This is a genomic window from Moorena sp. SIO3I8 (assembly GCF_010692325.1).
In the GTDB taxonomy this organism is placed as follows: Bacteria; Cyanobacteriota; Cyanobacteriia; order Cyanobacteriales; family Coleofasciculaceae; genus Moorena.
On record NZ_JAAHHW010000002.1, the window covers coordinates 57,672 to 114,689 of the forward strand.

Below are 57,018 nucleotides of genomic sequence, written 5' to 3' on the forward strand. Positions count from 1 at the left end.
GGGAATGTAAAGGATGGGGTAAGAGGGGAAAGAGACTATCGATGCAAGCATGCATGGGTTTTGCTCTATTTGTTGATCTTATGCCCAATGCCCTTCCGTTGTGTCACCCAAAGTCGGTAAACTACTAATTAAAAGTTCTGGCAAGAAGTCCCGAGCTAAAATCTGTAATTTAGCTTGGGATGAATCGCCTGAGTAACTCAATAAAAAACTCCATAAACTAATAACATGAGTGTAGTTAGTCAAGTCATTCTCAAAGCCGACGACGAGCTGAGATACCTCAGCTCTGGTGAACTCAGAAGTATCAATGATTTTTTGCAAAGTGGTGAGCAGCGATTGCGCATTGCTGCCACCCTGTCGGAAAATGAAAAAAAGATTGTACAAAAAGCCAGCAGTCAGCTGTGGCAGAAACGCCCTGACTTCATAGCACCAGGAGGCAATGCCTATGGTCAGCGTGAACGGAATCAGTGTTTACGGGACTATGGTTGGTACTTGCGGTTGGTCACCTATGGTGTACTTGCTGGTGATCAGAAACCTATTGAAGACATTGGTATCATCGGGGCAAGAGAAATGTATAATGCCCTAGGTGTGCCAATGGCAGGGATGTCAGAAGCGATAAATTGCTTAAAAGAGGCATCTTTGGGAATCCTAACCGATGAGGATGCTGACCTGACAGGTCCCTACTTCGATTACATTATTCAAGCAATGTCTCCTAAGTCCTAAGTCATTAGTCCTAAGTCATTGGTGATTAGTCATTAGTCATTGGTCATCTAAAAATAGCCAATGGTTAATTGTCAATGGTAAATTAACAATTAACCATTAACAATTAGCAATTAGCAATTAACAAAAGACTAATGATTAATGACCTCAAATCCCACGCATTGTAGTCGTGGGATTCTTTAAATTACATGTGGTTAATCAAAAAACTACCCTGGCTTCCATTATCAATTCTTCTGTTAAGCCATAGTATTTTTGGCTGGATGATATCTGTTGAATGTCAGGAATTGAGTTGGGTAGAACAGACTACATCAGGATCACATCATTCCTTATTTAAGGTATCGGTATGGCTCTGGCTGATTGGAGCAGTTTATATCTTGTTGATGGCTTTGGCTATAACTGCTCCAGTGTATCAGATTAGAAAATTGTACGGGACTTGGATGAAATCTGATACCAAAGCTTTTGTTTCCGTAATTTTCAGCTCTTTCCTAGGCGTTATCATCCTGCGCTGGATTCATTATTCTAGCCGTATCCTGGTGCTGATTGCTGCTGCTGCCTTAACCAGATTAGATCTTCAAACAGAAGGATACGGTGAATGGCAGGCTTTCTGGATTATCTGTGGGGTTTCTCTAACAGGTTTTAGTGTAGGGTTATTACTAAATCAGTTACTAATAGCAATTATATAGCCATGTTGATAGACATTAGTGTCGGCTTTTTAGTAATGGGTAATGGGTAATGGGTAATGGCGATATCCGAGTCGTCAACCTTAAACCTTCTAACCTTAAACCTTCTAACCTTCTAACCTTCTAACCTTCTAACCTTCAACCTTCAACCTTCTAACCTTAAACCTTCTAACCTTCTAACCTTCTAACCTTAAACCTTCTAACCTTAAACAATAAACACTATTAATCTGTCTGGGGCAGTTTAATTTGAACTGCTCCTTCTGGTGTGATGATAACTTTACCACCTAGGGCTTCAATTCTACTAATGGCGATTTTGCTAGTGCGAGGGTCAGGGGAGTTATTTAACACCATTGACCAAGCACTTACTTGAGCTATCTTACTAGTAGGATTGCGCCTTATAAATTCAGCAGTGTTGCGGGAAATTTCAGCAATGTTTTGACTTTGTTCATCAGGGGATTGACTTGCCCAATCGGCTGATTTTTCAAAGGATTGTTGGGCGGCTTTAGGGTCACCCAAAAATAATAATTCATCAATTCCTTTGTAACGCCACACATAATAAGACTGAGGAGGAACTTTAGGGGATAGTGACTGGAGTCCTTTTTCCATTAAGGCGACGGATTTTTCTGGCATTCCTGCATATAAGGAGCTACTACTAGATAGAAAGAAATAGGCGGTTAAAAATTTGGGGTCTCGGTTTATTATAATGTCAAAGTACTCTGGGCTAAGCTGATAGCTAGTAATTCGGCGAGCGTCTTGATCACCAAAGTACTGAAGGAAATTCAGAAATACCCAGTCAGCTAATACATTATCGAAGCCAAATGTAGGTAGTCTCTCAAGGAGATTGAGATACACTTGTGTTGCTTCTACATCTCGCTGGAGGTCTGCAGGTGAGGTGTTTTTGGAGCTTTGTTTGAGGGCATTGAGTTGGGGTTGCTGTAGCTTTCCAACTACTAATATACAACCTAGGAGAATTATGATTGCTCCTAGGGATTGGGTTAGTCTTTGAGGAAATTGCCAAGGCATCTGTCTAAGATGAAGTATTAAGTATCAAGTACCGACTCGACTATCAAAACATGCCCACTTTACTGTCAATTAAGTCTGAGGGTAACTCCTTGAGAAACTGAGAAGGGTTAGCTGGTTCCCGATTCCCATAAAAGCGGCGCTCATGAGCATGGGACAAAAACAGTTGTTCCTGAGCGCGAGTAATCCCTACATAACACAAACGCCTTTCTTCCTCCAACGCGACAGGATCCCTAAGACTACGACTGTGAGGAAACAGTCCTTGCTCTAGGCCGACTAGAAAGACAATCGGAAATTCTAGCCCTTTAGCAGAGTGAAGGGTCATTAAAGAAACTGCTTTTTTCCCCTCTTCGAGGTTATCCATGTCAGAGGCAAGAGTTGCATTAGCAAGAAACCCTTCTAAGCTCGTTTCTTCGTTTTCTTCTTGAAATTGCTGGACTGCATTAAACAATTCTACAATATTTTCCAATCGATTCTCAGCTTCTTCAGTTCCTTTGTTTCTTAAATCGCCAATATAACCAGACTCTTCCATAATCCCTTTGAGAATCTCTAATGCTGTTCGGTTTTCCATTTGCTCCTGCCATTGAGACATAAGCTGAGAAAATTTATTGACCGCTTTAGCTGACCTTCCCGCAAATGTATGAACTGAGGTTTCATCACTGAGAATTTCCCACAATGGAACTCCTAATTCTTGGGCAGCTGTGACCAGATTGTTAATGGTAGTTTGTCCAATACCTCGTCGAGGAGTATTGATAATGCGCAATAGACTAACAGTGTCGGATGGGTTTGCGATCGCTCTGAGGTAAGCCAGAGCATCTTTAATTTCTTTACGGTCATAGAACTTTAACCCACCAACTACAGTATAGAGAATATCCGCTCTGATCAAAACGTCTTCAAAGGCACGGGATTGAGCATTAGTACGATAAAGAATAGCAAAACTGCCGCCATCCAGTTCTGGATTTTGTCGTTTTAGTTGGATAATTTGACTGACTACAAACTGAGCTTCTTCCAATTCGTCATCAGCGGCAAAACAATAGATTTTTTCCCCGATACCCCGTGTTGCTCGCAGAACTTTATCAATCCGCTGGGTATTATTTTCGATCAGGTGGTTAGCAGCTTGAAGAATATTTTCCCTAGAGCGATAGTTTTCTTCTAGCTTGACCATAGTGCGAGTATCTTGGTCTGGTAAACCATCACCAAAGTCTTGCTGAAAACCCAGAAGGATGGTGAAGTCTGCCATTCGGAAACTGTAGATAGAGTTATGAGTAAGCAATCCATCGCTAAAGTAGACATGGTGCTTCTCTACGTCTAGGCTATACACCAAGCCACTGTATTCCTGACGCTGAATCCTAATTGGTTTCCAAGCCACTGTTTTGCCACCCTGATAGACAGCTATATCCATCAGTTCTGGTAATAAATTAATCGCTGCTAGCTCGATAGTACTTTTACCCCTTCCGCCTTGATAGGCAATGTCAGGGCTGTAAATGGGGTAGTTTGGGTCGAGTCCAAAGTCTTGAAGACAGGAAATCCCCCGTTCTGGTAACACATCACCCAGTGCATTAAATAACTGCTCCAGCATCTGACGAGTGTACTCAGTGGCACCATTAATTGGTTCAAACGGGGCAGTGGGAATACCATAGCGTGCGGCAATATAAGACACTTTGAAGGAAGCTTCTGTCCGATTGTCGGTTACCACGAGAATCCAAGCGGCATCTGCTTTCTCAACCCTGGCTCGATAGCCTAACTGAAATCCACCATCGCTTTTAAATAGCTTGCACCATCCGACTCGGTACCACTGACCTCGGCGGATTAGGTAGACAACATGAGTCTTTTTCTTAGCTTGCTGATTCCACCGGATTGGCCATCGATGGTTTGGTGTGGAGCGAGTAGTTTGGCTATCAACCGTTACCTCAATCAGATGCCCACTAAAAGGACGACTGGCTTTGTTGAAACGATAACCATTCACTCTGCCAACTACTGCGGAAGAATGAGGGTTATAGCTGACTAACCGATGTTGATTTGGGTCTAGTGCTTCGATGGGAACATATCCTTCAGTAGTGAGTACTTGAGTACCTGGTGGCTGACACTGGTCTGCATCCCCTACTACAAAAACTGAGCGATTCTGCCAATCCCACTGACTCTTTCGAGTTTCGCCATTGGTAGTCAATAAGCGAATCAGTTCATACTGAATCCGATTGGTATCTTGATACTCATCCACTAAAATGTGATAAAATTGCTGATGCCAGTAGCTTAAGACCGACTCATTCTGTTGGAATAGCCTCATTGGCACTAAGATGAGGTCATCAAAGTCCAAAGCATTGTTAGCAGCTAATTGCTCTTGGTAGTGACTATAGACATCAGCAATCACTCGTCCCCGGAAATTCGACTGTTCTAGCTCAAACTGCTGGGGAGAAAAACCACGATTTTTGGCATTGCTGATGGCATAGCGCACAGAACGGGGGTTAAATTTGTGGTCATCAAGATTTAAGGTTTGAGTGACAATGGTTTTAACCAGGGTCTGGGCATCGGATTCGTCAAAGATGGAAAAGTTCCGATTCCACTTCCGTCCCTGATCATCTTGATATTTATTGATATCGAAGCGGAGAATCCGAGCAAACAGACTGTGGAAGGTGCCAATCCACAACGGTTTGGTGATAGTTTTGTAAACACGCGATCGCAACTGAGTTTGTTGGTCTTCTGGCAGAAGCTCCAACCTTTGACCATACTTCTGTTCCGCCAGCTGCTGAGCAAATATTTGCTCAATCCGCCCTTTCATTTCCCGTGCGGCTTTGTTAGTGAACGTCACCGCTAAGATATTTTCTGGTGAGACCTTGTGTTTGAGAATCAGATTAGCAATACGATAGGTCAAGGCTCGGGTTTTGCCAGACCCGGCACCAGCAACAACTAACAAGGGACCACAGAAATGTTCAACGGCTTGAAGTTGGGAAGGGTTAAGGTGGCTCAGGAAATCAGGGGTTGTACTCATAGGGGCGGATAAAATGCGATCGCAGATCTAGCTAGATCTATTTATCTTATAGCTGAGGCTATTCTAATGTTTAGTTTTTCCAGTGTGATTCTAAATATCCGATGATCTAGCAGCGCTCAATGGTCCATAAACACTTTCCCTACTCCCTACTCCCTACTCCCTACTCCCTACTCCCTACTCCCTACTCCCTACTCCCTACTCCCTACTCCCTACTCCCTACTCCCTACTCCCTACTCCCGATTCCCGATTCTTGACTGATGGTTTACACACGCCCCCTCGCTCGCTTAATTGAAGAGCTACAACGCCTGCCTGGAGTTGGTCCAAAGACTGCCCAACGACTAGCCCTTCATATCCTCAAGCGTCCAACACCGGAAGTCAAAGCCCTAGCGCAAGCGTTGGTGGAAGCCAAACAACAAGTTGGTTTTTGTAGAGTATGCTTTCACTTGTCTGCTGAACCGGTCTGCCAAATTTGCCGCAATTCCAACCGGGACCAGAAGACTATCTGTGTAGTTGCCGACTCAAGGGATGTGATTGCCATCGAAAAAACCCGCGAGTACCGAGGCCAATACCACGTTCTGGGAGGAGTGATCTCCCCTATGGATGGCATTGGTCCAGAACAACTCCATATCCAGCAACTTGTACAACGAGTCAGCCAGAAAACGATTCAAGAAGTCATTTTAGCCATCAATCCCAGTGTAGAAGGGGAGACAACCACACTATATATAGGTCAACTGATCAGGCCGTTTACCAAAGTGACTCGAATTGCCTTTGGTTTACCCATGGGGGGAGACCTAGAATATGCAGATGAAGTCACCCTAGCTAGAGCCTTAGAAGGACGCCGTGAGTTGGATTAAGCATTCGTGAGTTGGATTAAGCATTCGTGAAGGATGAATTATCAAGTGAGAAGATACTTCATCCTCCATCCTTCCATAAACTACTTCAACTTTTGCTTAATAAACGTCACCAGCTGACCTAACTGTTTCTTCAAGGCATCTATTTCCTGTTGCATTTTGGCAACCTTTGCCTTCAACTGCGCAATTTCCTGAGCTGATTCGAGCGATGACTCAGCGGTAGCTGCACTAACTGGTGCTGGTGCAGGAGTTGCTGGTCGCTTCTTAGCCTTTTGCATGGATTCTTTGATAGCGTCCGTCAGCTGCTTTTTATTAAAAGGCTTTTCAATAAAGGCAAAATACTTAAAAGGTTCTTTAATTTTAGCAGTTACTTCTTCCTTTCGGCCTGACATTAATACCAGAGGTATTGTTTGTAATTTAGGATCACTTTTAAGTTCATTAAAAATATCAAATCCACTCATTTTGGGCAGGATAAAATCTAACATGATAAAGTTAGGTTTTGCCTGGCGAATTAAATTAATTCCCTCCACCCCATCTTTAGCTTCGATGACTTCAAACCCCTTAGGTAACATCTCTTTGACATGCTTGCGGATTACCGTACTATCATCGATTACCAGGATTTTATGACTTGCCACGACTGACTCCTTTCCAAGGTAGTTTGAGTTAATTTTAAAAAAACAAATGTTGAATGAAGCGACTGTCGCCGACTCCAGAGGCTAATGTGGACACCCTAACTTAGGATCAGGGGAGTGCCAGTTTGCCTAGCGATGATCGACAAGTCACGACCTACCCAACTAAGATAACTCAGCCCTATCAATCTATAGCCATACCCCTATAAAAAGGTGTGGGAGATGTGACAATCTATCCCTATAGCAAAGGGAACAGGGAACAGGGAACAGGGAACAGGGAGTAGGGAGTAGGGAGTAGGGAGTAGGGAACAAACATTCTCTCAATTGATTTAGGATTGCTATAGTTAGTGCCATTCTAGGGTAAGACCCCACACCCGTTCAGGGTGAACCTGTGTTGAGGCTCGCCCGTCGGAATGCGATCGCGCCCCGCGTGACCTAGAGCCAATCGCATTCCGATGCAAAGTACTTGGTCTGGTTCAGTTACGATTAACCAGTTCCTATTACGGCCTAATTTCCCCCTACACCTGATCCGCCCACACCCCAACCAGACACTGATTTCTCGGTGTAATCAAAACAACTTAACTGCCAATCTTTTCTTTCCACAACCAACGAGGCAAAGTAACCAGGCACAGGGGTTAGACCAGCGATAGACCAACGGTAAACTGCCTGAGGGTCTTTGTTGATGCTCAGCAAGGCAGTCGGTTCAGCTGGATTTACAGAAACTTCGACCTGTTCCAAGCCAGCTAGTCCTTCACCAATCGCTTTGAGATAGGCTTCCTTACTGGTCCATCCCTGGAAAAATGCCTTGTGCTTTTGCTCCTCAGACACAGAACAAATCACGGCATACTCTTGGGGGGAAAAGAAACGTTGAGCGAGTTGCTCAGCATCTGGCATTGGTCGCAGGTATTCTAGGTCAACGCCAATCCGCTGATCCTGGGTAATAGCATACAGAATTAGTCCATGAGAGTGAGATACATTAAAACGGAGTCTTTTGCCCCCACAAGTTTCCTTGAGTGCTGGCTTGCCCCGCTTTCCATAACAAAACTCCACTTGGCATGGGTTCATGCCCAAATAGCGACCCAAGATTTGGCGCAGAAGACCCCGACCTGCTAGAAAATGCTTCCGATCCCGCTCAAAGTAAAATCGCTCAGCTCTTTGGTGCTCGTCCTCAGAAAGAGTAGTTGCCAATTTTTGAATCAATAATTCACTCAGCTCCAACTGGGCACGCCAGAGATGGACATCATGGTTAAATAGTTGCAAATCTGTTGGGGGAAGTAGCCACACTGGGGTCATGGTTCAATAAAAACTTATAAACATTAGTAGTTTCACAGTTACACCCAATAGTCAGACCAATAGTCAGATTTCATAAATTTAATGATTTTTACAGATACCCAATAACTTGCCTTACTATTAAAGTTAATGTGATGTTAAGCTGCCATGAGCTTTCCAAAGAAATTTAAATTCTTGTTCCTTAGTTACTCCAAAGAACCTCAAACCCGTAAAATAGATCAGCTTTGTATAGGGAATAGATAGAGCCTATGAGTTTTATCCCATCTCCATCTAATCAAGAATCAACCTTCCCAGCTACTTCTGACCTGTTTCTGCGCCATCGACTTAAAATTGTAGAGGATTTGTGGGAATCTGTTCTCCTATCTGAATGTGGTCAGGAACTTGTTGATTTACTCAAGCAACTGCGGGAATTGTGTTCTCCAGAAGGACAAGCCACTGAAGATCCTAAATCTTCAGTAGCTGATTTAATCCAACAGCTTGACCTTAATGAGGCTATCCGGGCATCACGAGCCTTTGCTCTATACTTTCAGCTGATCAATATTGTCGAACAACATTATGAACAACGAAATCAACAACTCTCAAGACGCCGCTCTTACCGAAGAAGCACTGAACCTGAGTTAACCCCCTTCGGCCAAGGTATTTTAACAAAAAATGGTAATTCGTCTTTGTCAACTGTTGTAACCGTTGACAAAGAGGTGGAAATAGGCAATGAGGTTACTCAACCAGGGGGTGCCGTTACCAATGTTATCGAAAAGAGCCACCAGGAAAACCAAGGATCCGAAAGAAAATTAGGGCTACTGGATTGGTTATTTCCCCACTTACACAAGCAGAATGTGCCACCAGGTCAAATTCAGCGGCTGATTGACAATCTTGATATTCGCTTGGTTTTCACAGCTCACCCCACAGAAATCGTTCGTCGTACCATTCGGGGTAAACAGCGACGGATGGCTAAGATTCTCGAACAATTAGACCAAGCGGAGCAAACCTATGGTACCTTAGGAATCACTTCGTCCTGGGAGGTGACTGAATGTAGCCAAAAGCTCATGGAAGAAATTCGCCTCTGGTGGCGCACCGATGAGCTACATCAGTTTAAGCCGGGAGTACTTGATGAGGTAGATTACACTCTTCACTACTTCCACGAAGTACTGTTTGATACAATACCCCAATTGTATAGTCGTTTCAAGCAAGCGTTGAAGGGTTCATTCCCCTGGCTGAACCCACCCGCTAAGAACTTCTGTCATTTTGGCTCTTGGGTAGGGTCAGACCGGGATGGTAATCCTTTTGTCACTCCCCAAATTACCTGGCAAACTGCCTGCTATCAACGAGATTTGGTGCTGGGTAAATATATAGGTGAGGTTAAGAATCTGACCGAATTATTGAGCCTGTCGTTGCACTGGTGTGATGTGCTACCGGAACTGTTGGACTCTCTAGAACAAGACCGTTCTCAATTGCCAGAGGTTTACGAACAGCTCGCCATTCGCTATCGGCAAGAACCCTATCGACTCAAACTGACCTACATTAAGCAAAAACTCGAAAACACCCGTGAGCGAAACCAACAGCTTGCCAATGGTATGCCTGTACCAGATGAGATGGCTAATGGTAAAAGCTGGAGTTTTTACCGCTCTGGAGAAGAATTCTTGGCAGAACTAAAGCTGATTGAGAGTAATCTGGTGGAAACCGGGTTGAACTGTCGTGAGTTAGACAATTTAATCGGTCAGGTGGAAATTTATGGCTTTTACCTGGCTCACCTAGATATTCGCCAGGAAAGTTCTCGCCACTCAGAAGCCCTGAGTGAAATTGCTGAGTACCTGCAAGTTTTGCCTAAGCCCTACAACTTGCTATCGGAATCCGAAGCATGCTTGTGGTTAACCGCTGAGTTGCGAACCCGACGTCCATTAATCCCAACAGAACTGCCATTTTCGGAAAAAACCTGCGAGACTATCGAAACCTTCCGGATGGTGCGGCAACTGCAACAAGAGTTTGGTCCCCAAATCTGCCAAACCTACATCATCAGCATGAGTCATACGGCCAGCGATTTGTTAGAAGTCCTCTTGTTGGCGAAGGAAGCTGGTTTGTATGACCCGGCCACTGGTCAGGGAACCATTCGCGTGGTGCCACTGTTTGAAACAGTGGAAGACCTTAAGCGTGCTCCAGCAGTGATGAAATCCCTGTTTGAGCTACCCTTGTATCGTGCTAGTTTGGCTGGTGGATATCAACAGTTGCAGGTTAGCCCATTAAACCTACCCTACTCGAACGCTAAAGGCGAACAACCAAATAACCCTGGCCAAAAGGCCACGCTACGGGAACAAGCGTTAACCTCTCCTAACTTACAAGAGGTAATGCTCGGCTACTCCGACAGTAACAAAGATTCTGGCTTCCTCAGTAGCAACTGGGAAATCCACAAAGCTCAGAAAGCCTTAGAGCACGTGGCCCAAGAGTATGGTATTGTTTTACGGATCTTCCATGGTCGTGGTGGTTCAGTGGGTCGTGGTGGCGGTCCATCTTATGAAGCTATCCTGGCGCAACCAGGTCGTAGTATCAATGGCCGAATCAAAATTACCGAACAGGGGGAAGTCCTGGCTTCTAGGTACTCTCTGCCAGGACTAGCGCTCTATCATCTCGAAACAATAGCCACAGCAGTGATGCAAGCTAGCTTACTCAATAATGGCTTTGATGATATCCAGCCCTGGAATGAAATTATGGAGGAGTTAGCTCAGACCTCCCGTACCCATTACCGAGCCCTGATTCACGACCAACCGGATCTGGTAGATTTCTTCCATCAAGTCACACCGATTCAAGAAATTAGCCAGTTGCAAATTAGTTCTCGCCCTGCACGGCGTAAATCAGGGAAGAAGGATTTAAGCAGTCTGCGGGCAATTCCTTGGGTCTTTAGCTGGACTCAAAGCCGCTTCCTGCTACCGAGCTGGTACGGTGTTGGCACTGCCCTACAAAGCTTTGTCGATCAGCAGCCAGAGGAAAATATCAACCTATTGCGCTGTTTCTATTCAAAATGGCCTTTCTTCAAAATGGTTATTTCCAAAGTAGAGATGACCTTAGCGAAGGTGGATTTACAAATTGCTCACCACTATCTCAAGGAACTTTCAAACCCTGAAGACCTGGAACGCTTCGAGCATTTGTTTGAGCAAATTGCTAAGGAATTTAACCTTACCTGCAATTTAGTCCTGACGATTACAGGACACCAAACACTGCTAGATGGCGACCCAAATTTACAACGGTCTGTACAGTTGCGTAATGGTACCATCGTTCCCTTAGGATTTTTACAGGTATCTTTGCTCAAACGCCTACGTCAACATAGCAACCAGGTAACATTGGGTGTGGTTCAATCCCGGTATAGTAAGGGAGAGTTACTACGAGGAGCCTTATTGACGATCAACGGTATTGCTGCTGGCATGCGTAATACTGGCTGACCTGTAAAGAATGGAAAGTGAAGGATGAAGGATGAAGGATGAAAAACGAACCAATGGCGAAGTTATTCACTGTTAGTCTTTTTTTGTCCGGAATCCTTGTAATTGCAAATTTAGCCTAATGATTAAATAGGTGTTCAACTCTTTGTATATCCTTATGGCGGTGTCTGGCTTGCATCCTTTGTTTCCATTCTCGAATCGCGATCGCAGTTTTTTCTGTAGGAGGTGTATACTTCTGACTTTTCCCGGTGTTTTGCTTTGCCTGTCGTTGGTTTTGATTAGCTTGAGGTTGAATAACTAGAAACTCGGCAAGATTCTCTTGAAGTAATTTATGATCCAAGGCCCTTAGGATCGCTCTTGCGTTTGAATAACGCTCTTTGAGGGAAATAGCCAGCATTCTGTTGAGAATATTAGCAAAGGAATCACTCAATTCCAATGCTTTGCCCCACTTCAGTTCACCAGTTTGGCGCTCGCTCTGAAATGGTAGGGGGGCTTTTCCAGTAAGTAGGTAAATACAGGTAACCCCTAGGGAATAAATATCACTGCTATACACGGGTCGTAGGCTAAACTGTTCCGGTGGTGCAAATCCTACAGTACCGATGAAATGGGTAGTTGGGTTTCTGACACTGCTATCTGATACTTGGGCAATTAACTCCTTAACTGCCCCAAAATCAATTAGTACCAACTGACCATCATGAGAAAGAATAATATTCTGAGGTTTGATATCACGATGTATTACCCCATGGTCATGGATGTACTGCAATAACGGTAGTATGTCTCGCAGAAAATCTTTAACGGCTCCTGGGGATAAGCAACCAGAACGCCTCACCAACCGAGCTAGGGTAATGCCTCGAATGTACTCTTGAACCAAGTAGAATTCTCCATCGTCTACGAAATAATCGAGCAGCATGGGGATCTGGGGGTGAGTCCCCAGTTTGTTCAAAATTTTTGCCTCTCTTTCAAACCGCTGACGAGCATTATGTAATGCTTTTGGCTCACTGAATTTGGGGCGAAGTTGCTTGATGACACAAAACGGCTGACCCGGTAAGGATGTATCTTTGGCTAGAAAGGTTACACCGAAACCACCTCGACCAATCATCCGTAACACTTCATAGCGTGCGCGAAATAGCTGCTTTTTGCCACAAAGTTGACCTAACTCGGTATTCTTTAAGACATCACTGTGAAAAGAAGATAGCTTGACTTGCGGGAAATTCATTTATTTTTATAGAGAAGGAGTAGCCATCAGCACCGATATGCTTTTAGTTTAGGCGTAAATATACGGGTTTGGCAGAATTATTCAGAGAGAAAAAAAATTTCCTACAGTTAATTAAAAATTAGCTAAAGTTGGTTGATAATACAGGGGTAAACAGAAAACATGACTATGCATCACAAACTAAACGAAGCCTTGGACCAAGGTCGTTGCCTGAAAGTAATTAGTGGCTTAAATACTTTTGATCCCGAGAAAGTTGCTGCTGTAGTCAAAGCAGCTTCACGGGGTGGAGCGACTTTTGTCGATATTGCCGCCTCGCCCGATCTAGTCAGGTTGGCACGAGGGTTAACGGATTTACCAATTTGTGTTTCTGCTGTAGAACCAAAGCAGTTTGTTATTGCTATCCAAGCTGGTGCTGATCTGATTGAAATTGGTAACTTTGATAGCTTTTATGCTCAGGGACAGTGGTTTGATGCTTCCGACGTATTGGCACTGACCATTGAAACCCGTAAATTACTACCCAATATAACCCTATCAGTAACTGTCCCCCACATTCTAAAGTTAGATCAGCAAGTAGAACTAGCGGCAGAATTAGTCAAAGCGGGTGCCGATATTATTCAAACTGAAGGGGGTACCAGCAGTAAACCTCGCTCCGCTGGCACCTTGGGTTTAATTGAAAAAGCGGCACCAACCTTGGCAGCTGCCTATGAAATTTCTCGTGCTGTGTCAGTACCAGTGTTGTGTGCTTCCGGGTTATCCAGTGTGACCGTTCCCATGGCCATTGCCGCTGGTGCTGCTGGTGTTGGCGTTGGTTCCGCTATCAATCAGTTAGATAGCGAAGTCGCAATGGTAGCAGCGGTTCGCAGCTTGGTAGAATCCCTCGAAGGTGTCAAGGGTGAAGGGTTGAAGGTTGAAGGTTGTTCGCGTAGCGTGGCCTTTTGGCCAAGGTTTGAAGGGTTGAAGGTTGAAGGTTGAACGGTTGTTCGCGTAGCGTGGCCTTTTGGCCAAGGTTTGAAGGGTTGAAGGTTGAAGGTTGAACGCGCACGGGTGGCCTTTTGGCCAAGGTTGCATGCTTGAAAACTAGTCTTCTAACCTTAAACCTGTTAACTTTAAACCTGTTAACCTTAAACCTGTTAACTTTAAACCTGTTAACCTCCAACCTGTTAACCTTCAACCTGTTAACCTTCAACCTATTAACCTTCAACCTGTTAACCTTCAACCTGTTAACCTTCAACCTTCAAACTAAACAGTCCTTCAATCCATAAACTACCTGTTGCTGTTCCTCAACGGTAAGTTCTGGGAACATTGGCAGGGACAATACTTCATGGCAGACTTGCTCAGCAACTGGAAACTGACCGATTTGATAGCCTAAGTCTTTGTAGACTGGCTGCAAGTGTAACGGCAGGGGGTAATAGACCATAGAACTAATACCTGCCTGCTTTAATTTTTGGCGTACCTCGTCCCGATAGTTGCTATTGCTGCTATCTTGAGTGAGGCGAATGGTGTACTGGTTCCAGACGGAATGTCCCCCAGGGGTTTCCCGAGGCCGGATGATCTCAGGTAATGGCTCCAATAACTGGTGATACCGGGTTGCTACCTGACGACGGGCATTGTTCCAGCCATCGAGATAGGGTAGCTTTACGTTAAGAATAGCGGCTTGTAGGGCATCTAAACGACTGTTGATACCATTGACTTGATGGTAATAGCCCGAGCATCTGCCGTGGTCTCTTAGCATCCGTATTGAGGCCGCAACAGTTTTGTCATTAGTAGTTACCGCACCACCATCGCCACAGGTTCCCAGATTCTTGCTGGGATAGAAGCTAAAGCAACCAATATGTCCAATACTGCCAACCTTTTTTCCTACCCATTCAGCACCAGTCCCTTGGGCGCAGTCTTCAATGACTGCAAGACAATGAGTCTTGGCGATATCCATCACAGCAGTCATATCCACTGGCTGTCCGAACAGGTGAACTGGTATGATTGCTCTAGTATTATGGGTAATCGCTTTCTCAATCTGATTGACATCGATATTAAAGGTTTCGGCATTGATATCGACAAAGACTGGGGTAGCACCAACTTCAGCAATTACTTCAGCGGTAGCGATAAAGGTGAAGGGTGTGGTAATTACCTCATCACCAGGTCCGATATCTAAAGCTCGCAGGGCGAGATAGAGAGCGTCTGTACCAGAGTTACATGCAATGCATTCCAGGGTACCGGTGTAAGCCGCAAACTGTTGCTCAAAGTGTTCTACAACTGGACCACCAATATAACGTCCAGAGGAAAGAACGTCACCGACAGCAGCACTGACTTGTTCTCCAATAACTTGGTACTGCCGTTTTAAGTCAAGAGGGGGTATAGTATTCACTTGTTCCTCACACCTTAAGTTGTTTTCAATTAAAACAGAATTTTTTGCAAAAAGGGTTCAAATTTTACCTGCAGCTTACTTTTCACTCCTGGCCTTGAAGGTTTGTTCGCGTAGCGTGGCCTTTGGCCAAGGTTGAAGGTTATCTGGTTGAAGGTTGAAGGGTTGAATGGTTGAAGGGTTGAATGGTTGAAGGGTTGAATGGTTGAAGGGTTGAATGGTTGAAGGGTTGAATGGTTTGAAGCTGGGATGCTGGGATGGTTGATGGTTCAAAACTAGTCTTCAACCGGTTAACATTCAACCGGTTAACATTCAACCTGTTAACCTTCAACCTATTAACCTTCAACCGGTTAACCTTCAACCTGTTAACATTCAACCGGTTAACCTTCAACCGGTTAACCTCCAACTGCCATCACAATTAACAGAGGATCTGACACAATAGATTAAAACAAGTTAGCTGTGGTGGCTGGTGGATTCTTTGATTGAACTCGATATTAGCGATTTAGCGTGGGGATTGGGCATGATGGCGATCGCAATTGGTTTATCCAGCTGGCAAAGGCTGGGTTTGGAAGTTCAACTAGCGATCGCAACTGGCCGAACTATCGTACAACTCATTGTTGTGGGATATGTGCTGGCTGTAATTTTTGCCTTAGATCACCCGATTCCTGTTTTAGGTATCTTAATGGTAATGCTGACTATTGGTACCATTACTGCCCGCAATCGGATTAGTAACCATAAGATCCCGAGACTTTTACCAATAGTATTCAGTTCCCTGTTCTTTAGTACAGCATTGACCTTAGTCTATACAAATCTATTGATGATTCAACCAGAACCTTGGTATGCACCCCAGTACCTGATTCCCTTAGGAGGTATTGTGCTGGGCAATGCCATGAATGGGGCTGCGATCGCAGGGGAACGCCTAGTTAGCACCATTAGCAACAGCACTCTGGAAATCGAAACCCATTTGAGCTTAGGGGCAACGGGACAACAAGCCGTAGCCGGTTACCGTAAGGATGCGATTCGGGCTGGGTTGATTCCTACTCTTAACTCCATGATGGTAGTGGGACTGGTCACCTTACCGGGAATCATCACAGGTCAATTGTTAAGTGGTATTGATCCCTTGAATGCTGCTTCCTATCAGATATTAATTATGTTTATGCTCGCATTTACTAACTTGATCGCCATCTTATTGATAACCTATGGGTTGACACGGCAATTTTTTAATCAGTCTGAGCAGTTAACGATATAGCATTTATCCATTGGGTGAGGTACACAGTCCCATGTTTTAGGGAGTCGGGAGTCGGGAGTCGGGAGTCGGGAGTCGGGAGTCGGGAGTCGGGAGTCGGGAGTCGGCGAAAGACCATTAGTTCTCACATCATGTCCGGATAATTAGTGATAAAAACATTCTGTCTTGAAACCTTACTCCTTTACTTCTGCCTTCTGCCTGCCCCCCTTCCGGGCGGGGGGTTAGGGGGGATTCCCTCTGCCTTGCTTTCGCGCCTTGTGTCAGTTTAAACCTATTATTATATCACTCTTGAGGCAATTGAGCAAATTCTTCGGAATAGACTTCAATCACCATATCTGGATCATCACGCTCGGAAAGCGATCGCATAACCTGACCCAACAATACCGGCTTGGATACACCAGCTTCCGGATGGATAATCGTCCGGGCTCGAATCGTTAACTGGTTATTTGCGCCACCAAGGCGTCCATAGGAATAAAAATTACTAGCAGCTTGGCGCAGTGTTGCTTCTACTTCCGACTCTGTCGCAGTAGGGGACAAAGCAATCACTGTTTGGTTGCCACCATTATCGTAGACTACAGTATATCGGATTGCCCCTGGAATGGTAGTACGGGTAAAGGGTACTAATGATAAGGAGAAAAAGCTAGCGGTTAGCACTAGCATAAACCCAGTGACTCCCACCAGACGAAACCGGAGACCCCATTTGAATATAAAACCGAGTATAGCAATCAAGCCACAGGCTAAAGTCAGAATACCTGCCCATTGAGTGTAGATCAGAAAATCAGCTGTTGTTGGCATAGTAGTTTATAGAGTTAGTAATGGGTAATTTAGCAAATAGAACAGGGAACAGGGAACAGGGAACAGGGAACAGAAAGTAGGGCATCAAAAATTATCAAAATTCCTCCACGGATTACTATTGATCATCGTAATGGATAATTGGTGACTGACCACTCATCAAATTAGAGTAGCATCTAGATTTATGAGCATCCTATTTTTGCAGATAATACTTTCAATAATAGTTGTAATTCCTAGTCAAAAAAATTATAATTATTAAGGTAGGGTAGGCAAATTGCTATTAGCTATAATACTCATTTGAACCAAACTGTCTGTTTTTACCCACCTTACAAGCTGAGTAACGTGTTTACCAAAAGGAGTAATCCAGAAAGAAATAATCTAAATTTTACTGGTTACGCACAGTAATATTACCGGCGACAATAAAGGCAAATCCTAACTGACCCAATACTCGAAAAGCTGCTATTATATGTTGTTTACGACTATCACTTTACTCTTCAAAAGACGTAAATTGTCTAGTTTACCAATAGCGCTAAGGAGTATAGTAGTAACCGGTTTATTGGAAACCAGAATCAACCATTTATCAACTATCATTATAAACTAAAAATCAATAAGATAAGCGATAATTGATACAATAGTAGAACAGCTGGCCGATCGGTTCAATTTTCTATTGTCCATTGTCCATTTTAAAGCACTATATTAGACTACTATGCTAAGAGCCGGAATTGTTGGACTGCCCAATGTAGGCAAATCAACCTTATTTAACGCCCTAGTTGCCAATGCCAAGGCAGATGCTGCTAATTTCCCCTTTTGTACCATTGAGCCGAATGTGGGTGTAGTTGCTGTCCCAGATCAGCGGTTGCAGGTTCTGGCAAAAATTTCTGAATCTCAGAAAATCGTGCCAACTCGGATTGAGTTTGTGGATATTGCTGGTTTAGTCAAGGGAGCCAGTAAAGGGGAAGGCTTGGGTAACCAGTTTCTAGCCAATATCCGAGAAGTCGATGCGATTGTCCATGTGGTGCGCTGCTTTGATGATGATGACATCATCCATGTTTCCGGCTCCGTTGACCCAGCTCGGGATATTGAAGTAATTAATCTAGAATTAGCCTTAGCGGATTTAGGGCAAGTGGAACGCCGGATTGAGCGTACCCGGAAGCAAGCTCGTAGTAACAAAGATGCCAAGATGGAACTTGATGTCTTGGAAACCTTGAGCGCTGGGTTGAATGAAGGCAAATTAGTGCGCCAGATTAGTTTAACAGAAGAAGAAGCTGAGTCAGTCAAGCAATTGGGATTACTGACCAGTAAGCCAGTGATCTATGCCGCTAATGTATCTGAAGATGACTTAGCTACTGGTAATGACTGGGTCGAGCAAGTGCGGCAAATTGCTGCTACCGAAGATGCTCAAGTGGTAGTGGTTTCTGCTCAAGTAGAGTCAGAACTAATTGAGTTACCTGAGGAAGAGCGAGAGGATTTTCTTCAGTCCCTTGGTGTGGAAGAAGGGGGATTAAAATCTTTGATTGGTGCTACCTACGAATTGTTGGGCTTACGTACTTTTCTCACCACTGGTCCCCAGGAAACCCGAGCCTGGACTATTACTGCTGGTATGAAAGCGCCCCAAGCGGCTGGGGTAATTCACACGGATTTTGAGCGAGGCTTTATTCGAGCAGAAACCGTTGCTTATGGGGATTTGGTAGCTTCTGGGGCGATGACGGCTGCTAAGGAAAAAGGGTTAGTTCGCTCAGAAGGTAAAGATTATGTTGTGCAAGAGGGAGATGTGATGCTTTTCCGCTTTAATGTTTAAGTAGTGGTGCTCTAAGGGGTTATACCCATGGATATTGTTAGTCTTTTAATTGCATGTTTGGTTACTGCAATCAGTTTGTTGATCATTTCCAAACTGCCAACTGGTGTCGAGATTGATAGTTTTGAGAAAGCATTGGTTTCAGCAGTGGTGTTCGGCATTCTCAATGCCCTATTGAAACCAATCCTGGATGTTTTAGCTCTTCCTATTACTATCTTGACTCTTGGGGTTTTTGCTGTTGTGGTCAACGCCATTATTTTTGGCTTAGCCGCTGCTTGGGTAACGGGATTCCGACTGCGCTGGGGATTTTGGAGCGCTTTGATTGGCTCAATTGCCCTTGGTTTCGTTAATTCCTTGATCTATAAGCTGCTCGGAACCTTGACTTGATTGTTGGTACCTAACAGGTAAACACAACAGGGGCAAAGGATAACAAACTCTAGCTCCTTGGCCTGTTGGCACTACACGGATATACAAACACCGAAGATACACCGATAACAAATGACCATCTGATCCGTGCATCTAGGTTAAATCCGTGTAGTTTTCGTTTGTCTTGAACAGAAACACGACGCATTCCCCCACCTGGCCTTTGGCCACGCTACGCGAACGCCCAGGTGGGGGTTAAGGAGTAATCAGTCAATCTGACTTCTAGCCCATCGTTCCATTAGTTCTCCCACGCTGACACCATTCCTCTTGGCAGAAGCTCGTAGTTTTTCCCATGCTGTGTCCGTTAGCATAACAGTGTGTTTTTTCTTAAGTTCGTCGTAATGAATCGGGATTCCTCTCATCCTTTTCTGGGATTTCTTTTGATTTGTAATTGACATATTTAGTTTATACGGCTATACTAGAGTTATACTAGCAAAGGAACAGATGAAAGCACCAACCAAAGTTATCCGCACGGACAAGTGGACTCTCAACCCGACTACTGAGCAGCGTGTACTGCTTGCTGAGACGGTTGAGGTCTATCGCCGTGCTTGTCGGTATTTGGTTGGTATCATCTATACTCACTGGGGAGATCTTGGAGGATTAACGGCAGATCAATTAACCCCTGCCGTTGAAAGATTGATGCACAAGACGGCTAAGCGTCCCAACATCAGATATCCCCAGTTCAATAAAACTTTCTATAAATTTCCTAGTTACTTACGTCGGGCTGCGATGCTCCGTAGGAGCCGCTTCGCGAACGCATTTTCTGCTGGCCAGGTTAGTAGCTTCGTTACTCGTTATCGGGATTGGCAATCAGGAAGAAGAAAGAGGAAGAGTGCTAAACCTCCAAGACTAAATGCAAACACCGGTTGCTATCCCTCCCTCTACAAGGGGCAATGTTATAAACTGCACGGTTTCAATGCAATAGAGATTAAGGTCTTTAATGGTTCTGATTGGGTTTGGGCTGACGTTCAAATCACTGGGTTAAGAGAGCGTCATTTAGTAGCATCCAATAAAATGATGTCTCCCTCACTGGTAATGAATGCCAAGGGTTATTATTTGTCCGTTCCATTTACCTGTAAGCCAGAAAAGAGAAAACCAGAGGCAAATGTTACAGCAGTTGATTTAGGAATAAACACAACAGCCACGATAGCAGTCGTAACTCACAGCGGCACTGTAATCCATCGTGAATTCGTTCACCCCGGAAGAGACATAGACCGTCGGGACAAACGACTTAAGTCCATATCTATGCGGGCATCCAAGACCATGGGTAAAGGCGGAAAACTTCACAAAGGATTCTGTTCTAAAACCTATGAAAAATGCCGAAGAATCAACAATCAAATCGGCCAGATTGTTTCTAAGCGAATTGTAGAGATTGCTAAAGAATTTAATTCCGAAGCGATCGTCTTTGAGAATCTTAAAGGATGGAAGCCAAAAGGTGGAAAGAAGAGGTCTAACCTTCGGCAAAGATTTCACGGATGGCTAAAAGCAAAAATTCGCAATTTCACTGAAATGAAGTGGACTGAATTAGGCGGAAAGGTAATAGAGGTTGTAGCGGCTTACACCTCAAAACTTGCCTGCGATGGTTCCGGGACGGTCAAGCGTGATTCAAAGAATTACTCTCTAGCAACCTTCCCCTCAGCTAAGCGTTTTAACGCAGATCTAAACGGCGCTTACAACATCGGTGCTAGAGGCGTACTTAAACTCGTTCGTAGAAATAGCAACGAGGGTCGTTTCAGCAAAAGTTCTGGACGACCGCCTAGAAGCTGGGCTTGCCTGTGTGACTTGTGGACTAGTGGTAGTTCTAAGTTAGCATAGGACACCACCACCTCGGCTTGCCAGGTGGTGGAAGCTTCATATATCCACGCCCGAGCCCTGCACTCCCTACTCCCTACTCCCTACTCCCTACTCCCCACTCCCTACTCCCTACCACTTTATACCTTACCCAATTGAGAACTACTATATGAATTCAATCGCACCAGCAGTCTACATCATCGGTGCTGGACCAGGCGCTCCAGACTTATTAACTGTCAAAGCCTTGAAAATCCTCCAAAAGGCAGATGTTATTATAGTGGCAGATTCTCTAGTGCCCAAACAGATGTTAGAGAGTGTTCGTGCTGATGCCGAAATTATTCGCTCTGGCAACAAAACCCTAGAAGAGATTGTGCCACTGATGATTGAACGGGTGCGATCGCATAAATCTGTGGTCAGGCTACACTCAGGAGATTTGACTCTGTATAGTGCTATCCACGAGCAAATGCAAGCTCTAAAGGAAGCATCTATTCCCTTTGAAGTTATCCCAGGCATCAGCGCCTTTCAAGCAGCAGCGGCACAACTTGGTGTTGAGCTAACTATACCAGGATTAGTACAAACGATTATCCTTACTCGGATCAGTGGTCGTGCTTCTGCTGTGCCCGACTCAGAAGAATTAGCATCCCTAGCTGCCCATCAAGCTAGTCTGTGTCTCTATCTCAGTGCTCGTCACGTAGAAGCGGCTCAAGCCAAACTCCTAAAACACTATTCCGCCGATACACCGGTAGCGGTTTGCTTCCGCATTGGCTGGCCAGATGAAAAAATCTGGCTAGTTGACCTGGACAAAATGGCAGCAACTACTCATGAGCACAATTTAATTCGGACAACCCTTTACTTAATCAGTCCGGCACTAAAGACGGCTTTAAACCGTGATGGCCTTAAAACCCGTTCCCGTCTCTATCATCCTGAACACTCTCACCTCTTTCGTCCTCACCCCTCTATTGTATAAAATATATAATATAACATTAATTTTTGTATGGAAGTGTGAAGCAACTTAATTGCCCAAAGTGTACAGGAACATTAGAGCCAGTTACCTGCCATGACATTGAAGTAGACCGCTGTGTCAACTGCAAAGGCATTTGGTTTGATTCCCTGGAGGCCGAAATACTCAAAAAGATTAAAGGTTCTGAGAGTCTGGATATTGGAGACCCGGAAATTGGCTCTGAGCTGAATAAGATCAATGATGATATTTACTGTCCCCGCTGCGGAGCTAAAATGGTCCGCATGCTTGATATTGATGAGTACAGCATCTGGTACGAAAAATGTTTCCAATGCCACGGGGTTTGGCTAGATGCTGGAGAATTCAGGCAGTATAAGCATAATTTTCAGCCCAGAGGTGTCCTACATCGAGTTAAGCGCATGTTTAGACCCCAAAAGGACATCCCAAATCCTGTCTTTTAAACGCCAAAATTTTGTAAACTAATTGCCATTGACCGTTCGCGCAGCGTCGGGCTTTGCCCGAAAAGTCACGCTACGCCAACGCTAAGAACTTAGGGAGAAACACTCGTGCTAGACGAACAAGCGAAAAAGACGATGCTGCGCAAAATTCCCCATGGTCTATATATCTGTGGGGTCAGGGATGGTGAAGAAATAATCAATGGCTTCACGGTCAGCTGGGTAATGCAGTCTTCCTTCAAACCGCCACTAATAGTTAACTGTGTTAAACAAGATACTGGCTCCCACGGCATCATTAAGAAAACAGAGGTATTTGCCCTAAGCTTCCTCGATAGTGGGCAAAAAGATATGGCAGCCAAATTTTTTAAACCCCAAAGTCGCGTTGGTAATAAGTTTGCTGATGTAGAATTTTACTTTGGAGAAGTAACTGGTTGTCCGATTATTTCTGACTCCCTCGGTTATGTAGAATGCCAGGTCAGAGGAACTGTGGAAGAAGGCGATCACACGGTCTTTGTTGCTGAAGTCGTTGGTTCCGGCATTCATCGGGAAGGAGATCAGTTGTTACTAGAAAGCACTGGTTGGCAGTATGGCGGTTAGAGCGATCAGCAATCAGCAATCAGCAATCAGCAATCAGCTTAAGCGCTACGCGCACGCTACGCGAACAGCTATCAGTTATCAGTTATCAGCTATCAGCTATCAGCTAATGGGCTACATCACAGGCTAGAAGCCTGTGCCACGCCCTGTAACGCAGCACCTTTGGACCCGCTATCAGTTATCAGCTTTGGGTCAGTTGCCAACAGCTGACCCAAAGCTGATAACTGACCACTGACCACTGACTGCTGACAGCTTAAAACTTATCTTCAAAACCTCAACAACCAGAGTGTGAGATCAAAACTATGCCGCTAATTAAAGTCCAAACGTCCATTGATGCTCCAGAATCAGCAGCGGTTGAAGGGTTGCTGAAAAGCCTTTCCGGAAAACTAGCCGAGCATGTGGGAAAACCAGAAGCTTATGTGATGACAGCGTTTGAGTCTGGTGTGGCTATGACGTTTGCTGGTAGCTTTGACCCAGTTTGCTATGTGGAAATTAAAAATATTGGCACCATGAAGCCCACTCAAACTAAGGCCATGAGTCAGGATTTTTGCAAGACGATTAATGAGACCTTGGGTGTAGCACTTAACCGAATTTATATTGAGTTTGCTGATGCCCAGAGACATATGTGGGGTTGGAATGGGTCAACTTTTGGTTAGGGAGTAGGGAGCAGGGAGCAGGGAGCAGGGAGCAGGTGGTGTGGTTTCCACCATGAGCGATTGGATCAAGACAATACAATAGTTCTCAAAAATACCAAGATTTCCGCCAACTACTTTATCCCTTTCGCGTCTCTGCACACTGTTGGCCGCTCAGCTAACCTTAAAGTCGGAAATCGTCTCAATCCATACCCGTGCTCCACAGTGTAGGGGGCTATCTGGGCGATACATCACCCGACAAGGGCCATTGACTTCTACGGTATGACCGTAAGTATTTTTAGAACCTCGTTTGACCGTAATCACCGGATTCCGTTCGCCGGTGTTGTGATTTTGGCGAATCACTTTCTGGTTCACGTGGATCACAGCTTTAGTGTAATTTGTACGCTTTGACCAATTCCGCTTTGGTCCACGAGTGCCAGGGGTAACCACAGGCATGCCATCAAATAAGGGAATTACCCAAGTTCTACCGACCTTATAAGCACCTTTAACTCTGCCCTTGCTCAACAGGAAACGGACGCGAGTAGCAGAGATACCTAGTAATTCAGCGGCTTGTGCGGTAGAAATCATCATGGCGAAAAACCGTTGTGTTTACGATATTGTTATATTAACACGATTTTTAAAAAGATGCAAGGGGTGATCTGGGTTATGTGAGTGTTTTAAAAAACTATTGCATTAGCGCTAGGTGTGATTTGGGTTATATAGGTGTTAGAAAAACTATTGCATTAACGCTAGGTGTGATTTGGGTTATATAGGTGTTAGAAAAACTATTGCATTATCACAAGTCCTTGGGTGGTGCGTTACGGGGCGGCTTCAGGGGCGAAGAAGTTCAACATCAAACCAAGCCCGCTCCTAACACACCCTACGCAAGGATCACAAGTTTTTGGGTGGTGCGTTACGGGGCGGCTTCAGGGGCGAAGAAGTTGAACATCAAACCAAGCCCGCCCCTAACACACCCTACGCAATATCTCCCCCCCCGATTCCCGATTCCCGATTCCCGATTCCCGATTCCCTGCTAACTGATAGCTGACCGCTGACAGCTGATAGCTGACAAAAAAATTCGGTCAAGTTCTGGATAATTCCAATCCTTGACCGAATTATTTTTTGTAATAGTCAAGAGCCCTAGAGTTCTTGACTATGTGTTCACCAAATCAACAACATACTAACTTAGGTTTGATACTTTAGACGTCGTACTTTCTCCTGAGTTTTGAGCTGTCGCTAGGGATTGGAATCCCTAGCAAGTTGCTATCTTAATCTACCAACAGATATCGACTCAATATACTGATAACCTCACCAGAATTTCCGGTAGGTTGAGGAGCGCTCCACTCATGAACTTGGGCGTAGCCACGGCTATAAAGATTATAGATTGTGACCCGCACGGTTTTGGGAGAACCGATCAATATATGTTTGATTTGCTCCCGTCCTGGCTGCCCTTGGCCAGATAATTCAGGGAAATTAGGATTGTTGGGATTATACTCAAAGTTTGGGAGAAAGTTTTCGATGTCCATAATGTTTTTTGTGTTGATTATTGGAACATTTTTATGTTAATAAATAATTATTTAATTTGTCAAGTATTTTTCAGATTTTTTTTGGAATGTTTTTTTGATTTGGGGGGTATGAGTGAAATATTTTAGATGATTTTTTTTGTTTTTTTAGCTTAAGTTAGGAGTAGCGATCGCGTTTTTTTTAGGGTAGATTTCCTAGCGATCGCGTAGCGTAACATGCAGGTCAATCCCATAGCGTAAGCATTCAGCTATCAGCTTAAGCGCTATGCGCACGCTACGCGAACAGCTTTTGAATTAAAGAGACAAGCATTGCTTTAATCTCAGTTCCTTGGCGTTTCGGCTAAGAGGATATCTGAAAAGTTTTTTTATACTGAATTTTGCCCCCCTAGCCCCCCAAGCGAGCAATCCCTCGCTTGGGGGGGACAAGAGTCAATTTGCTTCTAAAAGTCCCCCAAAATTGGGGGATTTAGGGGGCTTGGATGTAGCAAATGAGACTTCTCAGACAACCTCTAAGGAATTCATTGTATTTGGCTTTGAGTCCGTTGAACTCCTAAGCCTAATATCTTGTTTTAAGCCAAGGGCTGACAGCTGACAGCTGACGGCTGAATGCTTACCCCATAGCAGCTCAGAGCCTCGCCTTTTTATCAGGATTAAAAATTAAAGGAAGTATTTTACCCCAGTAGCTCCTACCTACTATGGCTTGCTCTAGCATTTATCAAAAAAATGTAACAAACTATTAAAGCTTTTGGACAATTATCGATTCCCTGGAGCCAAGAGTATAATTAAACTAATTGAATAAAATAATTAGATATCGATGTTTGAAGTATTCTCACTTTCGGCTATTTTGGAAATACCGAAAATAGCGTCATCTTTGTTAGCTGTGACCAGAGTAGGAAAGGGTATAGCGCAATTTCTGACTAAAACTGATATCGAAAAAGCTATCAAAGCTGGAGCCAAAGCCGTTGATCAATCGGACAAAAAACTCGATAGTCAACAGCGTTTATTTGTTCACGCTCCTCTGGATGCATTGAATAAAGTTAAAAATTTTAATTTTTTGCGCGACTATTTTACTAATTCGGCGGTTGTGGCGGAATTAACCAAACCCTTACTTAATCAAGGGAAGCCAAACCGGGATATTTTAATCAAAGCATTTCAAAAGCAAGCTAAAGACAATAACATTAAACTAAATCAAGAAGCCAGTCTACAGGATTGGGTTGAAACCTTTGTTAATGCTTATTTTCAGCATACTGCTACTTATCTAAAGTTTCAGGTAGCTAAACAGGATTATTGTCAACAGTTAGCCAATTGGTTTGATGATGTTACATTTGCTGGCATTGCTGTGGCTGGGCAAGAGGTAGATAAATCAGAGAAATTAGCCCATATTTTTGTAATGCCAGATGTAGTAGAGGAGGTGGCAACTGCTAGGGATTTGGAATTGGAGCGGTTAGCAGAGGAAAGTGGTGAAAAACCAGAAATGGCGCTTTTGGAAAAGACAACTCCTAGGAAATTTTTGGCTGATCAGTTATTGACTCAAAATCAGTCGAAACAAGATCAGTCAAAACCAGTGGTAATATTGGGTGCGCCAGGCTCCGGCAAAACAACCTTGATGAGTTATTTTGCCGTAATTTTAGATCAGAGTAATCCTAAGGTTTTGGGATTAGATGGTGATAGGGGCTGGCTACCGATTTTAATTAGGATAAGAGACTGGCAGAGATATCTAGATAAACACCTAGATAAAAGCCTGATCGACTATGCCCGGATGTTTGCTCAAAAAACCATGGAATGCAAACCCTTACCAGAAGGATTTTTTGAGCATTGGTTGTCTGATGGTAGAGCCTTGATATTGCTAGATGGTTTGGATGAAGTAGCAGAAGACGCTAAACGCGATGATGTGGTCAGGCGCATCAATAATTTTTTAGGACAGTTTAACAGAAATCGCGCTATTATTACATCTAGACCGGCTGGTTATCGACGGGACTTTTTCCGCACTGAGGACTTTCCTCACTATCAAATCCAACCCTTTGATGACCAGAAGATTTCGGCATTTATTGATAACTGGTATGGTAGTAGGTTTACAGACAAAGAAGAAGCGGAAAGGCGCAAGGAGACGTTACGAAAGGCTCTGGATGATAATGACCGGATTAAGTTGTTGGCACGGAATCCGTTATTGTTGACAATTATTGCCTTGATTCATCGGTATCAAGCGGTATTGCCCAAAAAACGCCATAAGCTTTATGACAAGGCGGTGGAGACCTTGTTAATCAATTGGGATGAGCCTAAAGACTTAAGTAGTGATAAGCGGTTGAAGTATTTGGATGTCGAGGATGATTTACGCCGGTTGATGGAATCCCTGGCTTATTGGATTCATACCCAGGGAAATGCTGAAGATAACGACAGTGGCACGTTGATAGACCGGGATGATTTGATTGATCAGTTGAAGCAGCAAATTAAGACCATGAAGGAGGTGAAGCTTCATCAGGCTGAGCAAGAGGCGAAAAGATTTGTAGAATTGATTCGCGATCGCACCGGTTTGTTGAATGAGCAGGGGCAAGATTGTTATGCTTTTGTCCATAAGACTTTTCAGGAATATTTGTGTGCGGAAGATATTGACTATCAGGCAGATAATGAGGGGGATTTCGATATTGTATTGGATCCGATTCGGGAGCATTTGCATGACTCCCACTGGCGCGAGGTGTTACTATTGCTGATAGCACAACAACAACCGAAAAAAGCGGCGAGGGCAATTCGGGCGGTTTTGAATAATAAGAGTGGCTATGAGCAGTGGTTGCATCGGGATTTGTTGTTTGCTGGTAATTGTTTGGCGGAAAACCCCAAGAATTTGCGGGGTGCTGATCGTGGGTTAGTCAAAGAGATTTTAGAGCGCTTGGTTAATTTGGAGGTAAGTAAAGATAAGCGCGTTGTGAATAAGATTAGCGAGCAGGTTTATCAAATAATTTGCAGTTTGTCTGAAACGGATTTTCAAGCACAGGTATTAGAATTGTTGAAGAAGCAATCTGATTTAATTAGTGACTGGCGATTGCTGGACTATCGAGCTGAATTAGGGGAAAAAGATCAGGTAATTGAAATATGGCTAAAACGACTGAAAGATAATGACTCTAATGTGCATTGGAGCGCAGCCTATGCCTTGGGTGAATTGGGCAACAGCTCAGAAACCTTAGTCAACGGCCTACTAGCACTGCTTGAGCATAATGACTCTGATGTACGTTGGAGGGCAGCCAATGCCTTGGGTAAATTGGGCAACAGCTCAGACACCGTAGTCGACGGCCTACTAGAACTACTAAAGGATAATGACTCTGGTGTGCGTAGTACGGCAGCCAATGCCTTGGGTAAATTGGGCAACAGCTCAGACACCGTAGTCGACGGCCTACTAGAACTACTAAAGGATAATGACTGTTATGTGCGTATAACGGCAGCCAAAGCCTTGCTTGAATTGGGCAACAGCTCAGAAAGCGTAGTCAACGGCCTACTAGCACTGCTTCACGATAATAACTTTGATGTGCGTATAAAGGTAAGCGAGGTCTTGGGTGAATTGGGCAAGGGCTCAGAAACCTTAGTAAACGGCCTACTAGCATTGCTTCAGGATAATGACGATTTTGTGCGTATGACCTCAGCTAAAGCCTTGGGTGAATTGGGCAACAGCTCACAAACCGTAGTCAACAGCCTACAAGGACTGCTTGAGGATAATGGCTATTATGTGGATATAACGGCATCCGAAGCCTTGGTTAAATTGGGCAACAGCTCACAAACCCTAGTAAACGGCCTACTAGCATTTCTTGAGGATAATGACTCTTTTGTGCGTATGACGGCAGCCGATGCCTTGGGTGAATTGGGCAACAGCTCACAAACCGTAGTCAACGGCCTACTAGCACGGCTTGAGGATAATGACTCTGATGTGCGTTGGAGGTCAGCCAATGCCTTGGCTGAATTGGCTAACAGCTCGGAAACCGTAGTCAACGTCCTACCAGCACTGCTTGAAGATAATCAATATGATGTGCGTATAACAGCAGCCAATGCCTTGGTTACATTGGGCAACAGCTCAGAAACCCTAGTCAACGCTCTACTAGAACTACTAAATGATAATGGCTATTCTGTGGGCAGTAGTGCAGCCGATGCCTTGGTTGAATTGGGCAAAACATCCAATCATGTTCTCCCCACTGTGATTGAATGGATTGAACAACACCAGGATTCTGACTATGTGGGCAATGGTATTGATGTGCTGTGGGATTTGGTTGTAGGTAGGGAATAGGGAGTAGGGAGGGTTTTGCGTACGCTTCCATTGTAGACTACACACAAGATTGGCTTTTGCGTACGCTCCCATTGCAGACTAGAGACAGAATTAGGTTTTGCGATCGCATTCCAAATCCCATCTCATCGAGAAATAGAGCGAGTATTACAATAGTTCCGGTAGCCTCTAATATAATCGTTAACCATATCAATCGCTTCAGGGCGCATGTTGCGTTGACGGGGAAAGTCCTTTAATACCGAAAAAACATTCTGGTAAACCGCACACCAATTCCCAATCCCTGCCCGTAATGACTGTTGTGCCCGAACCAGGCTACGGATGAAAGCAATAGAGAAATCCTCAGGATCTTTCACAACTGCTGCATCCAATAATAATAAAGCATTAGCTCGCTGAACTTGCCCCAAACTACTGCTTGATCTAGAGCGATTGGCTGCTGCAACAGCACTCTCCAAAGTCGGGTCATCCATAGCTAGTAAATAGCCTAGCGCTAGGGCTTCGGCTGCAGTTAACATCTCAAGGGTAATCGCTGATGGCTGCTGACTACGGCTGCGAGCAATATACTCAAGATACTGATTAGCCCTCTGGCTTGGCTCAACAGAAAACCCAAGTTGGTTGATAATCGCTGCTCGCACATCATGGGTAATATTAGGATTGCTTAGGTTTTGGAAAACCTTATCATTAAGTCCATAAACCGAGGCATATGTAATCATATCAACATCTTTATATGCCTTAGCAAAAGGAGTACTAGTTAAGGGGCTATCCGCCAACGCTACTGGAGCAGCAGTAACTATACAACCTACTACAATAGGTGTTAGTAATTGTTTAATTTTCATTATAGCACTTTTGAATTGGATCAGGTATTTTTGTTTTGGGTTTTAGGGAGTAGGGAGTAGGGAGTAGTGCGATCGCATTCCGCAGGCAAAGGATTGATGCCACAGATTTGAGTTAATAAACCTTATAGTCAATTATATATATTTAATTTAGAATCGAACTCAGGGTGTGGAGGCTAAAGATATGCTGTAACCACTATCAGGTATATATTTCAGCAGTTTTGGTTCTATCAAACTCAGATTAAGGATAAATATGTTTGAATCTATCCTATAATTTTTACTAAGCACCTAAACAAAATTAATTTTCTACTACCAATCTCTGTAACCCTTACATTGTAAGGCTTTTAGTTTTGAAAAATGTGTAATTAATTTTGTGCACCTGCTTATCAAAACCTAAAATCGGAAAAAGTAATGAAAAAGCTTGCTACACTCACCTGTGTAATACTTCTGGTATGCTTCACTTTTATTGCTTCTGCCTCCCCAGCTCATGCTGCTCAGACTTACGCAGTTGTTTACGAGCAATCGGGGAACTTTTACATTGGCACGAAGAATCAAAAAGGCTACTTTTTTCACAACAACTCATCAAGCGGAGGGAACGTAATACCAAAGGGCCAACAATTAAACGGTTCTGGCAAAAAAGCGCTTCCTGGTGGAAAGCTGGAACCAGCGGGAAGCGATCCGGCGATTGGTGCCGCTAACGAATTCTACGAGGAAACCGGTGTTGAGCTTAGAAATTTCAGTGGCAAATTAGAGCCCAGGGAGTTTCACCAGGGTCAAGGCAACGCCGAATACTACGGTGTGTACTATCTATTATCAAGTCAGGATTTCTCAAGGATCAAAGATGATGCGGAGAAAAACCTCAAGACGGGTGTTAAGGTCGCTGAAGAAATCCGTAAGGGGAACATTAAGAATTACAACGAAATTCACAAAAAATACCCGGGATGTCCACAGGACAATGAGCTGGCGTCCGGGGAGAGCTGGAATCTTAACAATGACTGGTCTAAAATCCAAGCACTCAAAGGCGACCGAGACACCGACTGGTTCTATTACATTTTGGACAACCTGAGGAAAAATTTGTAGCAGACCACGGTGCCATCCACGTAGTGAACCTTCCAATCAAGATTTCCTCCTTGATCAGGGATTGCTTGCAGTAGCTCGTAGGGTGGGCAAAAACCGTTTAATTATTTTGATTATTATAAATAATATTACTTTGCCCACCCTACTTTAATTCTTCCAAATTATCAATAGTCAAAGTTCTTTCATCATCCGCTATCTGTTCCCTGAAGTCCATATCGATTTTAGTTGGATAACCTAAGGTAGCGTCGTAGGTAACATCAAGCTTATAATAATCCTGATCAATAGCCTTTTGGACAACATCGAATAGCTTCGAGACGGAATCATAGGTATTAAAAAATTTACGATTCACTGGTTTGCCGCTATCAGCAGCAACAATGGAAGTGGTTTCACCATTACGGATTTCTACAACAACTGGCTGAGTGACTTCACCAATACAATAGCAAGATACCTGTAATGTATACCGGTAGTTATCTAGCTGTTGAGTTTCCCAACGTTCCTGGTTTTGTTCCAATTGCTGCTCAGGGGAAGGATCACTAGCACAAGCGGAAAGTGGCAGCATCATCACCAGTAATCCTAACCAACAATAGCGATAGAGTCTGGAGTGTAGCGTCATAGTATTCCAGTCACCAAGTAGAGCGACCAATCATAAGTCGGGATGGTTGACGAATCTGCTAGTGATTTTGTTGCCATTATTCGGTAGGGAGGCGGAGGCAAAAACTTACTTACTCTCGTTACCTGACCCTTGATGCTATAGTCAGATCAATTTTTAGTAGTCTTGTAGGTATCTAACTATCCAGCCCAATGACAAAGGGAACCGCTCCATATCGACCTTTTAGGTAGCCTTTTTGTAGAGATTCATCCTCACGAACTTGAAAATCTAGTAACGAATAGAGCTTAGTGCTATTGTTGCTACCTTTTTCTGTGAACCATATCTGGTCTTGATTTACTATGTCTCGATCTAGGAAAGTTGTATCGTGGGTAGTAACGATCAATTGAGCATTATTTTGATTAGCTGCTTGATTATTGAATTCCTTGATTAAATAGGTTGATATTTCTGAATGTAAGCTGCGGTCTAGTTGATCAATAATTAAAATTTCTCCATTATCCAAAGCATTTATCCAATATCCTCCAATTTCACATAGTTGTTGGATACCATTTGATAATCCGAAATCATTTCCCTTGATTAATTTAAAAAAATTGTCACTATAATTAGTAGATATATCAAATTTTAAATCCGTAAATTTATAAGAGTATTGAAACCTTGATGGAATTAAATTCAACTTAGAGCTAAACCATAGAAATAGTTTTCCTAACTGAGGAGGGTTATTTTGGGCAGCATGAGATAAAAATAAAGAATTTGGGCGAACAAAACCCTTAATACGTTCCTTCTCGCCTTTCAGCCCTCGCCCAAAATACCAATCATACTCCTGTTCTTCTGAACAATAGTTACGCTCAAACCAAGTTTGAGCACGTCCTTTGGGATACGCGATTAGCCACTCTTCGTAAACTCGCTCTTGGTCTAAGGAAAATCCGTATTGGTAGCGAATATTATCCTCAATGAAAATAATTTCAAAACAGCTCGGCTTGTTCTGGTAGTCAGCATTTAACCGAAATGGTTCGATATTCCATCTACTGCCAAGCTGCATGCCAGTGGCTGACTGAAGCACAATCTGACGCATAGTCTGCATTGCACGCACCAGATTGCTCTTCCCCGAAGCATTAGGACCGTAGACCACAGCGCTGGTGAGTAGGCGCAGAGACTTGACATTAGGCATCGGGAAACTATTGCTATCCTGCCCAGTTTTTTTCTTAGATGCCACCATACTAAAGGTCTGGCGCTCTTTAAATGAGCGATAATTTTCTACGCTGAACTCAACTAGCATCACTAGGCTCTCCCATGGTTACTTAGGGATTATCCATTAATTTTGGTCAATGGTAAACCATGGTAAAGGAATGATTTAGTTGATTCTAGGAAGCTAGTTAGTAGAATGCGATTGACCGTAGGTCACGCTACGCGATGAAGCTTCGCTTCCGCTAAAAGCGATCGCATCTGTTACTAGTAATACCAATTAAACCAAATATTGCTATACCTTAATCCCCTATATCACTGCCTTACATTACCAGTTTATCACCTTATGACCTGATTCCCGTATCCTCTGTAGCAAAAATAAATAAAACTATCATTATTGCTAGGCAAATATATCCATTAGCTTGTAGGGTGGGCAAAACCGTTTATTTATTTTTAGTATTAATGATTATATGAATTTGCCCACCCTACTTTAATTGGTATTTATTTTAAACAAAATTGAAAAAAAATGTAGCTTGTAGGGTGGGCAAAAACTGTTGGATTATTCGGAATACTCTAAATTCTATTACTTTGCCCACCCTACTTTAATTCCTAAAAAGGTAGCTCATCATCCATTCCTAGTCTAAGTTTATTCCCGGATTTGTTAGGTAATTCAATAACACCCGCTATCAACTTCCAACAAGGATCACCATCCTTTTGCCAATGATCAGGTCGCCAAGGCATGCTGAGACTAACCGTAACCAAACACTGATTTTGCGGTCGATACCCTAACTCTAAATACCTCACAAATACCGGATCAGTAATGGTAGCAGTCAATTCTTGTCCAAAATCTGTTACCAGTGAACCTTCCCATTTTTCTACACCCTCACGTCTGATACCAATAGGTTGAACCAAGAATTCCACAGCTTTCACAAGTTGGAGTGTACAGCGTTGCTCTACCGGTAATGACTGCAAGAAATTCACGGTTACATAGCGCTCATTATTATGAAGAATGTATTTTTCCCTGCTACAAAACTTATTCAGATATCCAGGGGGAACTTGTCCTACTCGTCGCCATTGTCCTGGTAATACCAAAAGATTTTCACACTCAAAGCCAAAGTCGGGTCCAGTTTTAGCCAAAGGAATATCTAAAATATCCAGTAACGTTGGTTCCCTTCCCGCAATTTGACGCATTGGTTTCGGAATGCGACCATCGGGTAAATCAGATACAGGACGAATCCATTGACGTTTAAGGGAATTAATTCCAGCGATACATCTCTCGCCACGCTTCCAGGAGTTAGCCAAGCAAATAATCTGAGTCATGCTGCTATCTAATCCCAAGTAAGGTTAGTCTAGACGTAAGCATTCAGTGGTCAGTGGTCAGTGGTCAGTGGTCAGTGGTCAGCTTATTTTATTCAAAAGCTGTTCGCTGTAGCTTCGCCACAGGCGAATGGCTGAGAGCTGAGAGCTGAGAGCTGATAGCTGATAGCTGATAGCTGATAGCTGAGAGCTGAGAGCTGAGAGCTGAGAGCTGATAGCTTACTGATGTTTTTCTATGGTCTTAACAAAGGGGATTTGGTCTAAATCATAGGTGAACTATTTTTATAGTTCCCAATTTTTGACTCAGATATTCTGCTACTAAACGGCGATGACAGTTATGGGGAGTAGGTTCACTACACAGCAGACAGCTACCATCTAATAAGTCTGGTGATACCTTCTTTTCGATTTCACGCTCTGTAATTAATTGTAAGAACTGTTTTTCGTAGGTTTCCCAATCACCATTATTTTTTTTATAGGTATCTAGGATATCCTTGGTCGGAGCCAACTCTAGACGATGTATATAGTCAATATTACCAATTTGCTGCAAAAAGTATTCAAAATCCGTCTTTTTGGTGAAACCAGCTAATTGAGATTTATTATTGAGTCTGGTATCGATAACTCGCCTTACTCCAGCATTAATCAGAAGCTCAAAGAACTGTTGAGCACTCTTTTTAGTAAACCCAATTGTAAATAAATTAATAGTTGGATTCATATATAGCCTTTCTATTACTTATGAGGTACACTCATTTTTTTTCCCCCTACTCCCCACTCCCTACTCCCTACTCCCTACTCCCTACTCCCTACTCCCTACTCCCTACTCCCTACTCCCTACTCCCTACTCCCTATTCCCTGTTCCCTTTGCTAGATAAGCAATAGTATCCCCTTGCCTATGATAAACTTCCTTAAGTCTATCCTCCCGAGAGCAATTCTCCCAGTTATCCATAGATGTCGGGTCATCAAATAGGGAAAGTTGCTTCGGTTGTTTGATTTGGGAATCACTTAACCCATGAGAGCTGAGCAGCCTTTCTTCTAAATCCTGATGGGACTCTAAGCTGCCATCATTGAGAATATGATTAATCTCTAACCCGGATTTCACTAAATGTTGGCAGACTAAAATTGTCCGATGGCAAGTGATCGGGTCTTTTTCAGCACACATCAAGGCAATTTGGTAAGTTTCAGCCCCTTGAATTACCCGTTTAAGACCCGCTGAAAACAGGTCAGTGGCGGCAATTTTTTCATATAACGCTTTACCACCAACATAACAACTGAGATCAGCCGGTCTTGCCCCCAACTCCTTACCCAGAAATACATAGCGAATTCCTGCCGACAATAGTTCAGCCTTAAGGGGGGCTTGACAAAAATGAGGTAAGTAACGACTGTAAGGATGCGATCGCACATCAGCCACCGCCGTAATTCCGTGCTGCTTGAGTAAAGCAATAAAATCCTCAATACTGAGATTAGAATGACCAATAGTGAATAATTTCCCAGTATTACTAATTGTATTAATCATTTCCAACAATCTCCCTTATTCCCATTCTTTACGTCTTCTTATTTCATCAAATAAATATCGCTCTAACCCTTAGAATAAGGTAAACTATGCTCAAATTATAGCAATTATCCTCATAAGTGAGGTACACAGGATTTTTTCCCGATTCCCGATTCCCGATTCCCGATTCCCTGCTCCCTAAAACCCAGAACTTTGTACCTGACCGAATTTAAAACCGCTGTCAGCTGTCAGCTGACAGCTGAATGCTTACTCGAATAAAAGTTAATTAGCTTTAAGATTAGGCGATTCCACTGGTATAAATGGAGTAACCTCAACTATCACTTTAAAGGGTTTACCTAGCTTAATGTTAACCGCATCTTCAAACCTCTTAACCTGTTCCGGTGTAATCGGTTTTATTGAACGGATATCCATTTCGATAGAAGGAGGATTAGTTTTCCGATTGATCTTCCAAGTAGAAACTTCTGTTATACCTGGTTTGTTAAACACTTGACTCTTATTAATCAATTCCTGAACTGGCTCCTCAACTCTTCCTTGCTCAAGCACGTCCCAAAAGGTAAGTCCTAGGGGCACCACTAACACAGCAATCAGCACTAACGAGAATCCCCAGTTTAAAGACCGGCTCAGTTCAGTACTCTGAGCATATCCGCTAAAGACATAGACGATCATACAAGCTAGGTTAATCCCAATCAGGTTAGTAATATAAAGGAGAAATGCGCCCTGACTCAACGCCCATTCTCCCTGGGATAGGGTTAACCCAACGACACAAAGGGGAGGCATTAGGGCTACTGCAATTGCTGTCCCTGGTACCGCATCCTCTAAAGACGGACGAATTTTAGAGAAACCACTAATTCCCCCGGCCACGATCGCAACCAGTAAATCAATTAGATTGGGTTGAGTTCTTGCTAAAACTTGCGCTCCAAATTCAGGGAATCCGATAACTGTACCAACCAACCAAGAACAACTTATACCGAGTACGGTGCCTACAGCAATGGAAACAAAACTACTCCGTAACAGTTGCCAATCTCCTTCCAAGGTAGCAAAGGACAATCCTCTTAAGGGCAACATCAGAGGAGCAATAATCATCGCTCCAATAATCACCGCAGCACTGTTGAGCACTAGTCCAAAGGTTGCAATTAAACAAGAGCTAATGATTAAAACTAAGAAATTGAGGGTAAGTTCTGATTCCTCAAATAGAGAATTCCTTACCATCATAATTGGAATTGCCTTTAAGCCAAAGTTCCTGAAAAGATTCAAGGTTTTGGAGACTCTAGTTTTAGTCTTTTGAGTTTTTTGATTATTTTGGTTTTCCTTTTCCATAGATAATAGACGATGCTCCCGACTATTGAGCTAAATTATCTTTCACCAACACATATTGACAATTAACCATAATATCAGGTATTATGTCGCACTTCACAATCTGACTGGTAGATCCGATAATCATTAGGTAACGTTACTGCTCCGTAAGCCTTCAGCTATCAGCCAATGCGCTACTTGAGGTGCTGCTTGAGGTGCTACCAGCTAGGAGGCTATCAGCTAGGAGGCGCTTTGGGTGCATCTCATATTTCTTTACGCTCTTGCCTTTTGCCTCTTGTATGCATGCCTTTTTCGGCAATTCGTGTGTTTACAACCTAGATACAAACGCGCTTATCTTCTGCCTAGAGTGACAGAAGATAGGCGAGAGCAAATCCTAATCCTACTGTACAGTTATTGTCAATTGGGTATGACACCGCAACGGTTTTACCAGAAGTGGGACTTAACGCAGGAAGATATGGCTTTGATCTGCTCTTGTTCCGTTCACACTGTTAATGGCTGGTTTAACACCAGTCGTCGCTGTTACCCTCCCACTCCTGGTCACTTGCGCCATCTGGCGATTATGGATTTTTTGTTGGAAGATTTTGATACAATTCCGAAGGAATTATTGGAGCGATTGTGCTTGAAGGAGGAGAGAATGGTGAATTAATTCAAAAATGTTGTTCGCCTTTGGCGTTACCGAAGGGTAGGTCATTCGTCACAAGAAATAGTGGGATAGGTTCACAGGGTAAACGCATATAGAAAAGAAAGAACAATGGTGTAAAATCAAGGATTTTGTCGTAACTGCTCACCGCAACAAGGTGGTGTTATTGCCAAGAGTATCGATTTTGCAATCGCGAAGAACAAAGGGATTCGCTTGGGCAATACGATCCCAGAAGCGATCGCAGACCAAATTGCTCGGTTGAACTTAGATGGTTTAGAGTTGATTCGACAATACTCCCGCTTTTATCCCCAAAATGAATTGGCATCAGATGTGGTGGGTTATGTAAACATTTTCGATCATCTGGGTCAAGCGGGTCTAGAATACACCCAAGAAAAGTTCCTAGAACGAGAGATACGAAACATCCGACTGAGCCGTGCTGGGAATGGAGCCTTGATGCCAGGTCATGTGCCAGAAGGATTCATGCACCTTGATGACCTGCGGCTACAGCTAACTATCGATACTCGCCTGCAACGAGCGGCTCGCTCTGCCCTCAAGGAAACCATCAAGAAGTTTAAGGCAGAGCGTGGCAGTATCATAGTGATGAATGTACACAATGGTTCCTTGTTAACCCTAGTTTGTGAGCCAACCTACAACCCCAATCAGTACTCCAAATTCGATGTCAGTTTGTTTAAAAATTGGGCACTGTCAGACTTGTATGAGCCTGGTTCGACATTCAAACCCCTAAACGTTGCGATCGCATTAGAAACTGGTATAATCACAGCCCAAACCTTGTTCAACGACACTGGTAAGATTCAAATTGGCGAATGGCCGATTCTCAACCATGACTATAAATCAGTAGGCGCTCGCGGGATGATCAATCCCACCAAGATTCTGCAACATTCCAGCAATGTGGGCATGGTGAGGATGATGAGAAAGATGAAACCTGAGGTTTACTATGACTGGTTAGAGAAGCTAGGCTTAAAGCAAAAAGTAGGAATTGAGTTACCAGCTGAGACGGCTGGACAGCTCAAAAGTAAGTACAAGTTTAAAGTTTCCCCAATTGAACCAGCTACGGCTTCCTTTGGTCAAGGCTTTTCCTTAACGCCAATTCAGCTAACTCAGATGCTAGGTGCCCTTGCCAATGGCGGTAAGCTAGTGACTCCCCATGTGGTTCGCGGACTATTTGACACCAAAGGGAATCCCCACTGGCAACCACGCCGTCCTGCACCGAGACGAGTATTTTCCCCCAACACTACTCGGACAGTGGTGGAAATGATGGAAACTGTAGTAACCGATGGTTCTGGAAAGGCATCCCGCATTCCTGGTTATCGGATTGGTGGTAAGACCGGTACAGCTCAGAAAGCCAGTCCTACTGGGGGCTATTACAGCGATGCCAAGATAACCAGCTTTGTGGGCATTTTGCCCGTAGAATCCCCCCGCTATGTAATCTTAGCAGTAGTCGATGAACCCCAAGGCAATGCCTTTGGTTCTACCGTAGCTGCACCATTAGTCAAATCAGTTATAGAAGCACTGATTGCCATTGAGCGAATTCCACCATCATCTCAAAACTTCCGGCAGTAGGTAAACTCTGTCTCTATGGCGATTACTGGTCAGCTAAGTTGATTAGCCTAGATGAGATTACGTTGCCCACCCGACTTTATACCAATTTTCCTCCCAATTTTATGGGCGCATCGCTATAGGGGTTATCATACTTATGAGGTACACACACCGATATTTTACCTGTTCCCTGTTCCGGTGATCCGCTGTTGCCTACTCCCTACTCCCTACTCCCTACTCCCTACTCCCTACTCCCATTAACCCCAATTGAGAACTGCTATAGATTTCAAGCTCTAGTTTGACTTGTCCGCACCTGTGCTAATAACTGATCAGTGTTAGTGGCTGCTGGTTTACAACTAAGTCCCTGACAAACTAAACCAATAACAGAATCTGGCAGATGGGTATCTAATTGATAAACACTGACGGGGAAATACCCACAGATGAGGCAGGTAAGTTGCTTAGCACCAGCGCGAATCAGAGTGCAATTGCGGTACCAATCTAAAGCAGTAAATATACTGGGACAGGATTGAGGGGATGTGTTGAGCACGCTACTAAATGCTTTCAAGGCTTGCTCTGCTCGGTCAAGGTATCGGAGATCTTCAGTAAGTAAAGCCAGACGTACTAGGTTTGCGATCGCTACCCCATTGGCAGATGGTGTGGCATTATCCGTATAACTGCGCTCGTGTACTAACAGTTGATCACTAGCGTCACTGGCAGCATTATAGTAACCACCATTATCCACACTCCACAGCAATTCATCAAACTCCTCCTGAACCTTAACCGCTTTCTCTAGCCAACTGGCGGGTGACAGGTTGGTCGGTTGCAGCTTTGAACCTTGGCCAAAAGGCCAAGGTTGTTCTACTGACAAACTTGCCTGATGTAAATCCAGTAGAGCTTTGATAAACAAAGCATAATCCTCAGACTGAGCCAGCACTGCCGGTTGACCATCATAGTTTAGTCGGTGGAATCGTCCTGCTACCCATTGATTATTGAGGATGAATTGAGCAGCAACAGTTGCTAGTTGCCAATAGTCCGGTTCAAGAAACACACTATAGGCTCGCGCTAGACCAGAAATCATTAAGCTATTCCAGGCAACAATCATTTTGGTGTCTGTTACTGGTGGAATTCTACCGAGCCAGTTCCGGGTTTTGGCCTCTTGATTGCTCTTGGCTGGTGGAAAGGTTTCCAGGAGATCGGGTTTGGCACCATAACGTGCTTCAAACAGTTTAGCCAAAGCAGCTTCAGTGTTCTGGGAAAACTGATCTGGGTAACGGCGCTGCAACACATTCTTGCCTTCAAAGTTGCCCTCTTTGGTCAGAGTAAATTCTTCCTCAATTGCTGTCAACTCCGATGGGCTTAGCAGTTGTTCTAGTTCTGAATAACTCCAGACATAAAACTCCCCTTCTTCAGGTTCACTGTCTGCTGGGGTCGCGAAATTATCTGCATCTTGAGCAGCATAAAAGAAACCATTCGGAGCGGTCATTTCCCGCTTGAGCCATTGAACTGTTCCTGCGATCGCTCGTTTAAAAGCGGCTTCCTGAATACCTGCACTCCACAAATCTACCAAGTACTCCACAATCTGCCCATTGTCATAGAGCATTTTTTCAAAGTGGGGTACTGTCCAAGTGGGGTCAACTGTGTAGCGATGAAACCCCCCAGCCACATGATCGTAAATACCGCCCTGAGCTAAGTCTAGTCCCCGCTTTGCACAAGCCTGCTCTGGGTTATACTCCGATGCCCAATCGAAGCGAGTAACCCGTAGTGCCATACTGGCATAGGGAATCATGGGGAAACGTGGACCTGGATTGAGAGCATTAACCACACCCACACTAACTTGCCCACCGATAAAGAGCAAATCATCACCAAGCTGCTCTGATTCGGGTAGTACCGCTGCCTGTTGGAGGTATGCCAAGATATCTTCTTTGAAGGTGTTAAGCTTGCCTTTTTCTAAATCATAGAAGCGACGAATTGATTGGAGCAACTGCAAAAACCCCGGGCGTCCGTAGCGTGGTTCCACAGGGAAGTAGGTACCTCCATAAAATGGCACCAAGTCATCCGGTGTCAGGAAAATATTAAGGGGCCAGCCTCCTTGACCTGTCATCATCTGCAATGCTAGCATGTAAATACTATCAATATCGGGTCTTTCTTCCCGGTCTAGCTTAATCGGAAGAAAATTAGCATTCATATACTGGGCAATTGCCTGATTGGAAAACGCTTCGCCCTCCATCACCGTACACCAGTGGCAGCTAGAGTAACCGATAGATAGGAAAATTGGCCTATCTTGTTTTTTTGCCGTTAATAGCGCTTCTTCACACCAAGGCCACCAATCGATCGGATTTTCAGCATGCTTACGTAGATAAAGGCTTTGGGATTGGGCAAGGCGGTTAGTCATGACAACTTCAGTAGTCGCTTCACCTTCAGTCTACCTTGGTGAGTACTGAATCATTGAGGTATTTGCCGTTAGTTATTTGTCGTTAGTCATTTGTGATTCACTAGGGTTCTTAGGGTCGTTACAAATCACATTCCGCAGGTTAGCTTGGATATAGAATATTTTTTACGACACTATGGGAAACTGAGCGATCGCAAGTTCAGCCATTATCAAAAATCCTAACCAATTGAGAATAAAGCTGGGCAAAATGGCTCTTCATACTCAAATCAATGAAACCTTTGCAGGATATAGCTTTGGCTTGTAAGCAAAGAGAAAATTATTCAAATTGAGGACAAACCTGCGGAATGTGGGTTACAAATCACCAATGACCAATGACCAATCACTATGAAACTTTGGTTTCCTCAAAAGTATTGCCAAAGTAATGATGATAGTAATCATAGGCACCGGTAGTGTACCCTTTTAAACCATTAGCAACTATACCCAATACTGTGCTATGAGCAATTCTCAATTCCGAGAGAGCTTCTTTAAACAAAACTTGGTTAGCTTTCCCTAAGCCTACCACCATCAATATCCCATTGGTATTAGGCTCCAGAAGTCTTGCATCCGCCAGACCAAGTAGGGGAGGGGTATCAAAAATTACTAGCTCAAACCGCTCTTTGAGATATTGAACTAAATTGTGCATCTTTTGGGAATTGAGAAGCCGGGTGGGGTCGGGGGAAATTTGACCAGCAGTTAGGACAGAAAGATTTTCCTCTAGAGGCGATCGCTGAATCACATCATCAACCTTGATTTCGCTAGAAATAACATCGCTCAGTCCCCACAAATTAGGTAAATCCATCTTCTGATGAATCTGAGGAAAGCGCAGATTACCATCTACGAGTAAAACCTTTTGCCCCATTGCTGCTGCTGCCAGGGCTAAGAATATAGCCGTAGTGGATTTACCATCTGCTGGTTCAGCAGAACTTACCACTATAGCGCTAATGGGTTTCTCAGAATACAGACATTGGAGATTAACTTGGAGACAGCGAAAAGCCTCTAAAAGAGGAGAAATCTGGTAACTACCAGATCCCACACCGAGTTGTGGAGCTGAGGCTTCCGGCTCGGGTATTATGCCCACACCAGTAACAGTAGTGCATTTCTGGAGTTCTTTGTTAAAGGGGATTGTGCCTAATATTGGTAAGCGAGTATACTCTTTGAGATCGTCGGTGCTGTTAAGTAACTGATGTAACTTTTCTGCTAAAAACCCAGCTGTGGCACCTGCAACTATCCCTGCTGCTGCACTTAGGAGCAAAGTATCAGGCAAATTGGGGGATATTGGTTTTTGAGGTTGTTGCGGCTCAACAATTGTCTGCCAAGGGATGCTGGTTTTAGCTGACTCAAGTTCCAAAGTTTCCCGAACTGACTCAAAGCGGTTTAGGCTTTCTGTTGCTTCCTCAATCTTCTGCTTGAGTTCTGTATATCGATGGGCAATCACAGCTAGCTGTTTGAGTTGTTCACTCATCAGACTTTCCCCTTTAGTGATTGCGGCCTGGCGCATCTCTAAAACCTTGATTTGGTTCGCCGTCTCTACTAGCTGAATCAAATTTAGGCGAAGTGTACTTGAAGAACCCGATTGACGATTGCCACCAAACTCTTGAATACGGCTAGTCATCACCCTTTCTGCTTCCTGACTTAACAGGGGGAGTAAATTTTGCTGTTGTTGCCTTAATCCTTTAAAGGTAGATTGGTTTTCCTTGAATTGTACCAAATCCAACACCATCTGACTTTCTACAGTAGAAAGTTGGCTGAGCAATTGTTGATAACGGGGTGTTGCGATCAGGTTAGCTACTGCTTCTGCTTGCTGTGACGATAGCCCCAACTGACCTTTGAGTTTACCATACAGTATAATCGTGTCTCGCAGCTGAGTTTGGGTAGCTTGTCTGTGTTCGACAATAGCATTGACCCGATTCGTCAACAGTTGACCCTGAAGTTGTGGATTAATCAGGTTGTACTTCTGCTGGAGTTGCTGGAGTTGTAGCTGGAGCTGATTAATTTGCCCTTGTATTTTCGGCTGCTGATTCGAGACAAATTGAATGCCTTGTCTGATGCTAGCCTCTTGTTGTTGCTGAGAGTACTCGATGTAGCCCAGAGCAACCTTTTCCAAAACAAATTCAATTCTTTCCGGGTCTGAATCTTGGTAGGCAACTTCTAAAATTTTGGTTTCTCCCAGTCGGGATACCATGATTCCTTCCCGGAGAGTATGATAGTTTATTTCTGGATATTGGGTTTGAATTTGCTCCACAATCTCAGACATAACCTGAGGAGAGCTTAATAGCTGAATTTGAGTGTCATAGTCGAAACTTGTAGTTGGAGCAGCAATGCTATTTCCCCCGGGTTTTCCCTGTAACTCAAACGGGTCTTCACCAGAGCTAGGTTCGAGTAACAGTTGGAATTTGCCTTCATAGATTGGAACTACACTTAAGGTTTTGGCAATAATTCCGGATATGATAGTAAGCGCCACCCCTGCCATCAAGATAGCTCGACGACGAGCAGCAGCTAATATACGACGCAGATCGAGTTTGCTGGCTTCCAACTCATGGACTCCCCCTGTTAGTTGTGGAGAAGATCGATACTGCTGTTGACCACTAGGGTTAAATAGGGACGGCTTATAAGCTCCTTGGGAACCCATAATTCTTCTTCTTGCTACTTGGGGATTGGGAATTGGAGATTGGATAACTGGTAGGATGCATAAACCATAGTTACATGCTAGTTACAGGAACATCAGGAATGATCAGCGCGGCTTTGTGATCAGTATCGATTAGCCCGAAGGGCTACGCTACGCGAACAGCAATAACCTTTAATTTTCCTTGCTTGAAGGTGAAAACAAGAAAGTTGATTTAACATCATTCCTCAGCAAGAGGCAATCGCAAACAAAATAGAGGATATCCAATTTACCAAACTTTCCCAATTTACAGATACAAGAGTTCTGCAACCCATCAGGATGAATAAGATGAAGGAAAAAGGCAAAAGGAATAGTAGCGTCGTAACTTTATCCTTTAACCTTTGAGATCTATCCTGATTGCCAGGGAATGAATGTGCCCAATAGATTTCAGGCACTAGTTGTTGCCAAATTCTCTGATTTTGCTTCCAGCAAGCTCTCATAGAGCTGACTCAGCTGATGGGCAACACCATTCCAGCTAAACATATTTTCTACCCTTGCTCTTGCCCCTAAGCCAAGTTGATTTTTCCAGTCGTGATCCGAGAGAATCCGGTCGATAGCAGCCGCAAAAGCATCAGCATCTTTGGGTGGTGCCAGTAAGCCAGTTTCTTCAGATACAACGGTAAACTGAAGACCACCGACATCACTAGCTACTACAGGGGTGGCACTAGCCATGGCTTCGATGGCAACTAAACCAAAAGGTTCGTAGTGACTTGGTACTACGCAAACATCAGCTGCCGCATAATAAGCTGGAAGTAGTTCATCAGCAATGCGTCCAGGAAATGTGGTGATAGTTTGCAGTTCCAATTCAGCTACAATCCCTTCAATGCGATCGCGTTCCATACCATCTTTCTCACCAGGACGAGAACCACCACCAATAATCAGCTTTAAGTTAGCATCACCCCGTAACTGGGAGGAACCAACAGCTCGAACTAGGGTTTCAATGCCCTTGCGTTCGTCAAACCGTCCCACGTAAAAGATGATTTTGTTTTCAGGGCTAAGTCCAAGTTTTTGCCGTGCTTCTAAGCGGTTAATCTTGCCAAATCGGTCAATGTCGGTACCACAGGGAATAATATCAATGTCGCCCTTACTGGAAACTAGCGATCGCATGTGTTCTTGTTCTTGGGGAGATGTAGCCACAATGCGTTCTGCTGTTTCTAGCACTGCTTTTTCTATCTCCAAGCGAGTAGCAGCAATCTTCGGAATTGTTTCTACTGACTCGTATTTAACTGCGCCTAGGGAGTGATAGGTGTGAAGTTGAATGAGGGATTGACGCTTCTTCCACTCCATACCCACCCAAGCCGAAAGCCAGTAGTTTGTATGTACTATTGAGTAGGTAATGCCTGATTGCTCCTGAAACTTAAGCAATTCGGTTAAAAACTCACCGCAGTATTCAAAAATCTCTTGCCGTGGCACAAATGCTTTTGGACCAGCAGTTAGGCGAATAGTGCGACAACCCGGAGTATGTTCAACGATTGTGGCTTGGTTGGAACTGGAGAGGCGAGTAAACATATCGACCTGCCACCCTTGCTTAGCAAGAGCTTCACCCACTTGGCGCACATACACATTCTGTCCTCCAGCTTCTTCCTTACCGATTTCTATCGCTGGATCTCCGTGAACGGATATCAGAGCAATGTGCTGTGTATTTTTCGTATTCATAGGCTTTTTTTATGTTGGAGCTTACAGAAGGTTTTCAGGTACGGGGAGTCTGACCTCTATCCGGCTAAACCCTCAGCGTCGAGCTTTTACACACTCACTTAACAAATTTTAACCTCTCAGGTGTGCTTAACACATCAGTGGATGGAAGTAAATTTTTAACAATTAATTTATAATAATCTTAACTTACTTGGCTACATTATATGGTAGATAATCTTTCTCAGACGCTTCTGGGCTTTCAGGCACGTCTTAATAGCTGGCTGATCTACCTCACTTAAAACTAGTGCATCAGTCAGAGATTGGTAGAGTCCGAGAGTCATCATAGATTTTCGAGATCATTTTCGTATTGCAGTGGTGTGAGCGATCGCTCATAGTTTCTCATCATAGAATTTACCCAAAAAATTGGGTAATCGCGCCCCGTCCTTCGTTCGACGGCTTTTTTTTTAAACTTTTTATTGACAGTTTGTACTAGGTGTGCTACTATAAAATCCTAAACAATAGACTTTTAAACTAGAGAGATACTATCTAACCATAAGTAGGCAACGTAAAAAATATGTATCAGATACATATTGCGTAATTTAGTCTAACGACTTAAACGTCTATAAATTTAGATAAAAAAAGTATCTATCTATATAAAAAAAAGATCTAAAAAAAAGGTACGGTGGGGCACACCGGAACCGGGATCATTGATCAATCACGCTCATGGAGAATTGTCCTCTACTCTCCCTGACTCCGGTTTGGGTGAGCAAGACAGCAAGGCCGTAGGCCACGCTACGCGAACGCTGAAATGAGAATCCCCGTCCTTCCAGGGCGGGGAGTGTCAAAAGCTCAAAAATGTGCTATCATGGATAGACACTACCTTGGAGAGGTGGCTGAGTGGTCGAAAGCGGCAGATTGCTAATCTGTTGATAGGTTCAGGCCTATCCGAGGGTTCGAATCCCTCCCTCTCCGTTGAGTATCCTCAACTGGCAAAAATCAAACTTTCGTTGCTTGGAAAAGCGGTGCGGCCCCGCGCTTTTTAAAAGCGCTAGGGAACGGGCACCAAGAGATCTGGAAAATTTGATTAAGTCTACCTAGCTCAATAGCTTCTATTTGTCCCTTTTCTACCTGCCAAAGTTAGAGAAGCTGTAACCAATGCCAAAGGAGATTCCCACATCTGCGGCACCATCAACGAAAATTCCAGTAGTTAATGCAGCATTGGCCACAAAATTGGGTCCAAAAGGCCAATCAACACCACCAGTAACGATTAAACCCACATTGTTGTCATCACCTGTAGAAAAAGCCAAACCACCACCAGCGAAAGCTGAGTAAGTAGGCGGCTCAAACGGTTCATCCTGGAAAATAAAGTTGTAAGTGGCTGGGATCACAAAGGTAGCATCATCATTGATTAGTATGCTAGGACGCACTGATAGGGTGGGGGATAAATCGTATTTGCCGTTAATCATAAAGCCACCTCGACCAATATTGGTGCCATCATCAGTAAAACCGATATGACCGCCAATTCCAATATAGTTTCCAACCCCGAGGCTGTTGCCAGTAGGATCAATATTTCTCTGAGCTACAGGGGTGCCTACTTCATAGGAGGTGGCTGGTGAGGTGTCAGAGGTGGCTGGATCTAGTTGTATTTTTAGAGCTGCCACAGATGTAGCTAAGGTACCTGGTCTCGGTGAAGCTACCACAGGATTATTTAACTGTTGAGAAGGTGTTTGGGATTCCTCAATGATCGCTTCTAGCTCTTGTTTGGAGAGATCAGCACGATACTGGATAGTTTCTAAATTGGCTTCTAAATTGGCTAATGGTAACTGCTCCTGTCTGACTGTATAGTCAGCAATTGGTGCGACTGAGGCATTGAATTGGGAGCGGTTCACCAATGCACTAGGAGACCCTACCGACTTACTGGCACGAACCGCTGCCCCTATCCTGTCCAATTGCCCTAAACGGGAATTAGCTCGATGGTCAGTGATAGTGTTGAGATTGTCTGATGGCAGATTAGTTGGTCTGAATATATTTTTAGGAGTCTGTTTAGTTTCCGGATTAAATCGATCAGGGTCAACTGTGATGGTGGAAGTTGCTGCTAATTGCTGGGGTCTCACCGCTGCTGCGGTCTGGGTCAATTGCTTCACCGATGAATTATGGCTAGGTGTTTCAGCAGTAGCAGACAGCTGGTAACTGACCATGGTCAATACTGCCATACTCAGTTGCATCGAAAGGGTCTTAGGAAAATTACTCTTCACACTCACTCCTCAAAAACTACTTGGTCATTGGTTAGGGGTAACAAACTTAGCAGTTAGCCAAAAGCTAAAAGCTATAGTTCTTGGTCAGTAACTTGTAGCTGCTAGCCAGATCAGATCAGGTAAAGTACTCAAGAATTTGAACCCAATCCTAGGATAGTCTAATCATCCCTTGAACTTTACCAGATAGAAAGAGCAGAATAACCTCATTTTGGCTTTTAGTTTTGCCCTGGGCAAACATCACTAACACAGGACTTACCCCTCTACACCTGTAAAACCTCTGTAATTCTCTATTTACCCTTGCCCGATCGGAAATTACCGATTAGACATCTCCAGAAATTAGGTTTTCACCTAGATAGGATCGGGGTTTCAGATTCTTTGTCGGAGATGTCTATTGGCTAAACCCCTGATTTTTGGCGTTGCTGAATTAAGGAATGAATGCGCGATCATCTAGTTTTATTAAAGCCCCCGTTGGTCCCCCAGCGAGCAATCCCTCGCTGGGGGACTTTGAGAGTTTTTCCCCCCAGAATTGGGGGGCTAGGGCGTGTTTTCTTGCCTCGGAGATCCCCCATTATCCCCCTTAAAAAAGCAGGGCTGTTTCATTCTCGCCAAAAATAGATGGGGAGATGGGGAGATGGGGAGATGGGGAGAATTTTGGACGAATAGTCGTGATTTTGGCCAAATTTATCTAACCCTCCTCGAAGGCCGAATCACGAATTGTTAGTCATTGGAGTTGCTTCCTCCCAACTAATTTGTCAGATTTTAATGACTAAATTGNCTCCCTATCTCCCTATCTCCCTATCTCCCTATCTCCCTATCTCCCTATCTCCCTATCTCCCTATCTCCCTATCTCCCTATCTCCCTATCTCCCTATCTCCCTATCTCCCTATCTCCCTATCTCCCTACTCGTGAAATTCTTAATTAGACCCCTCAAACACTGGTATGCCATCATCTGAGGATTCTGCCGGTGCAGGTGCTGGAAGTTGAGGGCTAGTGTCAGGAAAACGTTCACCACTAGTCTTTGGTTGGGCTTGTGGTTTGGTAAAAATATATTCCCTGCTGGGGGTAGGTGGTGAAGGTTGAGGGCTACTGTTCCACTGTGGCGCGACAGTATTAGCGATCGCACCATAGGTAAGATAGATATGACCTAATTGTCTGCCTTGATAGACACGTTTGGTAAATCGCCAACCAGGATCAAGAAAGATTTTGAGAAAGCCATTAGCCAAACCTCTGGTGCGGCCAAGCTCAATGTCTGGGGCATTGCGGTCAATGCGGTGACTCCCTACTAATACCAATTCCCCATTCCGCTTAACCACTCTGAGCATATAGTCTAGGCCGAAGTCTTGACTATCGACGCGCATAGAATAGCCGTTGCTGTCTGTACTGCGGCCACAAATTCCTGTAAAGTCAAAGTTGAGCAGCAGAGGCTCTACTACAACTGGGTTAGTGCCACGTTCACCCCAGCACGCTTGCCAGTTTGCAATCTGCTCAATGACTAGTAATTGATAGCGGTTGTAGCCAAAAGGGGCAGCAACGGCAATAAAATTGTTTCCGTTAACTTCGATGTTGTCAAAAGTATTGGCTGCTGCTGGATTGATAGCGCCTAAGGTAAGGCAAGAAGCTGTAGTGATGGCAGTAGCTGCTAGCCAGGGTGATGTGTTCATGGGTTTTACCGTTCCTAAGTCAGACTATTCCCGGTAGACGCTAACACTAAAGAATTTGCTCCCCTAGTGATATATTCATATTATATCAACTCGGCTTGTTGAAGAATATCTTAGAAAAAGAGAAAAGGTCAGTGGTCAGTGGTCAGCCGTCAGTGGTCAGCCGTCAGCTTATTTGATCAGGACTTACCCACAGACTCCATGTGTAGGGTGGGCAAAACCTTGCCCACCCTACAGGTAGCTGATAGCTGATAGCTGATAACTGATAACTGATAACTGATAACTGATTGCTGACCGCTGATTACTGATAGCTGATTACTGATAGCTTACGTTATTCGTTAATCGTCACTTTCACCATTTGAACAGGGGTTTTGGGGCGATCACCGCGATCAGTAGGGGTGCTTTCAATCTTTTGCACCACATCCATACCCTCAGTCACTTTACCAAAAACTGGGTGCTTCGAGGGGCCTGGAGAAAACCAATCGAGATAGGAATTGTCCCGTGTATTGATGAAAAACTGACAACTACCGCTATTGGGAGCACCGGTATTTGCCATAGATAATGTACCTGGCTGATTGGAGATTTTGGCATTGTCCGGGTGCTCATCCTGGATGCAGCCGTCAGGACCATTCCCGGTACCGGCGCGACCACTATTGGGATCCTTGCTATAGGGACAGCCAAACTGAATCATGAAGTTATTAATCACCCGGTGAAAATGAAGACCATCGTAGAAACCAGACTTGGCTAGTTTAATGAAATTACCGGCTGTCTCTGGCATCACATCTGTGAACAATTCCACGGTAATTGTGCCTAAAGAGGTTTCTAGGGTTGCGGTTGGGTTTGCCATCTATATTTCTCAGTTAATGAGAGTTTTGTTAACACTCAACTAGGATACAGCAGGGAGTGGGGAATCGGGAGTCGGGAATCGGGAATCGGGAATCGGGAGTCGGGATTCGGGAGGTAAGCTATCAGCTATTAGCTATCAGGTATCAGCTATCAGCTTATGCCCACGCTACTAGATCGGTGCTTTTGAATAAGCGATGCAGCGGGTTAGGTCACAGGCTGGAAGCCTGTGCCACGGCTGACTGCTGACTACTGACCGCTGACTACTCCCTACTCCCTACTCCCTACTCCCTACTCCCTACTCCCTACTCCCTACCTAACAATTTCACTAAACGACCTCTTACCGATCCTCTGAGGTGATGGTTTAATGTCAGGAGGAAGAGATTGCACCACTCCCCATTTAGTTACTAATTCTTTTAGCAGCATCTCTTGCTCAGTCCGGAATTTGGTATAGTCTCCCCCTGAATTCATGACAGCAAACCAAACAGTGCCATAGGTTTGAGTTGGTAAGGCTCCGGCTAAGGTACTAACATAATTCAAACTACCGGATTTAACTACTGCTAAGTTAGGCAATGGACGTTCATTTAATATACCTTTGTCTTCTCCTACGATGGCAAATACATCAGCAACGGTCATGTTGTATTGCTGAAGATAGCGCTCAATGGCGAGAAATACAGCAGTGACAGCCCGAGGAGACATGCGATTTTCTTCACCTAAACCAGACCCATTGATTAAGCTAATTTCTGATTGGGGTACTCCCGCTGCTTCTGCTGCTTTGCGGGCTACCACTTTGGCACCACCAGCTGTATTCGCTAGCATGTCGGCCATTTTATTATTACTGTAGCGATTCATTTTCTTCAGCAGTTCCGCCAGGGGAAAGGAATACTGGCGCACTAGGGGCTGTAGGTTGTCAGGGGGTGAAGCTACCACTTGCACAGAGCCTGCGATCGCAATTTCTGGTCTAGGGGTACCTGGGGGTAAGGTCTGATACTGAGTTTCTGCTGCTGGTGGCCAACTCTTACCATTCAAGCCTTGCTTGAGCAGAGTGCCAGCTTTGAGGGGTAAGGTCTCAAAATTCATATAAAACTTACCCACAATCACCAAATTACCGGTTACTTGCTTGATTCCTAACTGATTTAACTGGTTGCCTACTGCTATGGCTTCTTCCCAAACAAAAAAGGGGTCTTCTGATCCTTCAACCACTAGGTCTCCTTGTAGCACCCCGTTCTCAATCGGTCCGGTGGCGCTAAATTTGGTAATGAATTGGTGGTCAGGACCAAGAGTAGAAAGAGCGGCTAGGGTGGTGGCTGCTTTGGTAAGGGATGCTGCGGGTAAGGGAGTAGTGCCTTGGTAATTCGCTAAGAGGGTATCTCCTGATTCGATCCATATGCCTTGATTGGTCTTGGTCATCCCTTTGGCGGATAATCCTTTCAGGTATTGGTCAACACTCTGTTGGCTTCCTGGATTAGGATTCGTTTCCGCAACGGTTAGGGGTTGATCAGGCTTTTGGATCACCTTTAGTGCATTCTCTGGTTCTGAGGACTTGGAAGCATCTGGATCAGGAGATGGAGATACACCCTTTGGGGAATCCGCCCCATTACATCCAATTACTAGTGCTAGGAGTAGTGTAGATAGTGTAGCAGTTACATAAGTCTTCGTTTTGAGCATTATTATTGTATAGCGGTTTTCAATTAGGTGAGGTCTTTTTTTTAAGGGAGCAGGGAGTAGGGAGTAGGGAGTAGGGAGTAGAGGTAATAAGATTGACTGTACCTCATAAGTATGATCAACGCTATATTAGGTGATATCTTTCCAAATTATCTAGCCTTATATACTATAATCGAGCCTGATATAATACTCAATTATAATACTATATTTCGTTTATACCTAAACTTACAAATACAGCGTTTTTACTAGCTATCAGGTACACAGTATTTTTTACCTATTACCTGCTCCGAAGTCCCTGCTCCCTGCTCCCTAAAACCCAAGAATTTGTACCTCATCCAATTTAAAACTGCTGTACTATATCTTTTCTTCTAACTGTTTAAGTTTCAAATTTACTTCCAAATCATCCCGTCCCACAATAGTTTCTATGTTACCGAGGCGTTCTTCTATTTGTTGTACTTGATTAGGAAGAAGGGTTTTATCGGACTTGTTATGAGAGTGCCAAACAAAAGCGGTGCTAGTTGCTGCGCCCCCGATGACAATCATCGGTAGAGCTAACTTATATTTGCCTGGGGCAAAAATCATACAAATCGCTAACATCACAGTAGAATAAGACCAAATTTGTTTGGTGGTCATCGCACGGATATTTAGAGATTTCTCGAATTCGGATTGTTGTTGATAAGTCATGGTTTAGTAAAGGGAGTAGGGAGTAGGGAGTAGGGAGTAGGGAGTAGGGAGTAGGGAGTAGGGAATCGGGAATAGGGAGTGTGGAATAGGCATCTTGCCTGTATCGGGCATCAGGCGTGGAACGGGCATCTTGCCTGTATCATACCCAGGCGGGCAGGATGCCCGCTCTACTGAGATTGAGTGGAATGGGCATCTTGCCTGTATCGGGCATCAGGCGTGGAACGGGCATCTGGCCTGTATCATACCCAGGCGGGCAGGATGCCCGCTCTACTGATATTGGGTGGAATAGGCATCTTGCCTGTATCGGGCATCAGGCGTGGAACGGGCATCTTGCCTGTATAATACCCAGGCGGGCAGGATGCCCATTCTACTGATATTGGGTGGAACAGGCATCTTGCCTGTATCGGGCATCAGGCGTGGAACGGGCATCTTGCCTGTATAATACCCAGGCGGGCAGGATGCCCGCTCTACTGATATTCAGCTGATAGCTGAGAGCTGACCGCTGATAGCTTAAATTCCATCACCTATTGATCATGTTTCAAGAGTTCTGATCCATGGTCAGTAAAATTTTCAAGACTCCCTGCTGCTGGGCATGGTTAAAGGCGGTTAACCCTTCCTCAACTGGGTAATGAGCTTGGATTAGGTAGTTGACATTTACTTTATCTTGTGCTAGTAAATCAATGGCTGGTTTAAAGGGACCGCAACGGGAACCGATTAGGGTAATTTCGTCTACTACCAGAGATGATGCATCAAAGGTTAGCTGGCCAGCGTAGGTACTTTTTAAGACGAGGGTACCTCGTGGGCGCAAGGCTCCACGGGCAAGGGCAAAGCCTTCGGGGTTGCCAGTACACTCGACTGAGATATCGAAACTACCGTTAGTGATGGCATCGGCAAAGCCTACTTTAATTCCTCTGGCTTCTAAATTGGCCAATTTCTCGTGATGACGGCCAATCACTAGCAAATTGCAGCCCGTTAGGGCTAGGGTTTGTGCTACCAGTTGTCCGAGCTTACCGTCTCCGACTACTAACACCTGGTGATCGGGACGTACCCTCACTTGTTCTTGAATTTCCAGAGCAGCAGCCAAGGGCTCAGTAAAGGTGGCGGCATCAGTAGAAATAGTATCGGGTAAGGGATGTAAGTTTTTTACCGGCAAGGTCAGATAGTCAGCAAAGGCTCCGTTACGGTTAACAATACCTAAGACAGTACGGTTTTGGCAGTGAGTCGGTTGTCCACTTCTACAAAATCGACATTCACCACAGGCGGCATTAATTTCTCCCACCACCCGCTGGTTGACTAAATTGTCTGGTCCATCTTCCACAACACCAACAAATTCATGACCTAATATACCTTTGTAGGGGTAATAGCCTCGGATTAGTTCCAAATCCGTGTTGCATATCCCCGCACGCAACACCCGCACTAAGGCTTCATCAGAGGGTGGTGATGGCACAGGTAGGTCAGTGCGCAGTTGCAGTTGCTGGTTTTCGAGCCAGAGTCCTTTCATTGTTGATTGTTGTGACAAGATTAGAGAAATTTGTTCCTATTTCTCATCTTAATCGGTGGCATTACTGACTGGAGTAGGCTAAAAATTCGTGGAACTGGCATCTTGCCAGTTTCAATAGATCATGGAATGGGCATCAGGCGTGGAACTGGCATCTTGCCAGTTTCAATAGATCATGGAATGGGCATCAGGCGTGGAACTGGCATCTTGCCAGTTTCAATAGATCATGGAATGGGCATCTTGGTAGAACTGGCATCTTGCCAGTTTCAATAGATCATGGAATGGGCATCAGGCGTGGAACTGGCATCTTGCCAGTTTCAATAGATCATGGAATGGGCATCTTGGTAGAACTGGCATCTTGCCAGTTTCAATAGATCATGGAATGGGCATCTTGGTAGAACTGGCATCTTGCCAGTTTCAATAGATCATGGAATGGGCATCAGGCGTGGAACTGGCATCTTGCCAGTTTCATGCTTATTTTCAGGCGGGCAGGATGCCCACTCTACTGATATTTAATAGATTTGCGGGCGGGCAGGATGCCCACTCTACTGATATTTAATAGATTTGCGGGCGGGCAGGATGCCCACTCTACTGATATTTAATAGATTTGCGGGCGGGCAGGATGCCCACTCTACTGATATTTAATAGATTTGCGGGCGGGCAGGATGCCCACTCTACTGATATTCATGCTTATTTGCGGGCGGGCAGGATGCCCACTCTACTGATATTTAATAGATTTGCGGGCGGGCAGGATGCCCACTCTACTGATATTCATTCAAAGACTGAGGCAACGCTATTTCGGAAATTACTACTAAACATTAATTTCATACATCTCATTAAAGCTGTTTGACCCGGTGGTGCGTTACGGGACGGGCTTTTTAAACACTGGCGACGGAGAAAATCATTGCGAGCCCGTCCCTAACACACCCTACGCCTAAACCTCCCTCCATCCCTCGATTGTTGCCATCAAAATATTCACCAGAGGATGATCTATAGCTTCCTTGAAGGCTTCCAATCCTCCTGCTTTCAGGGCATTGATCACCTTATTTTTTAAGGTTGGGTTAGTCTCAATTTGGTCAATAACTTCACCTACAACTGTCATCTTTTCTTTGTTGGTTGTAGTGGGATTAGTCTGGGATAGTTGGTTGAGGAGTTGCTGGATTTCTGCTGCTGCTTCGGCTAGGCTTTGTTTTTGTTCTGATGTAAAATTATTCGTGTTAACTTGTCTAGCATTGTCGTTGAAAACATTAAAGTTATTAGGATTATTAGCTCTGCTTTGATCTATATCTAGATTATCTATATTAAAATTACGTGAATTATCTGACATATCACTCTCGGCTTTAGCTGTATTTGTAAAATTAACTATAGGATTCGATGAATGATTGCTGTTAGAGGCTATAGCAATTTCCTTTAGATCCTGAATATGGTGAGTTATAGCCTCTTCTCTACCCTCTAGAAAAGCAATTTTTTTCTCTGCTTTTAACCTAACTTCATAAACTTGTAAAAATTGTTTTTCAACGTTACCTTTATCTGTGGCTTCTGGCACTTCCAAGGTAAGCAAAACATCATTACCTTTATTCTCAATGGCTTGAATCGAATCATGAGTAATTTCAGGATATTCCGCCATTATTTTTTGGAAGGCTTGACGAAATGCTTCTCGATTAACACCATTCCGCAGCAGAATCTGCACGGTATTCATAATCTTTTTATAGAGCTTTTCAAAATCCCCTGGTTGGAAAACCCGATCAGGATCATGGGGACGACGCTCTCGACTTCCTTGAGGATTGGGCTTCTCTAGTAAAAAGACATACTGACAATCAATATTAGTTAAGGTAGTTGTTGAGTCAATATTCCACGCTTCTAAACAAGCTCCGGTTAAATAAGCATGAGTAAAATCAGTACCAACTGCTTGAGCTTCAGTTAAATTAGCCCATTCTAAATTAGCCTCCTCTAAGGTAGCTTCGCTAATATCAGCCAGTTTTAGATTAGCCCTTTTTAACTTAGCTCCTTTTAAATTTG

The 57,018-nt window shown here is 44.1% G+C and carries 61 protein-coding genes and 1 tRNA gene (2 of these 62 running past the window's edge); 26 read left to right on the plus strand and 36 right to left on the minus strand.

The window, feature by feature from the left end:
• Both F6K51_RS00940 and F6K51_RS00945 read right to left on the minus strand, forming a co-directional pair.
• A protein-coding gene (locus tag F6K51_RS00940) for a hypothetical protein (protein WP_293017404.1) crosses the window boundary here: on the minus strand, positions 1-55 show its 5' end (the start). 98 nt of this gene lie to the left of the window's left edge; the window shows 55 of its 153 coding nt (coding positions 1-55); its start codon is at positions 53-55; its stop codon lies beyond the left edge, outside the window.
• A 23-nt stretch (positions 56-78) separates the two neighbouring features.
• Positions 79-201 carry a hypothetical protein gene (locus F6K51_RS00945; RefSeq protein ID WP_269087059.1) on the minus strand — a complete coding sequence of 41 codons (123 nt, stop codon included), beginning with the start codon at positions 199-201 and terminating at the stop codon, positions 79-81.
• Positions 202-225: 24 nt separating this feature from the next.
• On the opposite strand from F6K51_RS00945, the gene apcD reads away from it, so the two are divergent.
• Both apcD and F6K51_RS00955 read left to right on the plus strand, forming a co-directional pair.
• On the plus strand, positions 226-720 hold the full coding sequence (gene apcD, locus F6K51_RS00950; RefSeq protein WP_075902771.1) for an allophycocyanin subunit alpha-B: 495 nt from the start codon (positions 226-228) through the stop codon (positions 718-720).
• A 257-nt stretch (positions 721-977) separates the two neighbouring features.
• Positions 978-1,400 (plus strand): hypothetical protein, encoded by a 423-nt coding sequence (locus F6K51_RS00955; RefSeq protein ID WP_293017405.1) that lies wholly within the window; start codon positions 978-980, stop codon positions 1,398-1,400.
• A 219-nt stretch (positions 1,401-1,619) separates the two neighbouring features.
• Here F6K51_RS00955 and F6K51_RS00960 read toward each other — a convergent pair whose 3' ends face one another.
• Both F6K51_RS00960 and F6K51_RS00965 read right to left on the minus strand, forming a co-directional pair.
• The gene (locus tag F6K51_RS00960; RefSeq protein WP_293017406.1) at positions 1,620-2,420 is read right to left on the minus strand and encodes a hypothetical protein; all 801 of its coding nucleotides are present in this window, start codon (positions 2,418-2,420) and stop codon (positions 1,620-1,622) included.
• Between the two features lie 43 nt (positions 2,421-2,463).
• Positions 2,464-5,403, minus strand: a complete 2,940-nt coding sequence (locus F6K51_RS00965) for a UvrD-helicase domain-containing protein (protein ID WP_293017407.1) — start codon at positions 5,401-5,403, stop codon at positions 2,464-2,466.
• Between the two features lie 119 nt (positions 5,404-5,522).
• On the opposite strand from F6K51_RS00965, the gene F6K51_RS00970 reads away from it, so the two are divergent.
• On the plus strand, positions 5,523-5,657 hold the full coding sequence (locus F6K51_RS00970; protein ID WP_293017408.1) for a hypothetical protein: 135 nt from the start codon (positions 5,523-5,525) through the stop codon (positions 5,655-5,657).
• A 3-nt stretch (positions 5,658-5,660) separates the two neighbouring features.
• Positions 5,661-6,257 (plus strand): recombination mediator RecR, encoded by a 597-nt coding sequence (gene recR / locus F6K51_RS00975; RefSeq protein ID WP_293017409.1) that lies wholly within the window; start codon positions 5,661-5,663, stop codon positions 6,255-6,257.
• Between the two features lie 80 nt (positions 6,258-6,337).
• On the opposite strand, the gene F6K51_RS00980 is transcribed toward recR, so the two are convergent.
• The 3 genes from F6K51_RS00980 to F6K51_RS00990 all read right to left on the minus strand — a co-directional run bounded on the left by F6K51_RS00980 (position 6,338) and on the right by F6K51_RS00990 (position 8,176).
• The gene (locus F6K51_RS00980) at positions 6,338-6,889 is read right to left on the minus strand and encodes a response regulator (RefSeq protein ID WP_293017410.1); all 552 of its coding nucleotides are present in this window, start codon (positions 6,887-6,889) and stop codon (positions 6,338-6,340) included.
• Positions 6,890-7,072: 183 nt separating this feature from the next.
• On the minus strand, positions 7,073-7,237 hold the full coding sequence (locus tag F6K51_RS00985; protein ID WP_293017411.1) for a hypothetical protein: 165 nt from the start codon (positions 7,235-7,237) through the stop codon (positions 7,073-7,075).
• 153 nt (positions 7,238-7,390) lie between these two features.
• A complete protein-coding gene (locus F6K51_RS00990; protein WP_293017412.1) occupies positions 7,391-8,176 on the minus strand; it encodes a 4'-phosphopantetheinyl transferase superfamily protein in 786 nt (261 codons plus the stop codon).
• Positions 8,177-8,421: 245 nt separating this feature from the next.
• On the opposite strand from F6K51_RS00990, the gene F6K51_RS00995 reads away from it, so the two are divergent.
• Complete coding sequence (locus F6K51_RS00995) at positions 8,422-11,601, plus strand: phosphoenolpyruvate carboxylase (RefSeq protein ID WP_293017413.1); 3,180 nt, start codon at positions 8,422-8,424, stop codon at positions 11,599-11,601.
• Between the two features lie 115 nt (positions 11,602-11,716).
• On the opposite strand, the gene F6K51_RS01000 is transcribed toward F6K51_RS00995, so the two are convergent.
• A complete protein-coding gene (locus F6K51_RS01000) occupies positions 11,717-12,814 on the minus strand; it encodes a serine/threonine-protein kinase (protein ID WP_293017414.1) in 1,098 nt (365 codons plus the stop codon).
• A gap of 159 nt (positions 12,815-12,973) precedes the next feature.
• On the opposite strand from F6K51_RS01000, the gene F6K51_RS01005 reads away from it, so the two are divergent.
• Positions 12,974-13,783, plus strand: a complete 810-nt coding sequence (locus F6K51_RS01005; RefSeq protein ID WP_293017415.1) for a DUF561 domain-containing protein — start codon at positions 12,974-12,976, stop codon at positions 13,781-13,783.
• Here the strand turns inward: F6K51_RS01005 and F6K51_RS01010 are convergent.
• From F6K51_RS01010 to F6K51_RS01020, 3 genes are all read right to left on the minus strand, one after another.
• The gene (locus tag F6K51_RS01010) at positions 13,698-13,871 is read right to left on the minus strand and encodes a hypothetical protein (protein WP_293017416.1); all 174 of its coding nucleotides are present in this window, start codon (positions 13,869-13,871) and stop codon (positions 13,698-13,700) included. The two genes, F6K51_RS01005 and F6K51_RS01010, sit on opposite strands and share 86 nt — an antisense overlap.
• A 174-nt stretch (positions 13,872-14,045) precedes the next feature.
• Complete coding sequence (locus tag F6K51_RS01015) at positions 14,046-15,173, minus strand: DegT/DnrJ/EryC1/StrS family aminotransferase (RefSeq protein WP_075902750.1); 1,128 nt, start codon at positions 15,171-15,173, stop codon at positions 14,046-14,048.
• Positions 15,174-15,248: 75 nt separating this feature from the next.
• Entirely contained in the window at positions 15,249-15,443 is a 195-nt protein-coding gene (locus F6K51_RS01020) for a hypothetical protein (RefSeq protein ID WP_293017417.1), read from the minus strand.
• A 196-nt stretch (positions 15,444-15,639) separates the two neighbouring features.
• On the opposite strand from F6K51_RS01020, the gene fetB reads away from it, so the two are divergent.
• A complete protein-coding gene (gene fetB, locus F6K51_RS01025) occupies positions 15,640-16,419 on the plus strand; it encodes an iron export ABC transporter permease subunit FetB (RefSeq protein ID WP_293017418.1) in 780 nt (259 codons plus the stop codon).
• Here the strand turns inward: fetB and F6K51_RS01030 are convergent.
• Both F6K51_RS01030 and F6K51_RS01035 read right to left on the minus strand, forming a co-directional pair.
• Positions 16,391-16,534: a hypothetical protein gene (locus F6K51_RS01030; RefSeq protein ID WP_293017419.1), complete on the minus strand. Its 144-nt coding sequence runs from the start codon at positions 16,532-16,534 to the stop codon at positions 16,391-16,393. The genes fetB and F6K51_RS01030 overlap by 29 nt on opposite strands.
• 164 nt (positions 16,535-16,698) lie before the next feature.
• The gene (locus F6K51_RS01035) at positions 16,699-17,211 is read right to left on the minus strand and encodes a Ycf51 family protein (RefSeq protein ID WP_293017420.1); all 513 of its coding nucleotides are present in this window, start codon (positions 17,209-17,211) and stop codon (positions 16,699-16,701) included.
• Positions 17,212-17,914: 703 nt separating this feature from the next.
• Between F6K51_RS01035 and ychF the strand changes: the two genes are divergently transcribed.
• Positions 17,915-19,006, plus strand: a complete 1,092-nt coding sequence (gene ychF / locus F6K51_RS01040) for a redox-regulated ATPase YchF (RefSeq protein WP_293017421.1) — start codon at positions 17,915-17,917, stop codon at positions 19,004-19,006.
• A 27-nt stretch (positions 19,007-19,033) separates the two neighbouring features.
• On the plus strand, positions 19,034-19,390 hold the full coding sequence (locus F6K51_RS01045) for a phage holin family protein (RefSeq protein WP_293017422.1): 357 nt from the start codon (positions 19,034-19,036) through the stop codon (positions 19,388-19,390).
• 242 nt (positions 19,391-19,632) lie between these two features.
• On the opposite strand, the gene F6K51_RS01050 is transcribed toward F6K51_RS01045, so the two are convergent.
• Positions 19,633-19,824, minus strand: a complete 192-nt coding sequence (locus tag F6K51_RS01050; protein ID WP_293017423.1) for a hypothetical protein — start codon at positions 19,822-19,824, stop codon at positions 19,633-19,635.
• 46 nt (positions 19,825-19,870) lie between these two features.
• On the opposite strand from F6K51_RS01050, the gene F6K51_RS01055 reads away from it, so the two are divergent.
• The 6 genes from F6K51_RS01055 to F6K51_RS01080 all read left to right on the plus strand — a co-directional run bounded on the left by F6K51_RS01055 (position 19,871) and on the right by F6K51_RS01080 (position 23,880).
• On the plus strand, positions 19,871-21,241 hold the full coding sequence (locus F6K51_RS01055; RefSeq protein ID WP_293017424.1) for a transposase: 1,371 nt from the start codon (positions 19,871-19,873) through the stop codon (positions 21,239-21,241).
• Positions 21,242-21,386: 145 nt separating this feature from the next.
• On the plus strand, positions 21,387-22,184 hold the full coding sequence (gene cobM / locus F6K51_RS01060; RefSeq protein ID WP_293017425.1) for a precorrin-4 C(11)-methyltransferase: 798 nt from the start codon (positions 21,387-21,389) through the stop codon (positions 22,182-22,184).
• A gap of 35 nt (positions 22,185-22,219) precedes the next feature.
• On the plus strand, positions 22,220-22,636 hold the full coding sequence (locus F6K51_RS01065) for a zf-TFIIB domain-containing protein (protein ID WP_293017426.1): 417 nt from the start codon (positions 22,220-22,222) through the stop codon (positions 22,634-22,636).
• Between the two features lie 105 nt (positions 22,637-22,741).
• On the plus strand, positions 22,742-23,227 hold the full coding sequence (locus tag F6K51_RS01070; RefSeq protein WP_293017427.1) for a flavin reductase family protein: 486 nt from the start codon (positions 22,742-22,744) through the stop codon (positions 23,225-23,227).
• Complete coding sequence (locus tag F6K51_RS01075; RefSeq protein ID WP_293017428.1) at positions 23,209-23,334, plus strand: hypothetical protein; 126 nt, start codon at positions 23,209-23,211, stop codon at positions 23,332-23,334. Before F6K51_RS01070 ends, F6K51_RS01075 begins: the two co-directional genes overlap by 19 nt.
• 192 nt (positions 23,335-23,526) lie before the next feature.
• On the plus strand, positions 23,527-23,880 hold the full coding sequence (locus tag F6K51_RS01080; protein ID WP_293017429.1) for a phenylpyruvate tautomerase MIF-related protein: 354 nt from the start codon (positions 23,527-23,529) through the stop codon (positions 23,878-23,880).
• Here F6K51_RS01080 and F6K51_RS01085 read toward each other — a convergent pair.
• Both F6K51_RS01085 and F6K51_RS01090 read right to left on the minus strand, forming a co-directional pair.
• A complete protein-coding gene (locus F6K51_RS01085; RefSeq protein ID WP_293017430.1) occupies positions 23,866-24,018 on the minus strand; it encodes a hypothetical protein in 153 nt (50 codons plus the stop codon). The genes F6K51_RS01080 and F6K51_RS01085 overlap by 15 nt on opposite strands.
• A 12-nt stretch (positions 24,019-24,030) precedes the next feature.
• A complete protein-coding gene (locus F6K51_RS01090; protein WP_293017431.1) occupies positions 24,031-24,447 on the minus strand; it encodes a helix-turn-helix domain-containing protein in 417 nt (138 codons plus the stop codon).
• A 182-nt stretch (positions 24,448-24,629) separates the two neighbouring features.
• On the opposite strand from F6K51_RS01090, the gene F6K51_RS01095 reads away from it, so the two are divergent.
• On the plus strand, positions 24,630-24,893 hold the full coding sequence (locus F6K51_RS01095) for a hypothetical protein (protein WP_293017432.1): 264 nt from the start codon (positions 24,630-24,632) through the stop codon (positions 24,891-24,893).
• 231 nt (positions 24,894-25,124) lie between these two features.
• On the opposite strand, the gene F6K51_RS01100 is transcribed toward F6K51_RS01095, so the two are convergent.
• Positions 25,125-25,382 (minus strand): hypothetical protein, encoded by a 258-nt coding sequence (locus F6K51_RS01100; protein ID WP_293017434.1) that lies wholly within the window; start codon positions 25,380-25,382, stop codon positions 25,125-25,127.
• 811 nt (positions 25,383-26,193) lie between these two features.
• Between F6K51_RS01100 and F6K51_RS01105 the strand changes: the two genes are divergently transcribed.
• The gene (locus tag F6K51_RS01105; RefSeq protein ID WP_293017435.1) at positions 26,194-29,646 is read left to right on the plus strand and encodes a HEAT repeat domain-containing protein; all 3,453 of its coding nucleotides are present in this window, start codon (positions 26,194-26,196) and stop codon (positions 29,644-29,646) included.
• A 122-nt stretch (positions 29,647-29,768) separates the two neighbouring features.
• Here F6K51_RS01105 and F6K51_RS01110 read toward each other — a convergent pair whose 3' ends face one another.
• Positions 29,769-30,476: a hypothetical protein gene (locus F6K51_RS01110; RefSeq protein ID WP_293017436.1), complete on the minus strand. Its 708-nt coding sequence runs from the start codon at positions 30,474-30,476 to the stop codon at positions 29,769-29,771.
• A gap of 408 nt (positions 30,477-30,884) precedes the next feature.
• Between F6K51_RS01110 and F6K51_RS01115 the strand changes: the two genes are divergently transcribed.
• Positions 30,885-31,553, plus strand: a complete 669-nt coding sequence (locus F6K51_RS01115) for an NUDIX hydrolase (protein WP_293017437.1) — start codon at positions 30,885-30,887, stop codon at positions 31,551-31,553.
• Positions 31,554-31,692: 139 nt separating this feature from the next.
• Here F6K51_RS01115 and F6K51_RS01120 read toward each other — a convergent pair whose 3' ends face one another.
• From F6K51_RS01120 to F6K51_RS01135, 4 genes are all read right to left on the minus strand, one after another.
• The gene (locus F6K51_RS01120) at positions 31,693-32,163 is read right to left on the minus strand and encodes a DUF6174 domain-containing protein (RefSeq protein WP_293017438.1); all 471 of its coding nucleotides are present in this window, start codon (positions 32,161-32,163) and stop codon (positions 31,693-31,695) included.
• A gap of 172 nt (positions 32,164-32,335) precedes the next feature.
• Entirely contained in the window at positions 32,336-33,433 is a 1,098-nt protein-coding gene (locus F6K51_RS01125; RefSeq protein WP_293017439.1) for an ATP-binding protein, read from the minus strand.
• A 515-nt stretch (positions 33,434-33,948) separates the two neighbouring features.
• Entirely contained in the window at positions 33,949-34,659 is a 711-nt protein-coding gene (locus F6K51_RS01130) for a hypothetical protein (protein ID WP_293017440.1), read from the minus strand.
• Between the two features lie 262 nt (positions 34,660-34,921).
• Positions 34,922-35,368 (minus strand): DUF488 domain-containing protein, encoded by a 447-nt coding sequence (locus tag F6K51_RS01135; RefSeq protein WP_293017441.1) that lies wholly within the window; start codon positions 35,366-35,368, stop codon positions 34,922-34,924.
• A 20-nt stretch (positions 35,369-35,388) separates the two neighbouring features.
• Between F6K51_RS01135 and F6K51_RS01140 the strand changes: the two genes are divergently transcribed.
• Complete coding sequence (locus tag F6K51_RS01140) at positions 35,389-35,532, plus strand: hypothetical protein (RefSeq protein WP_293017442.1); 144 nt, start codon at positions 35,389-35,391, stop codon at positions 35,530-35,532.
• On the opposite strand, the gene F6K51_RS01145 is transcribed toward F6K51_RS01140, so the two are convergent.
• A complete protein-coding gene (locus F6K51_RS01145) occupies positions 35,492-36,166 on the minus strand; it encodes a DUF488 domain-containing protein (RefSeq protein ID WP_293017443.1) in 675 nt (224 codons plus the stop codon). The genes F6K51_RS01140 and F6K51_RS01145 overlap by 41 nt on opposite strands.
• A gap of 258 nt (positions 36,167-36,424) precedes the next feature.
• Complete coding sequence (locus tag F6K51_RS01150) at positions 36,425-37,480, minus strand: DUF389 domain-containing protein (protein ID WP_293017444.1); 1,056 nt, start codon at positions 37,478-37,480, stop codon at positions 36,425-36,427.
• A gap of 271 nt (positions 37,481-37,751) precedes the next feature.
• On the opposite strand from F6K51_RS01150, the gene F6K51_RS01155 reads away from it, so the two are divergent.
• From F6K51_RS01155 to F6K51_RS01165, 3 genes are all read left to right on the plus strand, one after another.
• On the plus strand, positions 37,752-38,123 hold the full coding sequence (locus F6K51_RS01155; protein ID WP_293017445.1) for a hypothetical protein: 372 nt from the start codon (positions 37,752-37,754) through the stop codon (positions 38,121-38,123).
• Between the two features lie 207 nt (positions 38,124-38,330).
• On the plus strand, positions 38,331-39,698 hold the full coding sequence (locus tag F6K51_RS01160; RefSeq protein ID WP_293017446.1) for a penicillin-binding protein 2: 1,368 nt from the start codon (positions 38,331-38,333) through the stop codon (positions 39,696-39,698).
• Positions 39,699-39,749: 51 nt separating this feature from the next.
• A complete protein-coding gene (locus tag F6K51_RS01165) occupies positions 39,750-39,935 on the plus strand; it encodes a hypothetical protein (RefSeq protein ID WP_293017447.1) in 186 nt (61 codons plus the stop codon).
• Between the two features lie 25 nt (positions 39,936-39,960).
• Here F6K51_RS01165 and F6K51_RS01170 read toward each other — a convergent pair whose 3' ends face one another.
• From F6K51_RS01170 to F6K51_RS01180, 3 genes are all read right to left on the minus strand, one after another.
• On the minus strand, positions 39,961-42,066 hold the full coding sequence (locus tag F6K51_RS01170) for a thioredoxin domain-containing protein (protein WP_293017448.1): 2,106 nt from the start codon (positions 42,064-42,066) through the stop codon (positions 39,961-39,963).
• A gap of 379 nt (positions 42,067-42,445) precedes the next feature.
• On the minus strand, positions 42,446-44,731 hold the full coding sequence (locus F6K51_RS01175; RefSeq protein ID WP_293017449.1) for a polysaccharide biosynthesis tyrosine autokinase: 2,286 nt from the start codon (positions 44,729-44,731) through the stop codon (positions 42,446-42,448).
• A 420-nt stretch (positions 44,732-45,151) separates the two neighbouring features.
• Positions 45,152-46,420, minus strand: coding sequence for a glycosyltransferase (locus F6K51_RS01180; protein WP_293017450.1), 1,269 nt, complete (start codon positions 46,418-46,420; stop codon positions 45,152-45,154).
• Positions 46,421-47,279: 859 nt separating this feature from the next.
• Here F6K51_RS01180 and F6K51_RS01185 point away from each other — a divergent pair.
• A tRNA-Ser gene (locus F6K51_RS01185) sits at positions 47,280-47,368 on the plus strand.
• Positions 47,369-47,520: 152 nt separating this feature from the next.
• Here the strand turns inward: F6K51_RS01185 and F6K51_RS01190 are convergent.
• The 3 genes from F6K51_RS01190 to F6K51_RS01200 form a co-directional block, all read right to left on the minus strand.
• Complete coding sequence (locus tag F6K51_RS01190) at positions 47,521-48,651, minus strand: hypothetical protein (RefSeq protein ID WP_293017451.1); 1,131 nt, start codon at positions 48,649-48,651, stop codon at positions 47,521-47,523.
• Between the two features lie 914 nt (positions 48,652-49,565).
• Positions 49,566-50,312, minus strand: coding sequence for a DUF3747 domain-containing protein (locus F6K51_RS01195; protein ID WP_293017452.1), 747 nt, complete (start codon positions 50,310-50,312; stop codon positions 49,566-49,568).
• Between the two features lie 328 nt (positions 50,313-50,640).
• Positions 50,641-51,156 carry a peptidylprolyl isomerase gene (locus tag F6K51_RS01200; RefSeq protein WP_293017453.1) on the minus strand — a complete coding sequence of 172 codons (516 nt, stop codon included), beginning with the start codon at positions 51,154-51,156 and terminating at the stop codon, positions 50,641-50,643.
• 56 nt (positions 51,157-51,212) lie between these two features.
• Here F6K51_RS01200 and F6K51_RS01205 point away from each other — a divergent pair, with 56 nt between their 5' ends.
• Positions 51,213-51,401 carry a hypothetical protein gene (locus F6K51_RS01205; protein ID WP_293017454.1) on the plus strand — a complete coding sequence of 63 codons (189 nt, stop codon included), beginning with the start codon at positions 51,213-51,215 and terminating at the stop codon, positions 51,399-51,401.
• A gap of 63 nt (positions 51,402-51,464) precedes the next feature.
• Here F6K51_RS01205 and F6K51_RS01210 read toward each other — a convergent pair whose 3' ends face one another.
• The 5 genes from F6K51_RS01210 to F6K51_RS01230 all read right to left on the minus strand — a co-directional run bounded on the left by F6K51_RS01210 (position 51,465) and on the right by F6K51_RS01230 (position 55,002).
• A complete protein-coding gene (locus F6K51_RS01210; RefSeq protein WP_293017455.1) occupies positions 51,465-52,820 on the minus strand; it encodes a D-alanyl-D-alanine carboxypeptidase in 1,356 nt (451 codons plus the stop codon).
• A 351-nt stretch (positions 52,821-53,171) separates the two neighbouring features.
• A complete protein-coding gene (locus F6K51_RS01215) occupies positions 53,172-53,501 on the minus strand; it encodes a hypothetical protein (protein ID WP_293017456.1) in 330 nt (109 codons plus the stop codon).
• Between the two features lie 3 nt (positions 53,502-53,504).
• Entirely contained in the window at positions 53,505-53,630 is a 126-nt protein-coding gene (locus tag F6K51_RS01220) for a hypothetical protein (protein ID WP_293017457.1), read from the minus strand.
• Positions 53,631-53,768: 138 nt separating this feature from the next.
• Entirely contained in the window at positions 53,769-53,930 is a 162-nt protein-coding gene (locus F6K51_RS01225; RefSeq protein ID WP_293017458.1) for a hypothetical protein, read from the minus strand.
• A gap of 109 nt (positions 53,931-54,039) precedes the next feature.
• A complete protein-coding gene (locus F6K51_RS01230) occupies positions 54,040-55,002 on the minus strand; it encodes an alcohol dehydrogenase catalytic domain-containing protein (protein ID WP_293017459.1) in 963 nt (320 codons plus the stop codon).
• Positions 55,003-55,032: 30 nt separating this feature from the next.
• Between F6K51_RS01230 and F6K51_RS01235 the strand changes: the two genes are divergently transcribed.
• Positions 55,033-55,272 carry a hypothetical protein gene (locus F6K51_RS01235; RefSeq protein ID WP_293017460.1) on the plus strand — a complete coding sequence of 80 codons (240 nt, stop codon included), beginning with the start codon at positions 55,033-55,035 and terminating at the stop codon, positions 55,270-55,272.
• Positions 55,273-55,426: 154 nt separating this feature from the next.
• Positions 55,427-55,558, plus strand: a complete 132-nt coding sequence (locus F6K51_RS01240; protein ID WP_293017461.1) for a hypothetical protein — start codon at positions 55,427-55,429, stop codon at positions 55,556-55,558.
• 375 nt (positions 55,559-55,933) lie between these two features.
• Here the strand turns inward: F6K51_RS01240 and F6K51_RS01245 are convergent, their stop codons facing one another.
• A protein-coding gene (locus F6K51_RS01245; RefSeq protein ID WP_293017462.1) for a pentapeptide repeat-containing protein crosses the window boundary here: on the minus strand, positions 55,934-57,018 show its 3' portion. Its footprint extends 988 nt past the window's final position; 1,085 of the gene's 2,073 nt are visible here — the last part of the coding sequence; the start codon falls outside the window, past its right edge; its stop codon occupies positions 55,934-55,936.

Excerpts from the sequence above, each read along its gene's own strand:
- F6K51_RS01000 (WP_293017414.1), bottom strand. The coding sequence starts at position 12,814 with ATGAATTTCCCGCAAGTCAAGCTATCTTCTTTTCACAGTGATGTCTTA.
- F6K51_RS01050 (WP_293017423.1), bottom strand. The coding sequence starts at position 19,824 with ATGTCAATTACAAATCAAAAGAAATCCCAGAAAAGGATGAGAGGAATC.
- F6K51_RS01120 (WP_293017438.1), bottom strand. The coding sequence starts at position 32,163 with ATGACGCTACACTCCAGACTCTATCGCTATTGTTGGTTAGGATTACTG.
- F6K51_RS01200 (WP_293017453.1), bottom strand. The coding sequence starts at position 51,156 with ATGGCAAACCCAACCGCAACCCTAGAAACCTCTTTAGGCACAATTACC.
- F6K51_RS01140 (WP_293017442.1), top strand. The coding sequence starts at position 35,389 with ATGAGGTACACTCATTTTTTTTCCCCCTACTCCCCACTCCCTACTCCC.
- F6K51_RS01030 (WP_293017419.1), bottom strand. The coding sequence starts at position 16,534 with ATGGTCTTTCGCCGACTCCCGACTCCCGACTCCCGACTCCCGACTCCC.
- F6K51_RS01165 (WP_293017447.1), top strand. The coding sequence starts at position 39,750 with ATGAGATTACGTTGCCCACCCGACTTTATACCAATTTTCCTCCCAATT.
- F6K51_RS01240 (WP_293017461.1), top strand. The coding sequence starts at position 55,427 with ATGGAATGGGCATCAGGCGTGGAACTGGCATCTTGCCAGTTTCATGCT.
- F6K51_RS01035 (WP_293017420.1), bottom strand. The coding sequence starts at position 17,211 with ATGCCAACAACAGCTGATTTTCTGATCTACACTCAATGGGCAGGTATT.
- F6K51_RS01230 (WP_293017459.1), bottom strand. The coding sequence starts at position 55,002 with ATGAAAGGACTCTGGCTCGAAAACCAGCAACTGCAACTGCGCACTGAC.
- F6K51_RS01115 (WP_293017437.1), top strand. The coding sequence starts at position 30,885 with ATGAAAAAGCTTGCTACACTCACCTGTGTAATACTTCTGGTATGCTTC.
- F6K51_RS01080 (WP_293017429.1), top strand. The coding sequence starts at position 23,527 with ATGCCGCTAATTAAAGTCCAAACGTCCATTGATGCTCCAGAATCAGCA.
- F6K51_RS01055 (WP_293017424.1), top strand. The coding sequence starts at position 19,871 with ATGAAAGCACCAACCAAAGTTATCCGCACGGACAAGTGGACTCTCAAC.
- F6K51_RS00985 (WP_293017411.1), bottom strand. The coding sequence starts at position 7,237 with ATGGCACTAACTATAGCAATCCTAAATCAATTGAGAGAATGTTTGTTC.
- F6K51_RS01100 (WP_293017434.1), bottom strand. The coding sequence starts at position 25,382 with ATGGACATCGAAAACTTTCTCCCAAACTTTGAGTATAATCCCAACAAT.
- F6K51_RS01005 (WP_293017415.1), top strand. The coding sequence starts at position 12,974 with ATGACTATGCATCACAAACTAAACGAAGCCTTGGACCAAGGTCGTTGC.
- F6K51_RS01145 (WP_293017443.1), bottom strand. The coding sequence starts at position 36,166 with ATGATTAATACAATTAGTAATACTGGGAAATTATTCACTATTGGTCAT.
- F6K51_RS01170 (WP_293017448.1), bottom strand. The coding sequence starts at position 42,066 with ATGACTAACCGCCTTGCCCAATCCCAAAGCCTTTATCTACGTAAGCAT.
- F6K51_RS01090 (WP_293017431.1), bottom strand. The coding sequence starts at position 24,447 with ATGATGATTTCTACCGCACAAGCCGCTGAATTACTAGGTATCTCTGCT.
- apcD (WP_075902771.1), top strand. The coding sequence starts at position 226 with ATGAGTGTAGTTAGTCAAGTCATTCTCAAAGCCGACGACGAGCTGAGA.
- F6K51_RS01130 (WP_293017440.1), bottom strand. The coding sequence starts at position 34,659 with ATGACTCAGATTATTTGCTTGGCTAACTCCTGGAAGCGTGGCGAGAGA.
- F6K51_RS01220 (WP_293017457.1), bottom strand. The coding sequence starts at position 53,630 with ATGCCCGTTCCACGCCTGATGCCCGATACAGGCAAGATGCCTATTCCA.
- cobM (WP_293017425.1), top strand. The coding sequence starts at position 21,387 with ATGAATTCAATCGCACCAGCAGTCTACATCATCGGTGCTGGACCAGGC.
- recR (WP_293017409.1), top strand. The coding sequence starts at position 5,661 with ATGGTTTACACACGCCCCCTCGCTCGCTTAATTGAAGAGCTACAACGC.
- F6K51_RS00960 (WP_293017406.1), bottom strand. The coding sequence starts at position 2,420 with ATGCCTTGGCAATTTCCTCAAAGACTAACCCAATCCCTAGGAGCAATC.
- F6K51_RS00990 (WP_293017412.1), bottom strand. The coding sequence starts at position 8,176 with ATGACCCCAGTGTGGCTACTTCCCCCAACAGATTTGCAACTATTTAAC.
- F6K51_RS01225 (WP_293017458.1), bottom strand. The coding sequence starts at position 53,930 with ATGCCCGTTCCACGCCTGATGCCCGATACAGGCAAGATGCCTGTTCCA.
- F6K51_RS01175 (WP_293017449.1), bottom strand. The coding sequence starts at position 44,731 with ATGGGTTCCCAAGGAGCTTATAAGCCGTCCCTATTTAACCCTAGTGGT.
- F6K51_RS00955 (WP_293017405.1), top strand. The coding sequence starts at position 978 with ATGATATCTGTTGAATGTCAGGAATTGAGTTGGGTAGAACAGACTACA.
- F6K51_RS01180 (WP_293017450.1), bottom strand. The coding sequence starts at position 46,420 with ATGAATACGAAAAATACACAGCACATTGCTCTGATATCCGTTCACGGA.
- ychF (WP_293017421.1), top strand. The coding sequence starts at position 17,915 with ATGCTAAGAGCCGGAATTGTTGGACTGCCCAATGTAGGCAAATCAACC.
- F6K51_RS01210 (WP_293017455.1), bottom strand. The coding sequence starts at position 52,820 with ATGCTCAAAACGAAGACTTATGTAACTGCTACACTATCTACACTACTC.
- F6K51_RS01110 (WP_293017436.1), bottom strand. The coding sequence starts at position 30,476 with ATGAAAATTAAACAATTACTAACACCTATTGTAGTAGGTTGTATAGTT.
- F6K51_RS01045 (WP_293017422.1), top strand. The coding sequence starts at position 19,034 with ATGGATATTGTTAGTCTTTTAATTGCATGTTTGGTTACTGCAATCAGT.
- F6K51_RS00970 (WP_293017408.1), top strand. The coding sequence starts at position 5,523 with ATGGTCCATAAACACTTTCCCTACTCCCTACTCCCTACTCCCTACTCC.
- F6K51_RS01215 (WP_293017456.1), bottom strand. The coding sequence starts at position 53,501 with ATGACTTATCAACAACAATCCGAATTCGAGAAATCTCTAAATATCCGT.
- F6K51_RS01150 (WP_293017444.1), bottom strand. The coding sequence starts at position 37,480 with ATGGAAAAGGAAAACCAAAATAATCAAAAAACTCAAAAGACTAAAACT.
- F6K51_RS00965 (WP_293017407.1), bottom strand. The coding sequence starts at position 5,403 with ATGAGTACAACCCCTGATTTCCTGAGCCACCTTAACCCTTCCCAACTT.
- F6K51_RS01195 (WP_293017452.1), bottom strand. The coding sequence starts at position 50,312 with ATGAACACATCACCCTGGCTAGCAGCTACTGCCATCACTACAGCTTCT.
- F6K51_RS01105 (WP_293017435.1), top strand. The coding sequence starts at position 26,194 with ATGTTTGAAGTATTCTCACTTTCGGCTATTTTGGAAATACCGAAAATA.
- F6K51_RS01135 (WP_293017441.1), bottom strand. The coding sequence starts at position 35,368 with ATGAATCCAACTATTAATTTATTTACAATTGGGTTTACTAAAAAGAGT.
- F6K51_RS01125 (WP_293017439.1), bottom strand. The coding sequence starts at position 33,433 with ATGCTAGTTGAGTTCAGCGTAGAAAATTATCGCTCATTTAAAGAGCGC.
- F6K51_RS00995 (WP_293017413.1), top strand. The coding sequence starts at position 8,422 with ATGAGTTTTATCCCATCTCCATCTAATCAAGAATCAACCTTCCCAGCT.